At 70.6% G+C, this 43,096-nt stretch carries 34 protein-coding genes; 24 read left to right on the top strand and 10 right to left on the bottom strand.

Features of this window, described 5'->3' with window-relative positions:
• Positions 1-120 precede the first annotated feature (120 nt).
• From AB0L75_RS39550 to AB0L75_RS39535, 4 genes are all read right to left on the bottom strand, one after another.
• Positions 121-2,505 (bottom strand): DUF3488 and transglutaminase-like domain-containing protein, encoded by a 2,385-nt coding sequence (locus AB0L75_RS39550; RefSeq protein ID WP_365191070.1) that lies wholly within the window; start codon positions 2,503-2,505, stop codon positions 121-123.
• The gene (locus AB0L75_RS39545; protein ID WP_365191069.1) at positions 2,502-3,863 is read right to left on the bottom strand and encodes a DUF58 domain-containing protein; all 1,362 of its coding nucleotides are present in this window, start codon (positions 3,861-3,863) and stop codon (positions 2,502-2,504) included. The genes AB0L75_RS39550 and AB0L75_RS39545 overlap by 4 nt, the downstream gene beginning before the upstream one ends.
• The gene (locus AB0L75_RS39540) at positions 3,863-4,903 is read right to left on the bottom strand and encodes a MoxR family ATPase (RefSeq protein ID WP_365191068.1); all 1,041 of its coding nucleotides are present in this window, start codon (positions 4,901-4,903) and stop codon (positions 3,863-3,865) included. Before AB0L75_RS39540 ends, AB0L75_RS39545 begins: the two co-directional genes overlap by 1 nt.
• 264 nt (positions 4,904-5,167) lie before the next feature.
• Complete coding sequence (locus AB0L75_RS39535) at positions 5,168-5,779, bottom strand: carbonic anhydrase (RefSeq protein WP_365191067.1); 612 nt, start codon at positions 5,777-5,779, stop codon at positions 5,168-5,170.
• A gap of 356 nt (positions 5,780-6,135) precedes the next feature.
• On the opposite strand from AB0L75_RS39535, the gene rsmH reads away from it, so the two are divergent.
• From rsmH to AB0L75_RS39455, 16 genes are all read left to right on the top strand, one after another.
• On the top strand, positions 6,136-7,092 hold the full coding sequence (gene rsmH, locus AB0L75_RS39530; RefSeq protein WP_365191065.1) for a 16S rRNA (cytosine(1402)-N(4))-methyltransferase RsmH: 957 nt from the start codon (positions 6,136-6,138) through the stop codon (positions 7,090-7,092).
• A 72-nt stretch (positions 7,093-7,164) separates the two neighbouring features.
• Complete coding sequence (locus AB0L75_RS39525) at positions 7,165-7,746, top strand: septum formation initiator family protein (protein ID WP_365191063.1); 582 nt, start codon at positions 7,165-7,167, stop codon at positions 7,744-7,746.
• A 211-nt stretch (positions 7,747-7,957) separates the two neighbouring features.
• Entirely contained in the window at positions 7,958-9,922 is a 1,965-nt protein-coding gene (locus tag AB0L75_RS39520) for a penicillin-binding protein 2 (RefSeq protein WP_365191061.1), read from the top strand.
• A 165-nt stretch (positions 9,923-10,087) separates the two neighbouring features.
• On the top strand, positions 10,088-11,608 hold the full coding sequence (locus tag AB0L75_RS39515) for a UDP-N-acetylmuramoyl-L-alanyl-D-glutamate--2,6-diaminopimelate ligase (RefSeq protein WP_365191059.1): 1,521 nt from the start codon (positions 10,088-10,090) through the stop codon (positions 11,606-11,608).
• Between the two features lie 28 nt (positions 11,609-11,636).
• Positions 11,637-13,043, top strand: coding sequence for a UDP-N-acetylmuramoyl-tripeptide--D-alanyl-D-alanine ligase (gene murF, locus AB0L75_RS39510; protein WP_365191058.1), 1,407 nt, complete (start codon positions 11,637-11,639; stop codon positions 13,041-13,043).
• Positions 13,040-14,113 (top strand): phospho-N-acetylmuramoyl-pentapeptide-transferase, encoded by a 1,074-nt coding sequence (gene mraY, locus AB0L75_RS39505; protein WP_365191056.1) that lies wholly within the window; start codon positions 13,040-13,042, stop codon positions 14,111-14,113. The genes murF and mraY overlap by 4 nt, the downstream gene beginning before the upstream one ends.
• Positions 14,095-15,531 (top strand): UDP-N-acetylmuramoyl-L-alanine--D-glutamate ligase, encoded by a 1,437-nt coding sequence (murD, locus tag AB0L75_RS39500; RefSeq protein ID WP_365191055.1) that lies wholly within the window; start codon positions 14,095-14,097, stop codon positions 15,529-15,531. Before mraY ends, murD begins: the two co-directional genes overlap by 19 nt.
• 68 nt (positions 15,532-15,599) lie before the next feature.
• Positions 15,600-16,961: a putative lipid II flippase FtsW gene (gene ftsW, locus AB0L75_RS39495; protein WP_365191054.1), complete on the top strand. Its 1,362-nt coding sequence runs from the start codon at positions 15,600-15,602 to the stop codon at positions 16,959-16,961.
• Positions 16,962-16,967: 6 nt separating this feature from the next.
• Entirely contained in the window at positions 16,968-18,056 is a 1,089-nt protein-coding gene (murG, locus tag AB0L75_RS39490) for an undecaprenyldiphospho-muramoylpentapeptide beta-N-acetylglucosaminyltransferase (protein WP_365191053.1), read from the top strand.
• 26 nt (positions 18,057-18,082) lie between these two features.
• Complete coding sequence (locus tag AB0L75_RS39485; protein ID WP_365191051.1) at positions 18,083-18,865, top strand: FtsQ-type POTRA domain-containing protein; 783 nt, start codon at positions 18,083-18,085, stop codon at positions 18,863-18,865.
• 279 nt (positions 18,866-19,144) lie between these two features.
• On the top strand, positions 19,145-20,353 hold the full coding sequence (gene ftsZ, locus AB0L75_RS39480) for a cell division protein FtsZ (RefSeq protein ID WP_365191050.1): 1,209 nt from the start codon (positions 19,145-19,147) through the stop codon (positions 20,351-20,353).
• Complete coding sequence (gene pgeF, locus AB0L75_RS39475; RefSeq protein WP_365191048.1) at positions 20,350-21,078, top strand: peptidoglycan editing factor PgeF; 729 nt, start codon at positions 20,350-20,352, stop codon at positions 21,076-21,078. Before ftsZ ends, pgeF begins: the two co-directional genes overlap by 4 nt.
• A 6-nt stretch (positions 21,079-21,084) precedes the next feature.
• A complete protein-coding gene (locus tag AB0L75_RS39470; RefSeq protein WP_365191047.1) occupies positions 21,085-21,804 on the top strand; it encodes a YggS family pyridoxal phosphate-dependent enzyme in 720 nt (239 codons plus the stop codon).
• Between the two features lie 128 nt (positions 21,805-21,932).
• Complete coding sequence (gene sepF / locus AB0L75_RS39465; protein WP_023551436.1) at positions 21,933-22,574, top strand: cell division protein SepF; 642 nt, start codon at positions 21,933-21,935, stop codon at positions 22,572-22,574.
• Positions 22,575-22,634: 60 nt separating this feature from the next.
• Positions 22,635-22,922, top strand: a complete 288-nt coding sequence (locus AB0L75_RS39460; protein ID WP_189947558.1) for a YggT family protein — start codon at positions 22,635-22,637, stop codon at positions 22,920-22,922.
• A 55-nt stretch (positions 22,923-22,977) separates the two neighbouring features.
• A complete protein-coding gene (locus AB0L75_RS39455) occupies positions 22,978-24,153 on the top strand; it encodes a DivIVA domain-containing protein (protein ID WP_365191046.1) in 1,176 nt (391 codons plus the stop codon).
• A 192-nt stretch (positions 24,154-24,345) separates the two neighbouring features.
• Here AB0L75_RS39455 and ileS read toward each other — a convergent pair whose 3' ends face one another.
• A complete protein-coding gene (gene ileS / locus AB0L75_RS39450) occupies positions 24,346-27,489 on the bottom strand; it encodes an isoleucine--tRNA ligase (protein ID WP_365191045.1) in 3,144 nt (1,047 codons plus the stop codon).
• A gap of 605 nt (positions 27,490-28,094) precedes the next feature.
• Between ileS and AB0L75_RS39445 the strand changes: the two genes are divergently transcribed.
• From AB0L75_RS39445 to AB0L75_RS39420, 6 genes are all read left to right on the top strand, one after another.
• Positions 28,095-29,255 carry a TraR/DksA C4-type zinc finger protein gene (locus AB0L75_RS39445; RefSeq protein ID WP_365191044.1) on the top strand — a complete coding sequence of 387 codons (1,161 nt, stop codon included), beginning with the start codon at positions 28,095-28,097 and terminating at the stop codon, positions 29,253-29,255.
• 59 nt (positions 29,256-29,314) lie between these two features.
• Positions 29,315-29,914 carry a signal peptidase II gene (lspA, locus tag AB0L75_RS39440; protein ID WP_365191043.1) on the top strand — a complete coding sequence of 200 codons (600 nt, stop codon included), beginning with the start codon at positions 29,315-29,317 and terminating at the stop codon, positions 29,912-29,914.
• Positions 29,915-29,988: 74 nt separating this feature from the next.
• Positions 29,989-30,933, top strand: a complete 945-nt coding sequence (locus tag AB0L75_RS39435) for an RluA family pseudouridine synthase (protein ID WP_365191042.1) — start codon at positions 29,989-29,991, stop codon at positions 30,931-30,933.
• Positions 30,930-31,397, top strand: a complete 468-nt coding sequence (locus AB0L75_RS39430) for a GNAT family N-acetyltransferase (protein WP_365191040.1) — start codon at positions 30,930-30,932, stop codon at positions 31,395-31,397. Before AB0L75_RS39435 ends, AB0L75_RS39430 begins: the two co-directional genes overlap by 4 nt.
• Before the next feature lie 116 nt (positions 31,398-31,513).
• On the top strand, positions 31,514-33,100 hold the full coding sequence (locus AB0L75_RS39425; RefSeq protein ID WP_365191039.1) for a Na+/H+ antiporter: 1,587 nt from the start codon (positions 31,514-31,516) through the stop codon (positions 33,098-33,100).
• A 92-nt stretch (positions 33,101-33,192) separates the two neighbouring features.
• Positions 33,193-33,933, top strand: a complete 741-nt coding sequence (locus tag AB0L75_RS39420; protein ID WP_365191037.1) for an SDR family oxidoreductase — start codon at positions 33,193-33,195, stop codon at positions 33,931-33,933.
• Here AB0L75_RS39420 and AB0L75_RS39415 read toward each other — a convergent pair.
• Positions 33,905-35,017: a mechanosensitive ion channel domain-containing protein gene (locus tag AB0L75_RS39415; protein ID WP_365191035.1), complete on the bottom strand. Its 1,113-nt coding sequence runs from the start codon at positions 35,015-35,017 to the stop codon at positions 33,905-33,907. The two genes, AB0L75_RS39420 and AB0L75_RS39415, sit on opposite strands and share 29 nt — an antisense overlap.
• A 104-nt stretch (positions 35,018-35,121) precedes the next feature.
• On the opposite strand from AB0L75_RS39415, the gene AB0L75_RS39410 reads away from it, so the two are divergent.
• Positions 35,122-35,700: a dienelactone hydrolase family protein gene (locus AB0L75_RS39410; protein WP_365191033.1), complete on the top strand. Its 579-nt coding sequence runs from the start codon at positions 35,122-35,124 to the stop codon at positions 35,698-35,700.
• A 6-nt stretch (positions 35,701-35,706) separates the two neighbouring features.
• On the opposite strand, the gene AB0L75_RS39405 is transcribed toward AB0L75_RS39410, so the two are convergent.
• From AB0L75_RS39405 to AB0L75_RS39390, 4 genes are all read right to left on the bottom strand, one after another.
• Entirely contained in the window at positions 35,707-37,377 is a 1,671-nt protein-coding gene (locus tag AB0L75_RS39405; protein WP_365191032.1) for an alkaline phosphatase D family protein, read from the bottom strand.
• A gap of 94 nt (positions 37,378-37,471) precedes the next feature.
• Positions 37,472-38,284, bottom strand: a complete 813-nt coding sequence (locus AB0L75_RS39400) for a DsbA family protein (RefSeq protein WP_365191030.1) — start codon at positions 38,282-38,284, stop codon at positions 37,472-37,474.
• An 80-nt stretch (positions 38,285-38,364) separates the two neighbouring features.
• The gene (locus AB0L75_RS39395) at positions 38,365-39,054 is read right to left on the bottom strand and encodes a hypothetical protein (protein WP_365191028.1); all 690 of its coding nucleotides are present in this window, start codon (positions 39,052-39,054) and stop codon (positions 38,365-38,367) included.
• A gap of 67 nt (positions 39,055-39,121) precedes the next feature.
• Positions 39,122-40,447: a DUF2252 domain-containing protein gene (locus tag AB0L75_RS39390; RefSeq protein WP_365191027.1), complete on the bottom strand. Its 1,326-nt coding sequence runs from the start codon at positions 40,445-40,447 to the stop codon at positions 39,122-39,124.
• A gap of 172 nt (positions 40,448-40,619) precedes the next feature.
• Here AB0L75_RS39390 and dnaE point away from each other — a divergent pair.
• Positions 40,620-43,096 (top strand): DNA polymerase III subunit alpha (dnaE, locus tag AB0L75_RS39385; protein WP_365191025.1); only part of this gene is annotated, 2,477 nt, incomplete at its 3' end.

Below are 43,096 nucleotides of genomic sequence, written 5' to 3'. Positions count from 1 at the left end.
ACACCTCCTGACCCGGGGGGTTCTGCAGCGTGTCAGGATGGGGGCGTGTCGCAGATCGTCTTCAGTGCGCCGCCGTTGATCGGGCGGGACGAGGAGGCCGCCCCTCACACGTTGCCCGTCTCAGCCCTGCTGCTCCGACGGCCGGCGCAGGCCGGGCCTGCCCGCCACCACCCGGGCCCTGAGCGCGGACCAGCGGGCCGCCACCGCCCACAGCACGCGCACCGACGAGCGCGGCAGGAACAGCGCCCGCAGCCGCGCACCGCCGCTCACCGTGGCGCGCAGCCCCTCGATCACCCGGCGCACGTCCTGCGCCGCCCCCGCCGCCGGGCTCGGCCGCTGCGCGTACAGCACCTGCTCCACCGAGTCCGCCAGCCGGTGCACCGCGGCACCGGCGGCCGGATCCAGCCGGCCCAGCTCGACGATCCGGGCGGCCGCCCGGCGCGGCGTCAGCGACTCGTCCGGCGGGATGCCGTGATCCCAGGCGCTGTCCGTCAGCTCCTGCCAGGCCGCCAGGGTGTGCGCCACCGCGCCCTCGTCGGTCCGGGCATGCCCGCCCAGCCGCGCCGACCGCACCCGCACCCGCCACAGCAGCGGCGACAGCGGAACCGCCAGGACCACCAGCGCGCCCAGGCCGATCAGCAGATACCACCACGGGCCCGTGCCCCCGCCGCCGCTGTGCTCAGCCGCCGCGGCGGACGGGGTGTCGCAGCCCTGCACCTTGACCAGCTGGGGCGAGCAGCTCTCGCTCGGCGAGGCCGCAGCCGAGGGCGCCGAGGACGACCGGTGCGAGGGCAGGCCCTGGTCGGGCAGCGAGGTGCCGGGCGTGTCCGACAGGGTGTACGACGGCGTGGTGCCACGGGTCGGGGTCGGCTCGAAGCGGGTCCAGCCCACGCCCGCGAAGTACAGCTCGGGCCACGCGTGGGCGTCCTTCTGGTTCACCGTGACCGAGCCGTCGGCCTGCGCGGTGCCGGGCGCGAAGCCCACCGCGACCCGGGCCGGGATGCCGAGCGTGCGGGCCATCGCCGCCATGGCGAAGGAGAAGTGGACGCAGAAGCCCTCCTTCTTCTTCAGGAAGTTCGCGATGGCGCCGGGACCACGGCCCACCTCCACCTGCGTGTCGTACTGGAAGCCGCCCGAGACGGAGAAGTAGTCCTGGAGCTTGACCGCTTCCTCGTAGTGGTTGTGCGCGCCCGCCGTGATCTGCTTGGCGGTCCGGGCCACCACCGTCGGCAGCGCGGACGGCACCTGCGTGTACTCGCGCTTCAGCGCCGCCGGCGGCTCCGGAGCGGTGGCCAGCTGCTGGGGGGTCGGCTGTACGTCCAGGCTGGTCACCCGGTAGGTCTCACCGCGCGTGGTCTGGCCGTGGTCGCCGACGAGGGTCATGCCGACCGGCTCGTAGCGCCAGCGGCCGCCGACCCTCACTCCGCTCGGCGGATACGGCATCGGCAGCCAGTCCTGGGCATACGAGTCCGCCGCCGTGACCGTGGTCGTCACCGTGCTGCGCTTGACGTCCGGTGCGAGGCCGATGGGCGTGGGGAACGTGTCGGGGACGCCGACGATGTGCCGCTGGGCCGGCTTCCAGGTGGTGCCGTCGAAATCGTCCAGGGAGACTATCCGCAGATACAGGTCCGAGATGTCGTTCGAGCTGGTCCTCAGGGACAGCACCTGGCGGTCGTCGTCCGTGTTCAGGCTGTCGCGCAGCGACACCAGCGGATTGACCGCGGAGATCGTGCCCCCGTTGCCGTCGCCCGCTCCCACGCCCGCGCCGGCGGCCTCCAGGAGGCCTCCCTGCATCGCGGGCAGGGCGAGCGGCACCACCAGGGCCGCGCCGAGCGCGACCGCGCCGATCCGGCGTCCGGTGCGCACCGGGGCCACCGCGCCGCCCTCCGGGGAGCCGGGGGAGCGGGGCGCGCCGCCGAACAGGCGCCCCCACTGCGCCAGCCGGTCCCGGCCCTCCGCGAGCAGCAGCATCAGATAGCCGGCCGACGCCACCAGGAACCACAGCCAGTCGGCCCCGCCGTGGGACAGCCCGGCGGCCACCGAGTACAGGGCGAGCAGCGGCAGCCCGGCCGGGGCGGCGCTGCGGAAGGTCACCGCGAGCGTGTCCACCAGCAGCCCGATGAGCAGGACGCCGCCGAGCACCATCAGTTTGATGCCGTCGGTGAGCGGCGCGGGTATCGCGTACTCGCTGACGTCCTGTGAGCCCTGCTGAAGCAGGTCGGCGAAGTGCCGGAAGACATCAGGGCCGGGGATCAGCCCGATGACCGCGTACTCCCGGGCGAAGACCAGGGTGAGCAGCAGCAGGGTGGCGAGCGCCTGCGCGGCCACGGTCAGCGGCCGGCCCAGCGGCACCCGGCGGGCCGCCGCGCCCACCCCGGTCTGCACGGCCACCAGCGGGACCAGCTCCAGCAGCCAGGTCGGCTCGGCCACCAGGGGCAGCAGCGCGCAGGAGGCCATCAGCGTGGCCGCGGCCGCGCACAGCGTCAGTCGGGCCCGCCCGCTCATCGCGCCGCCTCCCCGCTCATGACGGCCAGGCCCGAGCGCTCCCGGTCCGCCTGCTGCCACAGGGCGTTCAGTGCGGCGCCGCGCGGCACGCTCAGCGCCGTCCAGCCGGCATCGCGCAGCATGCGCAGCCGCTCGGCGTGCCGGTCGCCGGCCCTTGGCACGTCGGTCGCCTCCCGTACCCACGTGTCCGGATCCAGCACGAAGGCGACGGCGCCGCCGCTGCGCCGGCTCATCTTGGCGATCGTCGCGGCCTGCTCCTCGTCCAGGTCGCCCAGGAAGGCCACCAGCAGCCCCTCGTTCCCGGCGCGCAGCACGTCGTAGGCCCGGGACAGGCCCATGCCGTCGGAGTGGTCGATCACCGCGAGGGTGTCCATCATCAGCCCGGCCGCCTCCGCGGTCTCCTGGCCGCTGCCCGCGTACCCGTCGGCGCCCTCGCCGGGCACCACGCTGCCGCTGTCGGTCAGCAGCCGTACCGAGAAGCCCCGTTCGAGCATGTGCACCAGCACCGAGGCGGCGGCGGACACCGCCCACTCGAAGGCCGAGTCGGGGCCCGCGCCCTCGTAGGCACCGCCCCGGGTGTCCAGCAGGACGGTGCAGCGGGAGCGCCGGGGCTGCTCCTCGCGGCGCACCATCAGCTCGCCGTAGCGCGCGGTGGACCGCCAGTGCACCCGGCGCAGGTCGTCGCCGTAGCGGTAGCCGCGCGGGATCACGTCGTCCTCGCCCGCGAGGGCCAGCGAGCGCTGCCGCCCGTCGCCGTACCCCTGCGCCTCGCCGCCGAAGCGGACCGGTGCGAGCGGCTCCACGCGCGGGATGACCGTGAGGGTGTCGTACGTCGAGAAGGAGCGGGTCAGCTCGCACATCCCGAAGGGGTCCGTCAGCCGCAGCTGCAGCGGGCCCAGCGGATAGCGGCCGCGCAGGTCGGAGCGGACCCGGTAGGACACGTCGCGGCGGCCGCCCGGCTCCACCCGGTCCAGCACGAACCGGGGGCGCGGTCCGAGGACGTACGGCACCCGGTCCTGGAGCATCAGCAGTCCGGTGGGCAGCCGGGAGACGTTGTCCATCCGCAGATGCACCCGGGCCTCGCTGCCGGCCGGCACGCGCGCGGGGGCGAGCCGGCGGGTGCCGGCCACCCGGTAGCGCGTGCGGTACACCACGGTCGCGCAGATCAGCGGGAGCGAGGCCAGCAGCAGGCCGACCCGCAGCAGATCGCTCTGGCCGAGCACATACGCGCAGATCGCGGCCGCGATACCGGCCGCCAGGAAGGAACGGCCACGGGTCGTCAGACCCGCCAGGGCCGTACGGACGCCGCCCGCCTCCCCGGGGTCGGCGTCCGCTTGCCCGGTCCCCCCGGCACTCATCACAGACTCCGCGGGGGCTGCTGGGGATACGCCGGAACGCCCCGCCCCAGGCCCCCGAAGCCGCTCTGCTGTCCGGGCGCCGTCGGCACGGGGGTGCGCTGGAGGATCTCCTGCACGACCTGCTCGGCCGTACGGCGGTTCAGCTGGGCCTGGGCGGTGGGCAGCAGACGGTGCGCGAGGACGGCGACGGCGAGGGCCTGGACGTCGTCCGGCAGTGCGTACTCCCGGCCGGCGAGGGCCGCGGACGCCTTCGCGGCGCGCAGCAGATGCAGCGTCGCGCGCGGGGAGGCGCCGAGTCTGAGGTCGGGGTGGTTGCGCGTGGCGGCGACCAGCTCCACCGCGTACCGCCGGACCGGCTCGGCGACATGGACGCCGCGCACGGCCTCGATCAGCTTCACGATCTCGTGGGCGTGCGCCACCGGCTGCAGGTCCTCCAGCGGGCTCACCCCGCCGTGGACGTCGAGCATCTGCAACTCGGCCTCCACGCTCGGGTAGCCGACGGAGACCCGGGCCATGAAGCGGTCGCGCTGGGCCTCGGGCAGCGGGTAGGTGCCCTCCATCTCGACCGGGTTCTGCGTGGCCACCACCATGAAGGGGCTGGGCAGTTCGTACGTCTGCCCGTCGATGGTGACCTGGCGCTCCTCCATGGACTCCAGCAGCGCCGACTGGGTCTTGGGCGAGGCGCGGTTGATCTCGTCGCCGATCACGATCTGCGCGAAGATGGCGCCCGGCTTGAACTCGAAGTCCCGGCGCTGCTGGTCCCAGATGGACACACCGGTGATGTCCGAGGGCAGCAGGTCGGGTGTGAACTGGATGCGCCGCACCGTGCAGTCGATGGACCGTGCCAGCGCCTTGGCCAGCATCGTCTTGCCCACGCCGGGGACGTCCTCGATCAGCAGGTGGCCCTCGGCGAGCAGCACGGTCAGCGCCAGCCGTACGACCTCGGGCTTGCCCTCGATCACGCCTTCCACCGAACCGCGCACCCGCTCCACCGTGGCGGTCAGATCTGTGAGGCTCGCTCGATCGTCATAGGTCGTCACCCGGCCCTCCTCGGCCCGTTCTTTCCGGGCCGACGCTGCTTGCGAACCGGCCCACCCCGAAACACGGACACCGCGCGGGAAAAGTTCCGCGCGACGCCACACCCCGCATTCTTGCCGCCGTTACCGATTCGTGTCACTCGCCTGTGGACAACTGCCCGCACGATGTCGGCCTTACGTATTTTTCGACCGCATTTTCGATACCGGGGAGACGCGGGAAGGCGTACGAAGACGCCGTGTTTTCGGGGTGGCCGGCCGGTGTGCCGGTCAGGCCGGGTCGACCTCGCGCAGCAGACCGGAGCGCACGTCGAACACGAAACCGCGCACGTCGTCGGTGTGCACCAGGAACGGCGAGGTGCGCACGCGCTGCATGGACTGGCGCACGTCCTGGTCGACGTCCCGGAAGGACTCCACCGCCCAGGCCGGCCGCTGGCCGACCTCCATCTCCAGCTCGTGCCGGAAGTCCTCGGTGAGGGACTCCAGGCCGCAGCCGGTGTGGTGGATGAGCACGATGCTGCGGGTGCCGAGCGCCCGCTGGCTGATGGTCAGGGAACGGATGACGTCGTCGGTCACGACACCGCCCGCGTTGCGGATGGTGTGACAGTCGCCGAGCTCCAGGCCGAGCGCGGCGTGCAGGTCGAGACGGGCGTCCATACAGGCCACGACGGCGACCTGGAGGACGGGGTGAGCGTCCATGCCCGGGTCGGTGAACTCGGCGGCGTACGCCTGGTTGGCCTCCACCAGGCGATCCGTCACGGTGCCGCCGTTCGTTATGGCGCCTTCGGATCCAGTGGGAACTGCTGCGGAAGTCGTCATACTCATGACGTTACTGGTCACGCTCGTTCCTGGCCCGCTGTGAGACGGGACAAAGAACGTCATCGTGGCTTGTTGTGAGCTACCCCATAGGGAGGGCAAACCTGTTCCGGACGGGTGAATCCAGCCGAATTGCGGCTCCCGCCGCGATGCGGTAGGCGACGCGCAGGCCGGTTGATTGACCGCGAGACACGGTGGACTAAAGTGACGCGAAGCGGGAGACGTGGCTCTCCCTGCTGGTGAAACCCCCGGAGACCCCGGCTCGCCCCGGACCGTCTCCCCACGTGCGCGGCGCGTACGTACGGCTCGGCCTCCTCCCGCTCCCGGTCCGGCTGACGCTTCCGGCGCCGGCAGGCCTCCCCATCACGAGCTGGCGGGGACCCGGCGGTGCGTATGGCCTCGCCGGAAGATGAGAGGCCGTCTTGAGCCAGAGTCGACACGTCCCGGTGATGCTCCAGCGGTGCCTGGACCTGCTGGCGCCCGCCCTGGAGCGCCCGGGAGCGGTGGTCGTCGACTGCACCCTCGGCCTCGGCGGGCACAGCGAGGCACTGCTGGCCCGGTTCCCCGAGGCGCGGCTGATCGGCCTCGACCGGGACAAGGAGGCGCTGCGCCTGTCCGGCGAGCGGCTGGCGCCCTTCGGTGAGCGCGCCACGCTCGTGCACGCCGTCTACGACGAGCTGCCCGAGGTCCTGCGCCGGCTCCGCATCGCGCGCGTGCAAGGCGTTCTGTTCGACCTCGGGGTCTCCTCCATGCAGCTGGACGAGGCCGACCGCGGCTTCGCCTACGCCCAGGACGCGCCGCTGGACATGCGCATGGACCAGACGACCGGCATCAGCGCCGCCGAGGTCCTCAACACCTATCCGGCGGGCGAACTCGTGCGCATCCTGCGCGCGTACGGCGAGGAGAAGCAGGCCAAGCGGATCGTGTCGGCGATCGTGCGCGAGCGGGAGAAGGAGCCGTTCAGCACCAGCGCGCGGCTCGTCGAGGTGATCCGGGACGCCCTGCCGCAGGCCGCCAAGCGCACCGGCGGCAACCCCGCCAAGCGCACCTTCCAGGCGCTGCGCATCGAGGTCAACGGCGAACTGTCCGTCCTGGAGCGGGCGATCCCGGCCGCGGTGAAGTCCCTCGGCGTCGGCGGGCGCATCGCCGTGCTGTCGTATCACTCGCTCGAGGACCGGTTGGTCAAGCAGGTGTTCGCGGCCGGAGCCGCGTCCACCGCGCCGCCCGGGCTGCCGGTCGTGCCGGAGCGCTACCAGCCGCGGCTCAAGCTGCTCACGCGGGGTGCCGAACTTCCCACCGAGGAAGAGGTCGCCGAGAACCGCCGGGCCGCACCGGCGAGGCTCCGCGGCGCCGAGCGCATCAGGGAGGACGCCGAGTGAGCGAGACGGGTCGGTTGGATTCCCGAACGCACGGCAGGAGCCGGTTGGATTCCCGAACTCACCGGGGGAGCCGTGGGTAGGAAACCCGAACTGAGGGGGCGGGCCGCGCGACTCGCCCGGCTCTTCCCGGCCGGCCGCGCCCGGGCCGCCCGCGCCCCGTTCGTCCTCCTCGTCGTCCTGCTCCTGGGCGGCGGCCTCATCGGGCTGCTGGTGCTGAACTCCGCGCTCAGCGAAGGCTCGTTCAAACTGGCCGATCTGCAGAAGCGGACGAAGAGCCTCACCGACGAGGAACAGGGCCTCCAGCGGGACATCGACGCCTACTCGTCCCCCGACGCCCTCCAGCGCCGGGCCCGTGAACTGGGTATGGTCCCCGGCGGCGACCCGGCCTTCCTCGGCCCCGACGGCAAGGTCAAGGGCGTCCCGGGCGTCGCCCCCCAGTCGGCCGCCCTCACCCGCCCGGTCGCCCCCGAGGCCCTGCCCCCGGCCCCCCCTCTCCCCATGCAGGGGTCGACGCCCCCCTCCACCGCACCGGCCCAGGGTCAGCCCGCCCCCACCGGCCTCCAGCCCACCCCCACGACCCCCGACCCGGCAGTGGCCGTCCCTCCGCCCCCCGCCGGCTCCCCGCCGCTCCCCACCCCGACCCCCGGCAGGTGAGGGAAGTGTCCGACAGGGAAGCGCCGCGCCGTCGTGTGCGCGGGCCGGCGTATGCGCTGGCTTCGGGTGAGGGGAGGGGCGGCTGCGGCGCAGGTGCGGTCGTGTTCCCCGTGTGGCGTCGTGTGGCCCCGGTGTGTGCCTCGGCGGGTGCCGTGGTGCCGCTTTCGATCTCCGAGTCCATGTCCACCCCGACCCCCGGCAGGTGAGGGAAGTGTCCGACAGGGAAGCGCCGCGCCGTCGTGTGCCCGGGCCGGCGAAGCCGGCCCGGCCCGGGAGTGCCGTGCGGCGGCAGCCCGGCCCCGGTGCGCGTCCGGCGCGGCGGCCGAGCGGCGCGCGACCGCCGGCCCAGCGCCCCCTCCGGCTCGGCAGCGCGCGGCCCCGGCTGCGCATGGTCAGCCTCGCACTGACCCTGGTGCTGCTCGTATTCGTCGTACGGCTGCTGCAGGTGCAGGCCGTCGACGCCAGCGCGTACGCCGCGCGGGCCGAGCAGAACCGGTATGTCGTGCACACGCTGGCCGCCGACCGCGGCGGGATCACCGACCGCAACGGCGTCGCCCTCGCCGTCAGCGAGGACGCGTACGACATCACGGCCGACCCGACGATGTTCAGCCGGCAGCAGCTGAAGATCGACGACGGACCCGAGCAGGCCGCCGCGCTCCTCTCGCCGATCCTCGGGCAGGACCAGGCCACGCTCGTGAACAAGCTGCGGCCCAAGAACAAGAACTCCCGGTACACCCGGCTCGCCAATCGGCAGACCCCGCAGGTCTGGAAGCAGATCAAGGACCTGAGGAACGCGCTCGCCAAGAAGGCGGAGACGGACAACAACACCGCCAACGTGCTGGCCGGCGTCTTCGCCGACCCCAGCAGCCAGCGCGTGTACCCCAACGGCGACCTCGCGGCCGGGACACTGGGCTGGGTCAACGCCGACGGCCGGGGCGGCGGCGGTATCGAGCAGGAGCTGGAGAAGCAGCTGGCGGGCAAGGACGGCAAGATCCGCTATGCCCAGTCCGGTGGGCGTGAGGTGCCCACGGTCGGGTCCAACGAGACTCCCGCCGTACCCGGCTCCGACGTCGAGCTGACCATCGACCGCGACATCCAGTGGGCCGCGCAGAAGGCCATCACCGAGCAGGTCCAGAGATCCAACGCGGACCGCGGGTACGTCGTCGTCCAGGACACCCGCAGCGGCCAGATCCTGGCCATGGCCAACGCGCCCGGCTTCGACCCGAACAACCTGTCCAAGGCGGACGCGGACGCGATGGGCAACGCGGCCCTCCAGGACGCCTACGAGCCCGGCTCCACGGCCAAGTTGATGTCCATGGCGGCCGTGCTCCAGGAGAACGCCGCCACCCCGCTCACCCACGTCGTCGTACCCAACCGGCTGCACCGCGGCGACCGGCTCTTCCAGGACGACGTCGACCACGACACCTGGTACCTCACCCTGAACGGCGTGCTCGCCAAGTCCAGCAACATCGGGACCATCCTGGCCACCGGCCAGCTGGGCAGGACGCAGTCCGAGGCGAACCGGGTCCTCTACTCCTACCTGCGCAAGTTCGGCATCGGCAGCTCCACCGGACTCGGCTTCCCCGGCGAGACCCCCGGCATCCTCGCGCCGTACCAGAAGTGGTCCACATCGCAGCAGTACACGATCCCTTTCGGCCAGGGCTTCTCCATCAACGCCGTGCAGGCCGCCTCCGTGTACTCGACGATCGCCAACGGCGGGGTCCGGATCGAGCCGACCCTGGTGCGCGGCACCAAGGGCCCCGACGGGCGCTTCACCCCCGCGCCGAAGCCCAATGAGACGCGGGTGGTCAGCGACAGGACCGCCAGGACGCTCGCCGAGATGCTGGAGTCCGTCGTAGACGACGAGCAGGGCACCGGCATCAAGGCCCGCATCCCCGGCTACAACGTCGCCGGCAAGACCGGCACGGCCAACCGCGTGGATCCGGCCACCGGCAAGTACCGCGGCTACACCTCGTCGTTCGCCGGCTTCGCCCCCGCCGACAGCCCCCGGATCACCGTCTACTGCGCCATCCAGAACGCCACCTCCGGCAGCTACTACGGCGGCCAGATCTGCGGTCCCATCTACAAGCAGGTGATGGAGTTCGCCCTGAAGACCCTGCAGGTCCCGCCGACCGGGGCACAGCCCGCCAACCTGCCCGTCGACTACAAGCCCTGATCAGCACACCGGAACACCAGGAACGAGCCCGTGACAACGATCACCCCGGAACCCGGGAACCAAGGCGCCCGGCGCCCCTCACTTCGCTCCGGAGCGGGTGCGCCCGGTACGCTCACCGCCGTGCCACACGCTGATCAGTCCCAAACCACCCAGAAGGGCGCTTCCGTGACATATCCGGGACCGCCGCGACCGGTTCAGGTCTCCGCCACACCCCTCGCGGAACTGGCCGATCAGCTGGGTGCCGCCGTACCTGACGCCGCCGCCGAGATCACCGGGATCACCCACGACTCGCGCGCCGTCCGCCCCGGCGACCTGTACGCCGCCCTCCCGGGCGCCCGTCTGCACGGCGCCGACTTCGTCACCCAGGCCGCCGGCCTCGGCGCGGTCGCCGTGCTCACCGACCCGACCGGCGCCGAGCGTGCCGCCGCGACCGGACTGCCGGTCCTCGTCGTGGCCGACCCGCGCGCGCGGATGGGCGCACTCGCGGCGACGATCTACGGCCACCCCGGCCGCGACCTGCTGCAGATCGGCATCACCGGCACCTCCGGCAAGACCACCACCGCCTATCTGATCGAGGGCGGGCTGAGGACCGCGAAGTCCACCGGCCTCGTCGGCACGGTCGAGATGCGCATCGGCGACGAGCGCATCAAGTCCGAGCGCACCACCCCCGAAGCCACCGACCTGCAGGCCCTGTTCGCCGTCATGCGCGAGCGCGGCGTCGAGGCGGTCGCCATGGAGGTCTCCAGCCACGCCCTGGTCCTCGGCCGGGTCGACGGCTGTGTCTTCGACATCGCCGTGTTCAACAACCTCAGCCCGGAGCACATGGAGTTCCACTCCGGCATGGAGGACTACTTCCAGGCCAAGGCGCGGCTGTTCACGCCGGAACGCAGCAGACTCGGGGTCGTCAACCTCGACGACGAGTACGGCCGGAGGCTCGCCCAGGAGGCCACCGTCCCGGTCGTCACCTTCTCCGCCGAGGGCCACCCCGACGCCGACTGGCGCGCCGAGGACGTCCAGGTCGGCCCCATGGACTCCACGTTCACCGTGGTCGGCCCGGAGGGCCGGCGGATCCACGCCAGGTCCCCGATCGCCGGCCCGTTCAACGTGGCGAACACCCTCGCCGCCGTCGTCGCCCTCGCTGCCGCCGGTCTCGACCCGCAGACCGCCGCCGACGGCATCGCCGCCGTACCGGGCGTCCCCGGCCGCCTGGAGCGCGTGGACGCCGGCCAGCCGTACCTCGCGGTCGTCGACTACGCCCACAAGACCGACGCGGTCGAGTCGGTGCTCAAGGCGCTGCGCAAGGTCACCAAGGGCCGGCTGCACGTCGTCCTCGGCTGCGGCGGCGACCGCGACCAGACCAAGCGCGTCCCGATGGGCGCCGCCGTCGCCCGGCTCTCCGACACGGCCGTACTGACCTCGGACAACCCCCGCTCCGAGGACCCGCTCGCGATCCTCGCGACCATGCTCCAGGGGGCCGCCTCCGTGCCCGCGCACGAGCGTGGCGAGGTGCTCCTCTTCGAGGACCGGGCCGCGGCGATCACCGCCGCCGTGGGCCGGGCCCAGGCCGGCGACACCGTGCTGGTCGCGGGCAAGGGCCACGAGCAGGGCCAGGACATCGCCGGCGTCATCCGTCCCTTCGACGACCGCCAGGTGCTCCGCGAAGCCATCCAGAAAACCCAGGGATGAAAATCCAGAAGACCCAGGGGATGAACTTGTGATCGCCCTCTCCCTCGCCGAGATCGCAGCAGTCGTCGGCGGGCAGACGCACGACATACCGGATCCGTCCGTCCAGGTCACCGGCCCGGTCGTCCGGGACTCCCGCGAGGTGGTGCCCGGCAGCCTGTTCGCCGCCTTCGTCGGCGAGCGCGTGGACGGCCACGACTTCGCGGCGCGGGTCGTCGAGGCGGGAGCGGTCGCCGTACTGGCCTCACGCCCGGTCGGTGTACCCGCGATCGTCGTCGAGGACGTGCAGACCGCCCTCGGCGCCCTCGCCCGGCACGTCGTACGCCGGCTCGGCGCGACCCTCGTCGCCCTGACCGGCTCGGCCGGCAAGACCAGCACCAAGGACCTCATCGCGCAGGTCCTGCAGCGCAAGGCGCCGACGGTGTTCACGCCCGGATCGCTCAACAACGAGATCGGGCTGCCGCTGACCGCGCTGTCCGCCACCGAGGAGACCCGCTTCCTCGTGCTGGAGATGGGCGCCCGCGGTATCGGGCACATCCGCTACCTCGCCGACCTCACCCCGCCGAAGATCGGCCTGGTCCTCAACGTCGGCACCGCCCACATCGGCGAGTTCGGCGGCCGGGAGCAGATCGCCGAGGCCAAGGGCGAGATCGTCGAAGGCCTGCCGGAGGACGGCGCGGCGATCCTCAACGCCGACGACCCGCTGGTGAGGGCCATGGCCCCGCGTACCAAGGCGAAGGTGGTCCTTTTCGGAGAGTCGGCCGAAGCGGACGTACGCGCCGAGAACGTGCGACTCACGGACAGTGGACAGCCGTACTTCAGACTTCACACACCCTCCGGTGCAAGCGATGTGACCATGCGCCTGTACGGTGAGCACCACGTGTCGAACGCGCTCGCCGCGGCCGCCGTCGCTCATGAGCTGGGCATGTCCGCGGAAGAGATCGCCACCGCGCTCTCCGAGGCGGGCACCCTCTCCCGCTGGCGTATGGAGGTCACCGAGCGCCCGGACGGCGTGACCATCGTCAACGACGCCTACAACGCCAACCCCGAGTCCATGCGGGCCGCCCTTCGGGCGCTCGCGGCCATGGGCAAGGGGCGCCGCACGTGGGCGGTGCTCGGCAAGATGGCCGAGCTGGGGGACGAGGCGCTCGCCGAGCACGACGCCGTCGGACGGCTCGCCGTCCGGCTCAACGTCAGCAAGCTCGTCGCCGTCGGGGGGATTGAGGCCTCCTGGCTGCAACTGGGCGCATATAACGAGGGTTCGTGGGGTGAGGAGTCGGTGCACGTGTCCGACGCACAGGCGGCGATCGACCTGTTGCGCAGCGAGTTGCGCCCGGGGGACGTCGTCCTCGTGAAGGCGTCCCGTTCGGTGGGTCTGGAGGGCGTTGCCCAGGCGCTCGTCGAGACCGGTGCCGAGGGCGAGGTTGCCGCCCGATGATGAAGCAGATCCTGTTCTCGGGAGTCATTGGCCTCTTCCTGACCTTGATCGGCACCCCGCTGCTGATCAAGCTCCTGGCCCGCAAGGGCTACGGCCAGTACATTCGTGACGACGGCCCGCGCGAGCACGCCAGCAAGCGCGGTACGCCGACCATGGGCGGCATCGCCTTCATCCTGGCGACGATCGCCGCGTACTTCCTGAGCAAGCTCATCACCGGTTACCCGCCCACCTACTCCGGCATCCTGGTCCTCGGCCTGATGTTCGGCATGGGCCTGGTCGGCTTCCTCGACGACTACATCAAGATCGTCAAGCGGCGTTCGCTGGGCCTGCGGGCCAAGGCGAAGATGGCCGGGCAGCTGATCGTCGGCATCTCCTTCGCGGTGCTGTCGCTGATGTTCGCGGACGCGCGCGGCAACACCCCGGCCTCCACCAAGCTGTCGTTCATCACTGACTTCGGCTGGACGATCGGCCCGGTGCTGTTCGTCGTCTGGGCGCTGTTCATGATCCTCGCGATGTCGAACGGCGTGAACCTGACCGACGGTCTGGACGGCCTCGCCACCGGCGCCTCCGTGCTCGTCTTCGGCGCCTACACGTTCATCGGCGTCTGGCAGTTCCAGGAGTCCTGCGCCAACGCGCAGACCCTGACGAACCCGGCCGCCTGCTACGAGGTGCGCGATCCGCTCGACCTCGCGGTGGTCGCCTCCGCGCTGATGGGTGCCTGCCTGGGCTTCCTGTGGTGGAACACCTCGCCGGCGAAGATCTTCATGGGTGACACCGGCTCGCTCGCCCTCGGCGGTGTCCTCACCGGTCTGGCCATCCTCTCCCGCACGGAGCTGCTGGTGGCCATCATGGGCGGTCTGTTCGTCCTCATCACCATGTCGGTCGTCATCCAGGTCGGCTCGTTCCGGCTCACCGGCAAGCGCGTCTTCCGGATGGCGCCACTCCAGCACCACTTCGAACTCAAGGGCTGGTCCGAAGTCCTGGTGGTGGTCCGATTCTGGATCATTCAGGGAATCTGTGTGATTGTCGGACTTGGCCTCTTCTATGCAGGATGGGCAGCGGAAAAGTGACCTCCACCTCGGAGCTCTACGACTTCCAGGGCAAGCACGTCACCGTCGCCGGGCTCGGTGTCTCCGGCGTCCCGGCGGCCAAGGTGCTGCACGCGCGCGGGGCGATCGTCACGGTCGTCAACGACGGCGACGACGCACGCGCGCGTGAGCAGGCCGCGGAGCTGGAGGCGCTCGGGATCACCGTGCGCCTCGGCGACGGTGCGACCCTGCCGGAGGGCACCGAGCTGATCGTCACCGCGCCCGGCTGGAAGCCCGACAAGCCGCTCTTCACGGCGGCGGCCGAAGCGGGCGTGCCCGTCTGGGGCGATGTCGAGCTGGCCTGGCGCCTGCGCGGCCCCGACGCGGCTCCCTGGCTGGCCGTCACGGGCACCAACGGCAAGACCACGACCGTGCAGATGCTGGCCTCGATCCTGAGGGCCGCGGGCCTGCGCACGGCCGCCGTCGGCAACATCGGCGTCTCGCTGCTGGACGTGGTCCTCGGCGAGGAGCGGTACGACGTCCTCGCGGTCGAGCTGTCCAGCTACCAGCTGCACTGGGCGCCCTCGCTGCGCGCCCACTCGGCGGCCGTCCTCAACCTCGCCCCGGACCACCTCGACTGGCACGGCTCCATGGAGGCCTACGCCGCCGACAAGGGCCGTGTCTACGAAGGCAATCGGGTCGCCTGCGTCTACAACGTGGCCGACAAGCTCACCGAGGAGCTGGTGCGCGAGGCCGACGTCGAGGAGGGCTGCCGGGCCATCGGGTTCACCCTCGGCACCCCCGCGCCCTCCCAACTCGGTGTCGTGGACGGCATCCTGGTCGACCGCGCCTTCGTGGACAACCGGCAGAAGAACGCGCAGGAGCTGGCCGAGGTCTCCGACGTCAACCCGCCGGCTCCGCACAACATCGCCAACGCCCTTGCCGCGGCGGCCCTCGCGCGCGCCTTCGGGGTGTCCGCCACGGCCGTACGCGAGGGCCTGAGGGCCTTCAGGCCGGACGCCCACCGCATCGCGCACGTCGCCGACATCGACGCGGTGGCGTACGTGGACGACTCCAAGGCCACCAACACGCATGCCGCCGAAGCCTCGTTGGCATCATATGAGTCGATTGTATGGATTGCGGGTGGTCTGGCGAAGGGTGCGACCTTCGACGAACTGGTCGCCAAGTCGGCAAAGCGACTTCGCGGTGCCGTCCTCATCGGCGCCGATCGCGCCCTGATCCGCGAGGCCCTCGCGCGACACGCCCCGGAAGTACCCGTCGTCGACCTCGACCGGACCGACACTGGGGCGATGCTCCAGGCGGTGAAGGAAGCGAAGCGGCTCGCGCGGCCCGGTGACACGGTGCTGCTGGCCCCGGCCTGCGCCTCCATGGACATGTTCACCAACTACAACCAGCGCGGTGACGCGTTCGCGGCGGCGGTCCGCGAACTCGAAGCCTGACCCCGGCCGCCCGCCGGGCGGATCTTGGGAGGGACGCGTGGGACGGTCGACGTTCAGCGGAGGCGCCGATGCCCAGTAGTCGTACCGGTCGGCCGCCCGTGCAGGGGTCGTCCCGGCGTCCCGCGGTCCCCGGGCCCCGCCGCGACAGCCCCGTACAACGGCTGTACTCGCGCGCGCGGAAGGCCTGGGACCGTCCGCTGACCGCCTACTACCTGATCCTCGGCGGCAGCGTGCTGATCACCGTGCTGGGCCTGGTCATGGTCTACTCGGCCTCCCAGGTCACCGCGCTGCAGATGTCGCTGCCGGGGTCGTACTTCTTCCGCAAGCAGCTGCTGGCGGCCGTGATCGGGGGCGTACTGCTGTTCGTGGCCTCCCGCATGCCGGTGAAGCTGCACCGGGCGCTGGCCTACCCGATGCTGGCCGGTGCCGTCTTCCTGATGGTCCTGGTGCAGGTGCCGGGGATAGGGAAGACGGTCAACGGCAACCAGAACTGGATCGCCCTCGGCGGCTCCTTCCAGATCCAGCCGAGCGAGTTCGGCAAGCTGGCCCTGGTGCTGTGGGGCGCGGACCTGATCGCCCGCAAGCAGGAGAAGAAGCTGCTGACCGAGTGGAAGCACATGCTGGTGCCGCTGGTGCCGGTCACCTTCCTGCTGCTCGGGCTGATCATGCTCGGCGGCGACATGGGTACGACGATCATCCTCACGGCGGTCCTGTTCGGCCTGCTGTGGCTCGCGGGGGCGCCGACCAGGCTGTTCGCCATGGTGCTGCAGATCGCCGCGCTGCTCGCCTTCGTCGCCATCAAGACCAGCCCCAACCGGATGGCGCGGCTCTCCTGCATCGGCGCCACCGAGCCCAAGACGGGCGTCGCCGACTGCTGGCAGGCCGTGCACGGGATCTACGCGCTCGCCTCCGGCGGACTCTTCGGATCCGGTCTCGGCGCGAGTGTGGAAAAATGGGGCCAACTGCCGGAAGCCCACACCGACTTCATCTTCGCGGTCACCGGTGAGGAACTGGGTCTGGCGGGGACGCTGTCGGTGCTCGCCCTGTTCGCGGCTCTAGGCTATGCGGGTATCCGCGTGGCCGGACGCACGGAGGACCCCTTCGTGAGGTATGCCGCGGGAGGTGTGACCACCTGGATCATGGCGCAGGCGGTGATCAACATCGGTGCGGTGCTCGGTCTGCTGCCGATCGCCGGTGTCCCCCTCCCGCTGTTCTCCTACGGAGGGTCCGCCCTGCTGCCGACCATGTTCGCCATCGGGCTGCTGATCGCCTTCGCTCGCGACGAGCCCGCTGCGCGGGCAGCGCTTGCGATGCGGCATCCTCGCTTTGGTAGAAAGCGGGCGGGAGGCCCCGGCTCCGGCCGGAAGCCTCGGAGATGGAACACGATGCGACGGCGTGCCCCGAAGGCGCGTTCGTCCGGAGAGCGGTGAATTTCGGTGCATGTCGTACTCGCCGGTGGGGGGACCGCCGGCCACATCGAGCCCGCGCTCGCCCTCGCGGACGCCCTGCGCAGGCAGGACCCGACCGTGGGGATCACGGCCCTTGGCACGGAGCGCGGCCTGGAGACCCGGCTCGTCCCAGAGCGCGGGTATGAGCTGGCGCTGATCCCGGCGGTGCCGCTGCCCCGCAAGCCGACCCCTGAGCTGATCACCGTCCCGGGCCGGCTGCGCGGCACCATCAAGGCCGCCGAGCAGATCCTGGAGCGCACGAAGGCGGACTGCGTCGTCGGCTTCGGCGGCTATGTCGCCCTGCCCGGCTATCTCGCCGCCAAGCGGCTCGGTGTGCCGATCGTGATCCACGAGGCCAACGCCCGCCCGGGCCTGGCCAACAAGATCGGCTCGCGGTACGCGGCCCGGGTCGCCGTCTCCACGCCGGACAGCAAGCTGCGCGACGCCCGCTACATCGGCATCCCGCTGCGCCGCTCCATCGCCACCCTGGACCGGGCCGCCTCCCGCCCCGAGGGGCGCCACCGCTTCGGCCTCGACCCGAACCTGCCCACGCTGCTCGTCTCCGGCGGCTCCCAGGGCGCGCGGAGGCTGAACGAGGTGACCCAGCAGGTCGCCCCGTGGCTGCAGCAGGCCGGCATCCAGATCCTGCACGCGGTCGGCCCGAAGAACGAACTGCCGCAGGTGCAGCAGATGCCGGGGATGCCCCCCTATGTCCCGGTAAGTTACCTGGACCGGATGGACCTCGCGTACGCCGCGGCCGACATGATGCTCTGCCGCGCGGGCGCGATGACCGTCGCCGAACTCTCCGCCGTCGGGCTCCCGGCCGCCTACGTCCCGCTGCCGATCGGCAACGGCGAACAGCGACTGAACGCCCAGCCGGTGGTCAAGGCCGGCGGCGGACTCCTCGTCGACGACGCGGAACTGACGCCCGAGTGGGTGCAGCAGAACGTGCTGCCCGTGCTCGCCGACCCGCACCGGCTGTACGAGATGTCCCGCTCGGCAAGCGAGTTCGGCCGCCGGGACGCCGACGAGCTGCTCGTCGGCATGGTGTACGAGGCGATCGCCTCGCGCCGTTAGGACCGTATGACGAAAGGGCAGTGAGCGTGGCCGGACCGACGACCGCCCAGCGCGGTGAACGCCAGCAGAAGTCGTCCGGCCCGCCGCCCGCCCGCAGGCTCAGGCGACGGCGCCTTCGTATGATCGTCATTCTGGCTGTGCTCGCCCTGCTCCTCGGGGCCGGTGGTTCCTGGGTGTTGTACGGCTCCGCGTGGCTGCGGGTCCGGAACGTCTCGGTGTCCGGCACGGATGTCCTGACCCCCGACGAGGTGCGGGAGGCGGCGGCCGTGCCGGTCGGGGCGCCGATGATTTCCGTCGACACCGGCGCCATCGAAGCCCGACTGCGCCGGAAATTGCCCCGAATTGACACTGTTGATGTGGTCCGGGCCTGGCCCCAGGGAATCGGGCTGAAAGTGACTGAGCGGACTCCGGTTCTGCTTGTCCAAAATGACGGGAACTTCGTCGAAGTCGATGACGAAGGTGTCCGATTCGCTACGGTTTCGCAGGCGCCGAAAGCCGTTCCGACGCTGGAATTGTCCGCTTCCCGCACTGCCAGCTTCCGGCGCTTCGGCACGGACCGGCTGGTGCGCGAGGCGGTCGGGGTCGCCGGCGCCCTGCCGGCCGCCGTGGCCAGGGACACCCGGACCGTCCAAGTCCGTTCCTACGACAACATCTCGCTGCAGTTGGCCGACGGCCGGACGGTGGCGTGGGGCAGCAGCGAGAACGGCCGGGCCAAGGCACGGACCCTCACGGCTCTCATGAAAGCAGCTCCCGGCGCGCGGCACTTCGACGTCAGCGTTCCCACCGCCCCCGCGTCATCGGGGAGTTGACGCACATCAGCGCAGGCCAGCACCCTGGTTGGGCACTGCTACGGCTGATCACATAGGGTGAAAAGAAAAACGGGAGGTTCGGCGTGTTCGTTGAACGTGCGCCACTTGTCGACTTAGTGTCCTGTTCAGAAGACTTCAGGGAACACACACACTGGTAACCCTAAACTTCAGGGTTAGGGTTCGGGTCGGCGTTACGGACCGTCCCATTCGGCATCCGTCGTCCCGGCGCGGGACACCGCACGGCGGCGACAACGTAATTCGAGGCGAGAGGCCTTCGACGTGGCAGCACCGCAGAACTACCTCGCAGTCATCAAGGTCATCGGTGTCGGCGGCGGTGGTGTCAATGCCATCAACCGGATGATCGAGGTCGGTCTCAAGGGTGTCGAGTTCATCGCCATCAACACCGACGCACAGGCGCTGTTGATGAGCGACGCCGACGTCAAGCTCGACGTCGGCCGTGAACTCACCCGCGGACTCGGCGCCGGGGCCAACCCGGCCGTCGGCCGCAAGGCCGCCGAGGACCACCGCGAGGAGATCGAGGAGGTCCTCAAGGGGGCCGACATGGTCTTCGTGACGGCCGGTGAGGGCGGCGGCACCGGCACCGGCGGCGCACCCGTGGTGGCCAACATCGCGCGCTCGCTCGGCGCCCTCACCATCGGCGTGGTCACCCGCCCGTTCACCTTCGAGGGACGGCGCCGCGCCAACCAGGCCGAGGACGGCATCGCCGAGCTGCGTGAAGAGGTCGACACCCTCATCGTCATCCCCAACGACCGGCTGCTGTCCATCTCGGACCGCCAGGTCTCGGTCCTGGACGCCTTCAAGTCCGCCGACCAGGTCCTGCTCTCCGGTGTCCAGGGCATCACCGACCTCATCACCACGCCCGGCCTGATCAACCTCGACTTCGCCGACGTGAAGTCGGTCATGTCCGAGGCCGGTTCGGCCCTCATGGGCATCGGCTCGGCCCGCGGCGACGACCGCGCGGTGGCCGCGGCCGAGATGGCGATCTCCTCGCCGCTGCTGGAGGCGTCCATCGACGGCGCCCGCGGCGTCCTCCTCTCCATCTCCGGCGGCTCCGACCTCGGTCTGTTCGAGATCAACGAGGCCGCCCAGCTGGTCAGCGAGGCCGCCCACCCCGAGGCCAACATCATCTTCGGCGCGGTCATCGACGACGCCCTCGGCGACGAGGTACGGGTCACCGTGATCGCGGCCGGCTTCGACGGCGGCCAGCCGCCCGCCCGCCGGGACAACGTCCTCGGCTCGGCCTCGACTTCGGCCCCCGCCCGCCGCGAGGAGCCCGCTCCGGCCCGGCCGAGCGAGCCCAGCCGTCCCTCCTTCGGTTCGCTGGGCAGCGTCAAGCCGAAGGAGGAGCCGGAGCAGGCGCCCGAGCCGGTCGCCGAGATCCCGGTCGCCCCGCCGGTGCCGCCGGCGCCCCGGACCTACTCGGACAGCACGGCCGAGGAGCTGGACGTGCCGGACTTCCTGAAGTGATAGGACAGCGCGAGAGCGTGAGCGGCGCGCATTTCGCCTTCACCGACCGGTGGGGCGGGGTGAGCGCCGCTCCGTATGAGGAGCTCAACCTCGGCGGCGCGGTCGGCGACGCCCCGGAGGCCGTACGGGCCAACCGGGACGTCGCCGCCACAGCGCTCGGCATCGACCCGGGCCGGGTCGTCTGGATGAACCAGGTGCACGGCGCCGACGTGGCCGTGGTGGACGAGCCATGGGGCGAGCGACCCGTACCGGAGGTCGACGCCATGGTCACCGCCCGCCGCGGACTCGCCCTCGCCGTCCTCACCGCCGACTGCGTGCCGGTGCTGCTGGCCGATCCCGTCGCCGGGATCGCCGCGGCGGCGCACGCGGGCCGGCCCGGCATGGTCAAGGGCGTCGTCCCCGCCGCCGTACGGGCCATGGTCGAACTCGGTGCCGAGCCGGACCGGATCGTCGCCCGGACCGGACCGTCCGTGTGCGGACGGTGCTACGAGGTGCCGGAGCCGATGCGCGCCGAGGTGGCCGTCGTCGAGCCGGCGGCGCACGCTGAAACGAGCTGGGGTACGCCGGCGGTCGATGTGAGCGCCGGGGTGCACGCGCAGCTCGACCGGCTCGGGGTGTGCGACCGGGCGCAGTCGCCGGTGTGCACGCTGGAGTCGGGCGACCACTTCTCGTACCGCCGCGACCGCGCCACCGGGCGGCTCGCGGGCTATGTATGGCTGGACTGATGGGGCATGACGGACCGTAAGACCGAACTCGCCATAAACCTGGCGAATGTGGAGGAGCGCATCACCGCCGCGTGTGTGGCGGCGGGGCGCAAGCGGGAGGAGGTGACCCTGATCGTGGTCACCAAGACCTATCCGGCGAGCGATGTGCGGATCCTGTCGGAACTCGGTGTGCGGCATGTCGCCGAGAACCGCGACCAGGACGCGGCCCCCAAGGCCGCCGCGTGCGCGGATCTGCCACTGACATGGCACTTCGTCGGTCAGTTGCAGACCAACAAGGTCCGTTCCGTAGTCGGTTATGCCGATGTCGTGCAGTCCGTCGACCGCGACCGGCTCGTCACCGCGCTGTCCAAGGAGGCGCTACGGGCTGAGCGCGAGGTCGGCTGCCTGATCCAGGTGGCGCTGGACGCGGGGGCGAGCGGCCGGGGCGAGCGCGGAGGCGTGGCACCGGGCGGAATCGAAGAGTTGGCCGACCTCGTCGGCGAGGCGCCGGGGCTGCGGCTCGACGGGCTGATGACCGTCGCACCGCTGACCGGGGAGTACGCGGGACGCGAACAGACGGCGTTCGAGCGTCTCATGGATTTGTCGACTGACCTGCGCCGAACTCATCCGACTGCAACCATGGTGTCGGCAGGGATGAGTGCGGACCTCGAACAGGCCGTGGCAGCCGGGGCGACACATGTGCGCGTCGGCACTGCGGTACTCGGAGTCCGCCCCAAGCTCGGGTAACGTCGCCAAGAAGTCGGACCACAGCAGAAAATATGGTCAATGTCCGTGATTGCGGGCACAACGACCCAGTGGATCGCGGGCACTTGGCAGTAGTCAGTCGATCCACCACAGAGCGGAGGACTCGGAGCATGGCCGGCGCGATGCGCAAGATGGCGGTCTACCTCGGCCTCGTGGAGGACGATGGGTACGACGGCCGCGGATTCGACCCTGATGACGACTTCGAGCCCGAGTTGGATCCGGAGCCCGAGCGGGACCATCGACGGCATGAATCTTCACACCAATCGCACAGTGCACATCAGTCCCAAAGGGACGAAGAGGTGCGAATCGTGCAACCGCCCGCGCCGCGCGAGCCGGTGGCCCGTTCGACTTCGCTCGCCGCGGAATCCGGACGTCCGGCGCGCATCGCGCCCGTGGCATCCATCACACAAGAACGCCAGTCCCTGGAGAAGAACGCACCGGTGATCATGCCCAAGGTCGTGTCGGAACGAGAGCCTTACCGGATCACCACGCTTCACCCTCGGACCTACAACGAGGCCCGTACCATCGGGGAACACTTCCGTGAGGGCACCCCGGTGATCATGAATCTGACTGAGATGGATGACACAGACGCGAAGCGACTTGTCGACTTTGCGGCTGGTTTGGTGTTTGGTCTACACGGCAGCATCGAGCGGGTGACGCAGAAGGTGTTCCTGTTGTCTCCTGCTAACGTCGATGTCACGGCGGAGGACAAGGCCCGCATCGCAGAGGGCGGGTTCTTCAACCAGAGCTGAGACGCACAACCGGATCGAAGTACGGAAGAGCACGGAACAGGGGAGAGGGAAGCGCAGGCCATGAGCGTGTTCGCACTGGTGGTCCACACCGCGCTACTGGTGTTCCTCGCCGTGCTCATCTTCCGGCTGGTCATGGATTATGTGTTCCAGTTCGCCCGCTCGTGGCAACCCGGCAAGGCGATGGTGGTCGTACTCGAGGCCACCTACACTGTCACCGATCCACCGCTGAAGCTTCTGCGGCGGTTCATCCCGCCGCTGCGTCTCGGGGGCGTGGCGCTCGACCTGTCCTTCTTCGTACTGATGATCATCGTCTACATCCTCCTTTCCATCACGGGGAGCTTCGTGTGATGAGGGTGGACGATACGGTCTTGCCGACTGCCGATGACTACGCTGAGGTGAAGAGATGCCGTTGACCCCCGAGGACGTGCGGAACAAGCAGTTCACGACCGTCCGCCTCCGAGAAGGCTATGACGAGGACGAGGTCGATGCCTTCCTCGACGAGGTCGAAGCCGAACTGACCCGTCTGCTCCGCGAGAACGAGGACCTGCGCGCCAAGCTGGCCGCGGCGACCCGTGCGGCCGCGCAGAACCAGCAGAACATGCGCAAGGGTCCGCCGGAGCAGGACCAGCAGCAGCATCCGCAGCAGCAGGGCATGCCTCAGCAGGGGATGCGAGGTCCCGGCGCTCCGGTGCCCGCCGGCATATCGGGCCCGCCGCAGCAGCAGATGGGTGGCCCCATGGGTGGCCCGCCCCAGCTGCCGAGCGGCGCCCCGCAGCTGCCCGCCGGTCCCGGCGGTCAGGGCGGCCCGCAGGGTCCCGGTCCGATGGGCCAGGGTCCGATGGGTCAGGGCCCGATGGGGCAGGGCCCGATGGGCCAGGGTCCGATGGGGCAGGGCCCGATGGGCGGACAGCCGCCCATGCAGCAGCAGATGGGCATGGGTGGCCCCATGGGCGGACCCGGCATGCCCGGTCAGGGCCCCGGTGGCGACAGCGCCGCCCGAGTCCTCTCGCTGGCCCAGCAGACCGCCGACCAGGCGATCGCCGAGGCCCGCTCCGAGGCCAACAAGATCGTCGGCGAGGCCCGCAGCCGCGCCGAGGGTCTGGAGCGTGACGCCCGTGCCAAGGCCGACGCCCTGGAGCGGGACGCGCAGGAGAAGCACCGCGTCGCGATGGGCTCCCTGGAGTCCGCCCGCGCCACGCTGGAGCGCAAGGTCGAGGACCTGCGCGGCTTCGAGCGCGAGTACCGCACGCGCCTGAAGTCGTACCTCGAGTCCCAGCTGCGTCAGCTGGAGACCCAGGCCGACGACTCGCTGGCCCCGCCGCGTACCCCGGCCACCGCGTCTCTGCCGCCGTCCCCGGCGCCTTCCATGGCTCCGGCCGGCGCGAGCGCCCCGTCCTACGGCGGCAACCAGACGATGGGCGGCAACCCCGGTCCGTCCGCCCCGTCCTACGGCGGTCAGCAGCAGATGACCCCGGCCATGACGCAGCCCATGGCCCCGGTCCGCCCGCAGGGTCCGTCCCCGATGGGCCAGGCTCCCTCGCCGATGCGTGGGTTCCTGATCGACGAGGACGACAACTGAGCACCGGGCACGGTGAGTAGTACGCCTTAGGCGTCGGCAGCGTTCAGGGCGGGACCCCGGATTCCACGATCCGGGGTCCCGCCCTTTTTACGCGCGTTGCGGACGTGTGAAGACGGACCTGTGAAGACGGACCTGTGAAGAAGGGCCCGGCCTCCCCACTGGAGACCGGGCCCTTCTCGAACCGCTCGGCGCCTACGCCTTGCGCAGCCGGAACGTGAGGGACAGCCCCTCATCGGTGAACGGCTCGCCGAAGCTGTCGTCCGCCTCGTCCTGCCCGAAGTCGGTGGCCAGAACCTCGTCGGCGATCAGCTCGCTGTGCTCGGCCAGCGCGGCGACCACCGCGGGCTCGGTCGAGGCCCAGCGCAGGGCGATCCGGTCGGCGACATCCAGGCCGCTGTTCTTGCGCGCCTCCTGGATGAGCCGGATCGCATCGCGGGCCAGGCCGGCCTGGCGCAGTTCCTCGGTGATCTCCAGGTCCAGGGCGACGGTGGCGCCGGAGTCGGAGGCCACCGACCAGCCCTCGCGCGGGGTCTCGGTGATGATCACCTCGTCCGGGGCGAGGGCGACCGTCTCGCCGTCGACGTCCACGGAGGCCGTGCCCTCACGCAGCGCCAGCGACAGCGCGGCCGCGTCGGCGCCCGCGACGGCCTTGGCCACGTCCTGGACCCGCTTGCCGAACCGCTTGCCCAGCGCACGGAAGTTGGCCTTGGCGGTGGTGTCCACCAGCGACCCGCCCACCTCGGACAGCGAGGCCAGCGAGGAGACGTTCAGCTCCTCGGTGATCTGGGTGTGCAGCTCCGGGTCCAGGGTCTCGAATCCGGTCGCGGCGATCAGCGCGCGGGAGAGCGGCTGGCGGGTCTTGACGCCGGACTCCGCGCGGGTGGCACGGCCCAGCTCCACCAGCCGGCGCACCAGGACCATCTGCCTGGACAGGTCCGGGTCGATCGCGGACAGGTCGGCCTCGGGCCAGGCGGCCAGGTGGACGGAGTCCGGGGCGCCCGGGGTCACCGGCACGATCAGGTCCTGCCACACCCGCTCGGTGATGAACGGGGTGATGGGGGCCATGAGCTTGGTGACGGTCTCCAGCACCTCGTGCAGAGTGCGCAGGGCGGGCTTGTCGCCCTGCCAGAAGCGGCGCCGCGAGCGGCGGACGTACCAGTTGGACAGGTCGTCGACGAACGCGGAGAGCAGCTTGCCGGCGCGCTGGGTGTCGTAGGCCTCCAGGGCCTGGGTCACCTGGTCGGTCAGGGCGTTCAGCTCGGACAGCAGCCAGCGGTCGATCAGCGGACGCTCGGCCGGGGCCGGGTCGGCGGCACTGGGCGCCCACTCCGAGGTGCGGGCGTACAGGGCCTGGAAGGCGACGGTGTTCCAGTACGTCAGCAGGGTCTTGCGGACGACTTCCTGGATGGTGCCGTGGCCTACGCGGCGGGCCGCCCAGGGGGAACCGCCGGCCGCCATGAACCAGCGCACCGCGTCGGCGCCGTTGGCGTCCATCAGCGGGATCGGCTGCAGGATGTTGCCCAGGTGCTTGGACATCTTGCGGCCGTCCTCGGCGAGGATGTGGCCCAGGCAGACCACGTTCTCGTACGACGACTTGTCGAAGACCAGGGTGCCGACGGCCATCAGGGTGTAGAACCAGCCGCGGGTCTGGTCGATGGCCTCGGAGATGAACTGCGCCGGGTAGCGGGACTCGAACAGTTCCTTGTTCTTGTACGGGTAGCCCCACTGCGCGAACGGCATCGAGCCGGAGTCGTACCAGGCGTCGATGACCTCCGGCACGCGCGTGGCCGTCTTCCCGCAGCCGTCGTGACGGCAGGCGAAGGTGACCGCGTCGATGTACGGGCGGTGCGGGTCCAGCTCCGACTGGTCGGTGCCGGACAGCTCGGTGAGTTCCGCGCGGGAGCCCACGCAGGTGAGGTGGTTGTCCTCGCAGCGCCAGATCGGCAGTGGGGTGCCCCAGTAGCGGTTGCGGGACAGGGCCCAGTCGATGTTGTTGTTCAGCCAGTCGCCGTAGCGGCCGTGCTTGACCGTCTCGGGGAACCAGTTGGTCTTCTCGTTCTCCTCGACGAGGCGGTCCTTGATCGCCGTCGTGCGGATGTACCAGGACGGCTGGGCGTAGTAGATCAGCGCGGTGTGACAGCGCCAGCAGTGCGGGTAACTGTGCTCGTAGGGCAGGTGCCTGAAGAGGAGGCCGCGCTGCTTCAGGTCCTCGGTGAGCTTTTCGTCCGCCTTCTTGAAGAAGACGCCGCCGACCAGCGGGACGTCCTCCTCGAAGGTGCCGTCCGGGCGGACCGGGTTCACGACCGGCAGGCCGTAGGAACGGCAGACCTTGAGGTCGTCCTCACCGAAGGCGGGGGACTGGTGCACCAGACCCGTTCCGTCCTCGGTGGTGACGTAGTCGGCGTTGACCAGGAAGTGCGCCGGAGCCGGGAACTCCACCAGCTCGAACGGACGTTGATACGTCCAGCGCTCCATTTCGGCACCGGTGAAGGACTGGCCCGTGGTCTCCCAGCCCTCGCCGAGCGCCTTGGCGACGAGCGGCTCGGCGACGACGAGCTTCTCCTCGCCGTTGGTCGCGACGACGTAGGTGACCTCCGGGTGCGCGGCGACCGCCGTGTTGGACACCAGGGTCCAGGGGGTCGTCGTCCACACCAGGAGCGCGGCCTGGCCGGCGAGCGGACCGGAGGTGAGCGGGAAACGGACGTACACGGAGGGGTCGACGACCGTCTCGTAGCCCTGCGCCAGCTCGTGGTCGGACAGGCCGGTGCCGCAGCGCGGGCACCAGGGGGCGACACGATGGTCCTGGACCAGCAGGCCCTTGGTGAAGATCTCCTTCAGCGACCACCACACCGACTCCACGTACTCGGGGTCCATGGTGCGGTAGGCGTCTTCCAGGTCGACCCAGTAGCCCATGCGGGTCGTCAGCTCGGCGAAGGCGTCGGTGTGCCGGGTCACCGACTCACGGCACTTGGCGTTGAACTCGGCGATGCCGTACGCCTCGATGTCCTGCTTGCCGGAGAAGCCCAGCTCCTTCTCGACCGCCAGCTCGACCGGGAGGCCGTGGCAGTCCCAGCCGGCCTTGCGGGCCACGTGGTAGCCGCGCATGGTGCGGAAGCGGGGGAAGACGTCCTTGAAGACACGCGCCTCGATGTGGTGGGCGCCGGGCATGCCGTTCGCGGTGGGCGGGCCCTCGTAGAACACCCATTCCGGGCGGCCCTCGGACTGCTCCAGGCTCTTGGCGAAGATCTTCTGCTCACGCCAGAAGTCGAGCACTGCGTGCTCAAGAGCGGGCAGGTCGACCTGTGCGGGCACCTGGCGGTACGTCGGCGCTGTCATCTGCGAGCATCCTCCAACGGACTTGCTGCCTTCCGTCGGAGGGACGAGAGCCTGCTGTTCTGCCTGCGCCGTGTGCGGCGCGCTCCCGCGGTACCACCCTCCTTGGCCCTCCGCCGTGCCGTACACGCCGGTGAGCCCCCTCATTGGGGTCGCGAAGCCGGTTCTACTCGCCCCGGCCGTGTGGCTGTGGCTTTCTTCCGGCGGCTCCGGGGTGATCTTCACGTCGCGCCGGCCCCCGGGCTCACACCGTCCCCGGGTCGCTCTGGGCTGCGTACGCCGCTACTCGTCCCCATCCACGCTTTTCGCTCCGCCCAGTGTACGGCGCCGCGCGGACAGTGGCGTCCCGGTTTTCGCGGGGGTGCGGTGGCGGGCACCGTGACGGGCCCGGATGACCCGAATGGCGCGAGGCCGGGCGGTCGGGTGCGGGCAGGCCGGGCCCGCCGGATTACCCGCCGGGGAGCTGGGCACAACGGATGCAGGCCCGCTGCGCGGGGGGTGCGGGCGGGCGAATCGGGCGGTGTGCCCCGTTGCCGCGGGACTCAAGTCGATTTATCGTCCCAGCACGATTCGCGCACACGATCACAATATGTGAAGGGGTCGCGGCCATGGTGGCGAAAAGGACCGCCGTACAGCAGCCGGCGACCGGTCGGCGCGGGGGCACGGCCGCCTCCGGCGCCGCGGCTGCCTCCGGTGGCGAGGCCAAGGGAGCGGCCGGCAAGAAGAGGGTGACCGGGGGCAGGGGCGCGGCGCCGACCGCGAAGAGGACGGCGGTGAAAGCGGTGGAAGAGGCAGCCGTGAAGGAACCGGCCGTCCGGAAGACGGCCGCCAAGAAGACCAGGGTTGACGCAACGGCCGCCAAGGGGACCGCCGCCAAGAAGTCCGAGCCCAAGAAGTCCGAGCCCAAGAAGTCCGAGCCCAAGAAGGCCGCTGCCGAGGAGACAGTTGCCAGGAAGGCGGCTGCCAAGGAGGCGCCGGTCAAGGAGGCCGCCGCGAAGAAGGCCGCCGCGAAGAAGGCCGCCACTGCGAAGCAGGCGGCTGCGAAGAAGGGCACCGCGAAGAAGACCACTGCGAAAAAGGCCGCTGCCGAGAAGGCACCGGTCGAGAAGGCCGTCAGGAAGAAGGCGGCGGCGGGGGCGAAGGGGGTGGCGGAGGAGTCGGCCGTCAGGAAGCCGGCGAAGAAGGCCGGCGGCAGGAAGGCGGCCGCCGAGGGCGTCTCCACGGAGACGGCCAAGACGAGCACGGCCAAGAAAGCGGGCGCGGCGCGGGCCGCGAAGCAGACGGGAGCCACGACAGTGGTTGCGAAGAAGACTCCTGGCACGGCCACGGCGGAGACCGCCGTTCCCAAGGCGCGGCTCGCCGCGGCGGACCCCGGTGAGCTGGCGGTGCGCCCGGGCGAGGACCCCTGGACCTCGGAAGAGGTCGCCGAGGCGCGTGCCGAACTGCTGTCCGAGGTGGAGCGGCTGCGCGCCGAGATCAGCTCCTCCGAGGCCTCCCTCGTGGGCCTGATGCGGGACTCCGGGGACGGGGCGGGGGACGATCAGGCCGACACCGGCACCAAGAACATCACCCGGGAGCACGAGATGGCGCTGGCCGCCAACGCGCGCGAGATGCTCGTCCAGAACGAGCACGCCCTGGAGCGGCTGGACGCGGGTACCTACGGCCTGTGCGAGAACTGCGGCAACCCCATCGGCAAGGCCCGGATGCAGGCCTTTCCCAGGGCCACGCTGTGCGTCGAGTGCAAGCAGAAGCAGGAACGCCGCTCCTGAGCCTGCGGGGCCGTGCCGTAGTCTCGTCCTCAGCCAGGCACCTAGGTTGAGGGACTCACGTGGCAGAGGCGGAGCGCATCATCGGTACGCCGGACACCCCGGACGACAGCGGCGAGCAGACGGCGGCGTCCGGCGCGGGCGAGCGGCAGGCGTCGGTGGGCGTGCGGGGCCACCGCGGGCGCCGGATCGCCCTGCTGTTCGCGGTGGCCGCGTTCGCGTACGCCCTCGACCTGATCAGCAAGACGCTCGTGGTCGCCAGGCTGGAGGGCCACGCGCCGATCAGGCTCATCGGGGACTGGCTGGAGCTGAACGCGATCCGTAACCCGGGCGCGGCCTTCGGCTTCGGCGCGGCCTTCACGATCATCTTCACCCTGATCGCGGCGGCCGTGATCGTGGTGATCATGCGCTTGGCCCGCAAGCTCTACAGCTACCCGTGGGCCGCAGCGCTCGGCCTGCTGCTCGGCGGCGCCCTCGGCAACCTCACCGACCGGATCTTCCGGTCACCGGGCGTCTTCGAGGGCAAGGTCGTGGACTTCATCGCGCCCAAGGGCTTCGCGGTGTTCAACCTGGCGGACTCGGCGATCGTGTGCGGCGGCATCCTGATCGTGCTGCTGTCCTTCCGCGGTCTGGACCCGGACGGCACGGTCCACAAGGACTGACGCCCGGGGTTCTCGGCAGCCCGTTTTCCACAGGCCCGTTCGGGCCCGTTCCGCCCGTCCGGCATACTCGACGGGTGAGCACGATTCCCGAGATCCGTACCCTGCCCGTGCCCGACGGCCTGGAGGGCGAGCGCGTCGACGCCGCCATCTCCCGCATGTTCGGCTTCTCTCGCACCAAGGCGGCGGAGCTGGCCGCGGCCGGCAAGGTCCAGGTCGACGGCACGGTGGTCGGCAAGTCCGAGCGGGTGAGCGGCGGTGCCTGGCTCGAGGTCGAGATGCCGCAGGCGCCCGCGCCGGTGCAGGTGGTCGCCGAGCCGGTCGAGGGCATGGAGATCGTGTACGACGACGATGACGTGGTCGTGATCGTCAAGCCGGTCGGCGTGGCCGCGCACCCGTCGCCGGGCTGGAGCGGCCCCACCGTCATCGGCGGCCTCGCCGCCGCCGGGTACCGGATCTCCACCTCCGGCGCCGCCGAGCGCCAGGGCATCGTGCACCGCCTGGACGTCGGCACCTCCGGCCTGATGGTGGTCGCCAAGTCGGAGCGGGCGTACACCTCGCTCAAGCGCCAGTTCAAGGAGCGCACGGTCGACAAGCGCTACCACACCCTCGTCCAGGGCCACCCGGACCCGACGAGCGGCACGATCGATGCGCCGATCGGCCGCCACCCGAACCACGACTACAAGTGGGCGGTCACGGCCGACGGCAAGCCCTCGGTGACGCACTACGACCTCATCGAGGCGTTCCGCGCCGCCTCCCTGCTGGACGTGAAGCTGGAGACCGGCCGCACCCACCAGATCCGCGTGCACATGTCCGCCCACCGTCACCCCTGCGTCGGCGACCTCACCTACGGCGCCGATCCCACCCTCGCCAAGCGGTTGCGCCTGACCCGCCAGTGGCTGCACGCCGTGCGCCTCGGCTTCGAGCACCCCGGGGACGGCCAGTGGGTGGAGTTCGAGAGCGAGTACCCCGAGGACCTGCGAAAGGCCCTCGACCAGGTCCGCGAGGAGACGTACGCGTGAGCGTGCCGTACACCGTCCGCATCGCCGAGGGCCCGGCCGACCGCGAGGCCTGCTTCGCGGTCCGCAAGGAGGTCTTCGTCCGGGAGCAGGGCGTCGCCGAGGACATCGAGTACGACGCCTGCGACGCGATCGCCGTGCATGTGCTGGCGGTCCGCGAGGACGGTGTGCCGCTCGGCACCGGGCGGTTGCTGCACGGCGAGGCCGCGGCGGCGAAGACCGGCGGGGATGCCTCGGTGGGCTCCCTGGGCCGGCTCGCCGTCTCCCGCGAGGCCCGCGGGCTCGGCGTCGGCGTGGCCCTGGTCCGGGCCATCGAGGACGCGGCACGCGCGCGTGGCCTCACCGCGGTGGACCTGCACGCCCAGACCCACGCCCTCGGCTTCTACGAGCGCCTCGGCTACGCGCCGTACGGTCCGGAGTTCCCGGACGCGGGCATTGCGCACCGGGCGATGCGCCGCGCCCTGTAGGGATTGCTCCGCCCCCTGTGGGGATTGCGTCACGCCTTGCGGCGGCAGGCGTTCGCGACGGTCGGATGGCAGGCTTGAGGCCTGCCGTGTGATCGTCGAACCCCGGAGCGCCGGCCGTGGATCAGTTGGCCCTGTTGTTCGTCCTGCTGCTCGGGGCCCTGGTGAGTGTTCCGGTGGGGGACCGGTTCGGGGCGCCGGCGCCGGTGCTGATGACGGTGTTCGGTGGGGTCCTCGCGGTGGCCGACTTCGTGCCCAATGTCGACATCCCGCCGGAGCTGATCCTGCCCGGCCTGCTTCCGCCGCTGCTCTACGCCGCCGTACGGCGCACCTCCTGGCGGCAGTTCGCGGCCAACATCCGCCCGATCTTCCTGCTGGCCGTCGCCCTGGTGTTCGTGACGATGGTGTGCGTGGCGTTCGTCGCCAACGCGATCGTGCCGGGGCTGCCGATCGCCGCCGCCATCGCGCTCGGCGCGCTGATCGCCCCGCCCGACCCGGTCGCCGCGACCAGCGTCGCCGGGCAGCTGGGGCTGCCGCGCCGTCTGGTGTCGATCCTGGAGGGCGAGGGGCTCTTCAACGACGTCACGGCCATCGTGCTCTACCACGTGGCGATCGCCGCGGCCGTGAGCGGCTCGTTCTCGCCCTGGCAGGCCGGCCTGGACCTCGTGCTGTCCGCCGTCGTCGCGGTTGTCGTCGGCCTCGTGCTCGGCTGGGGCGCGAACCGGCTGATGGATCTGCTGGGCGATCCGACGCTGCAGATCGGCATGACGCTGCTGGTGCCGTACGCCTCCTACGTCCTCGCGGAGAAGCTGCACGGTTCCGGGGTGCTGGCGGTGCTCACCACGGCGCTCTTCCTCGCCGAGTACGCCACCGACGCCGACGACGTGATGACCCGGCTGGCCGGGCACACCTTCTGGGACATCATCGACACCCTGGTCACGGGCGTCGCCTTCGGGCTCATCGGCCTGGAGCTGCACAACGCCATCCGTACGGCGCAGGGACGCTGGGGCGAACTGCTCGGCTGGGCCGCCGCGGTCGTGGGCGTGGTGATCGTCGTACGGCTGGTGTGGCTGCTGCCCGCGACCTGGCTGACCAAGCGGCTGCACGCGCGGCGGGACTACGACGAGGAGATCCCGGTCAGCTGGCGGGAGACCGTCGTGATGTGGTGGTCCGGGATGCGCGGGGTGGCCTCGGTGGCGCTGGCCCTGGCCATCCCGCTGAAGACCGACGACGGCTCGCCGTTCCCCGACCGGGACGAGATCATCTTCATCGCCTTCGGGGTCATCGTCGTCACGCTGGTCCTTCAGGGGCTCACGCTGCCGTGGCTGGTGAAGCGGCTCGGGGTGCGGGCCGACTCGGAGCGGGAGAAGGAGTTCGAGAAGGAGCTGGCGGTGCGGGCCGCGAGGGCGGCCAAGCGCAGGCTGCGGGAGATCGAGCAGGTGGAGGAGCTGCCCGAGGAGCTGTCCGAGCAGATGCTGCGGCGCGCCTTCGACATCGGGATCCGGATCAGTCCCGACATGGGCGAGGAGGAGCGGCGCGAGGCACAGCACCAGCGGGTCAGGCGGTTGAAGCGCATCCGGAACATCCAGAACGAGATGCTGAGCGCGGCGCGGCACGAGGTGCTGGCGGCGCGGAGCGAGCCGGGGGCGGATCCGGAGATCGTGGACCGGGTGCTCAGACATCTCGACGTGCGCAGCCTGCGGTGAACCTGACCGGAACAGTCATACAAGTCATACGAATGTGCCGAACTTGTGGATAAATCCCGGTGTCGTCGGCCGATCGCTCCTACTCTCGGATCATGACTCGCAACATCGTGATCAGTGGTGGCGGTACGGGCATCGGGCTGGCGACGGCGCAGGCGTTCGCGGCGGACGGCGACCGGGTGCTGTTGCTGGGGCGGCGCGCGGAGGTGCTGGAGAAAGCGGGGGTGCCCGGCTCCCTGACGTATGCGGCGGACCTGACGGAGCCGGCGGACGTACGGGGCGCAGCCGCGTTCGTCGCCCGGGAACTGGGCACGGTCGACGTGCTCGTGCACAGCGCCGGAGGCGCCGGGGGCCAGCACCCGCCGGACGGTGGCGAGGACCCCCTGGAGCAGGTGGCCCGCGCCTGGACCGACAACTTCCGGCTCAACACCCTGACCGCCGCTCTTCTCACCGAAGCCCTGAAGGACCGGCTCGCCGAACCGGGCGGGCGGGTGCTCTTCCTGAGTTCCATCGCCGCCTACCGCGGTTCGGGCAGCGGCGCCTACGCGGCGTCGAAGGCCGCGCTGCACCCGTACGCCCACGATCTGGCCCGGGCACTGGGACCGCGCGGCATCACCGTGAACGTGGTCGCGCCCGGTTACATCGAGGACACCGAGTTCTTCGGCGCCGGCCCGGTGCCGGAGCGGCGGGCGCAGCTCATCGCCGAGACCTCGACCGGCCGCGCCGGGACACCGGGAGACGTGGCCGCGACCCTGCACTGGCTGGCCTCGCCCGGCGCCGGGCATGTCACCTCTCAGGTGATCCAGGTCAACGGCGGTGCGGAGCGCGGAAACTGACGGACACCGACGACCCCTGGGCACCGCCGTCGGCAGACGGAAGGCGTCGCGGCGGGAGTACCGCCTCGGAGGTGTTGACGCGCGGGAGCGCATAGGGGTGCTCCGCCACCAGCCAGGCGATCATCCGCTCGCGGACCGCGACCCGCACCGTCCAGATGTCGTCGGCGTCCCTCGCGGTCATCAGCGCCCGCACCTGGATGGTGGTGGGCGTGCTGTCCGTCACCACCAGGCCGTGGGCGCGGCCGTCCCAGGCCGGGCTCTCGCGCAGGATGTCGCGCAGCTTCTCGCGCATCGCCTCGACGGGCGCGCTGTGGTCGAGGTGCCAGAAGACGGTGCCGGTCATCTGCGGGGTGCCCCGCGACCAGTTCTCGAAGGGTTTGGAGGTGAAGTACGACACCGGCATGGTGATCCGGCGCTCGTCCCAGGTCCGCACCGTCAGAAAGGTCAGGGTGATCTGCTCGACCGTGCCCCACTCGCCGTCCACGACGACCGTGTCGCCTATGCGCACCATGTCACCGAAGGCGATCTGCAGCCCGGCGAACATGTTGGACAGGGTCGACTGGGCGGCGACACCGGCCACGATGCCGAGGATGCCCGCCGAGGCCAGCAGCGAGGCGCCGGCCGCGCGCATCGCCGGGAAGGTCAGCAACATCGCGGAGATCGCCACGACGATGACGATCGCGGACACCACCCGCATGATCAGCTCCACCTGGGTGCGCACCCTGCGCACCCGGGCCGCGTCCCGGTGCGCCCGGGCGTAGCGGCTGTACGTGGTCTCGACGACCGCCCCGGCGATCCGGATCACCAGCCAGGCGGCGGAGCCGATCAGTACCAGCGTCAGCAGCCGGCCGATGCCGACCTGGTGCCGCTCCAGCAGCTTCGCCTGGTCGTACGACCCGCGCAGCAGTGCGGTGCACAGCACGAGCTGGTAGGGGACGCGGCCGCGGCGCAGCAGCCCCCACAGCGGTGTGTCGTGGTGGCGTTCGTCGGCCCTGTGCAGCAACCGGTCGGTGGCCCAGCCGAGGGCCAGGGTGAGCAGCACCGAAGCGCCGATCACGATCACGGGGCGGAGCAGGTTCTCCATGCCTGCGCTTCTAACCGGGGCTCGGCGCGCATGAACATGTGAGTTCGGAGTGTTCCCGGGTACGGCGGCTCCGGCACCCTCGCACCGGCTGGCACCATGGCCTCATGAACATCATGCTTTTTCACTCGACCTACGGTCTCAGGCCCGCGGTCCGCGAGGCGGCGGAACGGCTGCGCGCGGCCGGCCACGAGGTGTGGACGCCGGACCTCTTCGAGGGGCGCACGTTCGACACCGTCGAGGAGGGCATGGAGTTCAACGAGCGGATCGGCAAGGAGGAGCTGCTGAAGCGGGCCGTGCTGGCGGCGGCTCCGTACTCGGACCGCGGGCTGGTGTACGCCGGGTTCTCGCTCGGCGCCTCCGTCGCCCAGACCCTCGCCCTCGGCGACGCCAAGGCGCGCGGGCTGCTGCTTCTGCACGGCACGTCGGACATCGCGCCGAACGCGCAGGCGGACGAGTTGCCGGTGCAGCTGCATGTGGCCGAGCCGGACCCGTTCGAGACGGACGACTGGCTGAGCGCCTGGTATCTGCAGATGGGCCGGGCGGGCGCGGACGTGGAGATCTACCGGTACGCCGGTGCCGGGCACCTGTACACCGACCCCGGGCTGCCGGACTACGACGCCGAGGCCGCCGAGACCACCTGGCGGGTGGCGCTCGGCTTCCTCGACGGCCTGCGGTCCGGGTAGCCGCCGCTACACCGGGTCGTAGGTCCGCTCGACCCGCTGCGTGCCGCTGCGAGTGCGGTAGGAGCGCACCCACTTGGAGGTCGCGTCGGCGTCGGTGCGGTCGGACAGGACGTAGTAGTCCATCTGCGCGCGGTCGGCGGTGATGTCCAGGACGCCGTAGCCGTGCCGGTCTGTGTCGACCCAGTGGACATGCCGGTTGGCGGCCTCGATGAGCGGCGCGGCGATCGCGGAGACCATGCCCTCGGGGACCTTGACGATGTCGTCGAGGTTGTCGGAGGTCATCGAGGTGATCACGAACTCGGTGGCCGCCGACGGCGACAGAGGGTAGGTGCCCGCGTCCACCGGCACGTCGTTGGCCCAGGACATGTGGATGTCACCGGTCAGGAAGACGGTGTTGCCGATGGCGTTCGAGCGCAGGTGGTCCAGGAGTTCACGGCGGTCGTGGGTGTAGCCGTCCCACTGGTCGGTGTTGACGCCTATGCCGCCCTGCGGCAGGTCGAGCATCTTGGCGAGCGGCTTGAGCAGATCGGCGGTGAGGGAGCCGATGACGAACGGCGCGATCATCACCGAGTTGCCGACCAGCCGCCACTTGGTGTCGGAGGCCTTCAGCCCCGCCTTCAGCCAGTCGAGCTGGGCGCGGCCGGTCATCGTCCGGTTCGGGTCGTCCACCGAGCCGCTGCCGGCTGAGACCTGCTGGGAGCGGAAGGAGCGCAGGTCCAGCAGGGACAGATCGGCGAGCTTGCCGAAGCGCAGCCGCCGGTAGGTGGTGCCCTCGATGGCGGGCCGGACGGGCATCCACTCGAAGTAGGCCTGCTTGGCGGCCGCCTTGCGGGCGGTCCAGGTGCCCTCGGCGCCCTCGGTGTGGTTGACCGCGCCGCCCGACCAGGCGTTGTCGGCGAACTCGTGGTCGTCCCAGATCGCGATGACCGGCGCCTTCAGATGCAGGGCCTGCAGATCGGGGTCGGTCTTGTACTCGCCGTGCCGGGTCCGGTAGTCGGCGAGCGTGATGATCTCGTGGGCGGGCGCGTGCGGGCGGACGACCGTGCCGCGGGCCGCGTACTCGCCGGACTTGTACTCGTAGATGTAGTCGCCGAGGTGCAACCAGGCGTCCAGGTCGTTACGGGCCGCGAGATGGCGGTAGGCGGCGAAGTAGCCGGCCTCCCAGTTGGCGCAGGTGACCGCGCCGAAGCGCAAGGAGGACACGGCCGCGTCGGCCGCCGGGGCGGTGCGCGTGCGGGCCACCGGGGAGTCGGCGGCACCGGCCGAGAACCGGAACCAGTAGTCGGTCGCCGGCGCAAGGCCGCGGACGTCCGCCTTCACGGTGTGATCGGAGGCGGCGGTGGCGGTGACGGAGCCCTTGGCCACGATGCTGGTGAACGCCTTGTCCCTGGCGACGACCCAGCTCACCTCGGTGTCCGGGCCGAGCCCGGAGCCGGGTACGGCCTCCGGGGTCGGGGTCACCCGGGTCCACAGCAGAACACCGTCGGGCAGCGGGTCACCGGAGGCGACACCGTGCAGGAAGACGGGGGCCTGGTCGGCGGCGCGCGCCGGAAGGCCGACGGCGAGCGGGCCGGCCAGTACAGCGGTCGCCGCCGCGGCCTTGACGACCGTACGGCGGCGGGGTGAGAACGAGTTGAGGCCTTCGGCGGCCGAAAATGATCTATTACGACTGGTCACGGCCGATCAGGTTACTGATCAGTACGCGCAGAAGAGCGGGCGAACTCTCAATGTTCGCCCGCTCTTCACGTGAAGGGCGGATTCCGCCGAACCGTCAGCCCTTGAGCGCCGCGTCGACGGCCTTGTTGAAGTCGGCCTCGCTCAGCGGCGGGTTCTTGCCGTCGGGGCCCGTCAGCGTCTTGCCGTCCATCTTCAGGGTCGGGGTGCCCTGTATGCCGTCCTTGTCGAAGATCTTGGACTCCTCGAGCGCCCACCGGTCGTAGGTGCCGTCCTGCACGGCCTTCTGGAACGCCGCGTTGCCCTTCAGGGCCGGGACCGTGTCGGCGATCTTGATCAGATAGGCGTCGTCCTTGAACTTGTCGTCGTTCTCGCCCGGGTGCCACTTCGCCGAGTACATCGCGGCCCTGTAGTCGAGGAACGCCTCGGGGCTGACGTTGAGCGCGGCGCCGAGGGCGCTGAGCGCGTTCTTGGAGCCCACACCGGGCAGGTTCGTGTCGAGGAAGGTGGCACCGACGTACCGGAGCTTGAACTTGCCGTCGTCGATGTCCTTGCGCACCGTCGAGCCGACCTTCTGCTCGAACATCGAGCAGATCGGGCAGCGCGGGTCCTCGTAGATGGTGAGCGTCTTCTTGGCGCTGCTCTTGCCGATGACGACGGTCGTGCCGTCCGAGCCCGTGGTGTTGGCCGGCTTCACGAGCGGCTTGCTCTTCGCGGCGTCCCATCCGGTGGGCTTGTTCCCCTGGACGACGGCATAGCCGATGCCGCCGGCCGCGGCCAGCACGGCCACGGCCGAGGCGGCCACGATGACCTGCCGCTTCGCCTTGTCACGCTTGGCCTGCCGCTCGCGCTCCTGGCGCAGCCGCTCCCGGGCCGCCGTCTTCGCCGACTGGCTGTTCCGCTTGCTCATAGTGGTGATCTCCGTGTGGGACGCGCACATGCCGTACGCGGGATACGTGTGGGGGACTGGGTGTGCTCAGTCCTCGCCGCTCAAGCCGCGGCGAGGGCGGGCGAGCACGGTGGTCCACGCCGTCCCAGGGAGTGCACGAGAAGCCGGTCGCGGGCGGCGGCCCGGCGCGGCGCCGGGCGCGGCAGCCGGCGGACCGGGGCCGGCCGGACGCCGCCCGCGGCCACCGCGAGCAGCAGCGGCCGGAAGCTGGTGGAGGCGACCGCGCGCAGCAGCTGCACCAGCGCCCGCTCGCCCCGGCGCAGCCAGGCGGCGGCGAGCAGGCCCACGCCGATGTGCGCCGCGAGCAGCAGCCAGGCGGCCGTCGGGCTCGCGTGCGCGAGCAGCGCGCCGGGTCGGCCGTGGGCGCCGGCCATCTGGGCCAGCGGGGTGCCGACGGTGCCGCCCCCGCACAGCACCTTGAAGCCGAACGTGTGCAGCGGGCCGGCGACCGGGCCGCCCGCCGGGCCGTAGCAGGCGTGCTGGCCGGTGGTGAACACCGTGTCGGCGGCCAGCTCCAGCGGGATCAGCAGGGCCGCGATCCGGGCGAAGCCTCGCTCGCGGCCCGCCAGCGCGTACGCGGTGCCGAACACGGCCGAGGAGACCGCCAGCACGGTCGCCATCGGCAGCGGGGCCCGGGACAGCAGCACGTGCGACGCGGTGCTGAGCGTCACGACGACAGCCGTGAACAGCGCCGCGCGCACGGCTCTGAGCTGGTTCCCGGATATGTCCATAGCGAAAGAAGAGTCTGTCACGTACGCGGTTAAGGGACCCCTAAAGAGTGCCTGTGGGTGCGGAAGGTTACAGCCCCGGAATCCGGCCGTTGCGGAACAGGTCCACGAAGATCTGGTGGTCGGCACGCGCGCGTGCGCCGTAGCTGTGCGCGAAGTCCACCAGCAGGGGCGCGAAGCCCTCCTCGTCGGCCGCGAGCGCCGCGTCGATGGCCCGCTCGGTGGAGAACGGCACCAGGGACTCGCCGGACTGGTCGTCCGCCGCCGCGTGCATCGCCGCGGTGGCCCGGCCCAGGTCGGCGACGACCCGCGCGATCTCCTCCGGGTCGTCGATGTCGCTCCAGTCCAGGTCGACGGCGTACGGCGAGACCTCGGCGACCAGCTGACCCGCGCCGTCCAGCTCGGTCCAGCCCAGCCACGGGTCGGCGTGCGCCTGCAGGGCGCGCTGGGAGATCACCGTGCGGTGGCCCTCGTGCTGGAAGTAGCCGGAGATCGCCGGATCCGTGATGTGCCGGGAGACGGCCGGGGTCTGGGCCTGCTTGATGTAGATCACGACGTCGTTCTCCAGGGCGTCGCTGTGGCCCTCCAGGAGGATGTTGTACGACGGCAGGCCGGCCGAGCCGATGCCGATGCCCCGGCGGCCGACGACGTCCTTCACGCGGTAGGAGTCCGGGCGGGCCAGGGAGGAGTCAGGCAGCGTCTCCAGGTAGCCGTCGAAGGCCGCGAGGACCTTGTAGCGGGTGGCCGCGTCCAGCTCGATGGAGCCGCCGCCCGGCGCGAAGCGGCGCTCGAAGTCACGGATCTCGGTCATCGAGTCCAGCAGCTCGAAGCGGGTCAGCGACCGGGCGGCCCGCAGGGCGCCCAGCAGCGGGCCCTCGGCGGTGTCCAGGGTGAACGGCGGCACCTCGTCGCGCTTGGCGCCCGTGGCCAGGGCGTGGATCCGCTCGCGGTAGGCGGCCGCGTAGACCGAGACCAGCTCGGTGATCTGCTCGTCACTGAGCGCCTTCGCGTACCCGATGAGGGCGATCGACGCCGAGAGGCGCTTGAGGTCCCAGGTGAACGGGCCGACGTACGCCTCGTCGAAGTCGTTGACGTTGAAGACCAGGCGGCCGCTCGCGTCCATGTACGTGCCGAAGTTCTCCGCGTGCAGATCGCCGTGGATCCACACACGCGAGGTGCGGTCGTCCAGGAAGGGACCACCGCGCTTCTCGGCGTCGAGATCGCGGTAGAAGAGGCACGCCGTGCCCCGGTAGAACGCGAAGGCCGAGGCCGCCATCTTCCGGAACTTCACCCGGAACGCTGCCGGGTCGGCGGCCAGGAGCCGGCCGAAGGCGGTGTCGAAGACGGCGAGGATCTCCTCGCCGCGCTGCTCGTCGCTGAGCTGGGGAACCGACATCGCGGAGTGCCTCCTGGTGCGTTACCTGATACGACAGCGTTTCTGCCGTACCCAACGCATGAAGGTACGTCGGAGTGCCCGGTGAGTGTCAGTCCCGGGGCATAGACTTCGACGCTGACCCCAGAGATGTCCGCCCGCCCGTCCCCCACTGTTTTCTGTTGGAGGCCATACCGTGTCAAAGCCGCCGTTCACGCACCTGCACGTCCACACCCAGTACTCGCTGCTGGACGGTGCCGCGCGGCTCAAGGACATGTTCAACGCCTGCAATGAGATGGGCATGACACACATCGCCATGTCCGACCACGGCAACCTCCATGGGGCGTACGACTTCTTCCACTCCGCGAAAAAGGCCGGAATCACCCCGATCATCGGCATCGAGGCTTATGTCGCTCCCGAGTCGCGGCGGAACAAGCGCAAGATCCAGTGGGGCCAGCCGCACCAGAAGCGGGACGACGTCTCCGGTTCGGGTGGTTACACGCACAAGACGATGTGGGCCACGAACAAGACGGGGCTGCACAACCTCTTCCGCCTCTCCTCGGACGCCTACGCCGAGGGCTGGCTGCAGAAGTGGCCCCGGATGGACAAGGAGACCATCGCCCAGTGGTCCGAGGGCATCGTCGCCTCCACCGGCTGCCCCTCGGGCGAGGTGCAGACCCGGCTGCGCCTCGGCCAGTTCGACGAGGCCCTGAAGGCGGCCGCCGACTACCAGGACATCTTCGGCAAAGACCGCTACTTCATGGAGCTGATGGACCACGGCATCGAGATCGAGCACCGGGTCCGCGAGGGTCTCCTGGAGATCGGCAAGAAGCTCGGCATCCCCCCGCTGGTCACCAACGACTCGCACTACACGTACGCGCACGAGGCCGGCGCCCACGACGCCCTGCTCTGCATCCAGACCGGCAAGAACCTCTCCGACCCGGACCGCTTCAAGTTCGACGGCACCGGCTACTACCTGAAGTCCACGGACGAGATGTACGCCATCGACTCCTCGGACGCCTGGCAGGAGGGCTGCGCCAACACGCTTCTCGTCGCCGAGATGGTGGACACCACCGGCATGTTCGAGAAGCGCGACCTCATGCCGAAGTTCGACATCCCGGAAGAGGGCTACACCAACGTCACCTGGTTCAAGGAGGAAGTGCGGCGCGGCATGCACCGCCGCTATCCGAACGGAATCCCGGAGGACCGCCAGAAGCAGGCGGACTACGAGATGGACATCATCATCCAGATGGGGTTCCCGGGGTACTTCCTCGTCGTCGCCGACTTCATCATGTGGGCGAAGAACAACGGCATCGCGGTGGGCCCCGGCCGAGGCTCCGCCGCCGGTTCGATCGTCGCGTACGCGATGGGCATCACCGACCTCGACCCGATCGAGCACGGACTGATCTTCGAGCGGTTCCTCAACCCCGAGCGCGTCTCCATGCCCGACGTCGACATCGACTTCGACGAGCGCCGGCGCGTCGAGGTGATCCGGTACGTGACGGAGAAGTACGGCGCCGACAAGGTCGCCATGATCGGCACGTACGGCAAGATCAAGGCCAAGAACGCGATCAAGGACTCCGCGCGCGTGCTGGGCTACCCGTACGCGATGGGCGACCGCATCACCAAGGCCATGCCCGCCGACGTCCTCGGCAAGGGCATCGACCTCGACGGCATCACCAACCCCGAGCACCCCCGCTTCAGCGAGGCGGGCGAGGTCCGGGGGATGTACGAGAACGAGCCGGACGTCAAGAAGGTCATCGACACCGCCAGGGGCGTCGAGGGCCTGGTCCGGCAGATGGGCGTGCACGCCGCCGGCGTCATCATGTCCAGCGAGCCGATCATCGAGCACGCCCCGATCTGGGTGCGGCACACGGACGGCGTCACCATCACACAGTGGGACTACCCGCAGTGCGAGTCGCTCGGCCTGATCAAGATGGACTTCCTGGGCCTGCGCAACCTCACCATCATGGACGACGCCGTGAAGATGGTGGAGGCCAACAAGGGCGTCAAGCTGCAGCTCCTGGAAGTCCCGCTCGACGACCCGAAGACGTACGAACTGCTCTGCCGCGGTGACACGCTCGGCGTGTTCCAGTTCGACGGCGGACCGATGCGTTCGCTGCTCCGCCAGATGCAGCCCGACAACTTCGAGGACATCTCCGCCGTCTCGGCCCTGTACCGGCCGGGCCCGATGGGCATGAACTCGCACACGAACTACGCGGAGCGCAAGAACGGCCGCCAGGAGATCACGCCGATCCACCCGGAGCTGGAAGAGCCCCTGAAGGAGACGCTCGGCCTGACCTACGGCCTCATCGTGTACCAGGAGCAGGTGCAGAAGGCCGCCCAGATCATCGCCGGGTACTCGCTCGGCGAGGCCGACATCCTGCGCCGCGTGATGGGCAAGAAGAAGCCCGAGGAGCTGGCGAAGAACTTCACCATCTTCCAGGAGGGCGCCCGCCGGAACGGCTTCTCGGACGCGGCGATCCAGGCCCTGTGGGACGTCCTGGTGCCGTTCGCCGGATACGCGTTCAACAAGGCGCACTCCTCGGCGTACGGCCTGGTCACCTACTGGACCGCCTATCTGAAGGCGAACTACCCGGCCGAGTACATGGCGGCGCTGCTGACGTCGGTGAAGGACGACAAGGACAAGTCGGCCGTCTACCTCAACGAGTG

It is taken from the genome of Streptomyces sp. NPDC052101, from assembly GCF_040680235.1.
Classification (GTDB): Bacteria; Actinomycetota; Actinomycetes; order Streptomycetales; family Streptomycetaceae; genus Streptomyces.
Note: the sequence above shows the minus strand (reverse complement) of the source record. Positions and strands in the feature narration are given on the sequence as shown.

Excerpts from the sequence above, each read along its gene's own strand:
- mraY (WP_365191056.1), top strand. The coding sequence starts at position 13,040 with ATGATGAAGCAGATCCTGTTCTCGGGAGTCATTGGCCTCTTCCTGACC.
- AB0L75_RS39455 (WP_365191046.1), top strand. The coding sequence starts at position 22,978 with ATGCCGTTGACCCCCGAGGACGTGCGGAACAAGCAGTTCACGACCGTC.
- AB0L75_RS39470 (WP_365191047.1), top strand. The coding sequence starts at position 21,085 with ATGACGGACCGTAAGACCGAACTCGCCATAAACCTGGCGAATGTGGAG.
- AB0L75_RS39410 (WP_365191033.1), top strand. The coding sequence starts at position 35,122 with ATGAACATCATGCTTTTTCACTCGACCTACGGTCTCAGGCCCGCGGTC.
- AB0L75_RS39445 (WP_365191044.1), top strand. The coding sequence starts at position 28,095 with ATGGTGGCGAAAAGGACCGCCGTACAGCAGCCGGCGACCGGTCGGCGC.
- AB0L75_RS39390 (WP_365191027.1), bottom strand. The coding sequence starts at position 40,447 with ATGTCGGTTCCCCAGCTCAGCGACGAGCAGCGCGGCGAGGAGATCCTC.
- AB0L75_RS39415 (WP_365191035.1), bottom strand. The coding sequence starts at position 35,017 with ATGGAGAACCTGCTCCGCCCCGTGATCGTGATCGGCGCTTCGGTGCTG.
- sepF (WP_023551436.1), top strand. The coding sequence starts at position 21,933 with ATGGCCGGCGCGATGCGCAAGATGGCGGTCTACCTCGGCCTCGTGGAG.
- ileS (WP_365191045.1), bottom strand. The coding sequence starts at position 27,489 with ATGACAGCGCCGACGTACCGCCAGGTGCCCGCACAGGTCGACCTGCCC.
- AB0L75_RS39550 (WP_365191070.1), bottom strand. The coding sequence starts at position 2,505 with ATGAGCGGGCGGGCCCGACTGACGCTGTGCGCGGCCGCGGCCACGCTG.
- AB0L75_RS39535 (WP_365191067.1), bottom strand. The coding sequence starts at position 5,779 with ATGACGTTCTTTGTCCCGTCTCACAGCGGGCCAGGAACGAGCGTGACC.
- ftsW (WP_365191054.1), top strand. The coding sequence starts at position 15,600 with ATGCCCAGTAGTCGTACCGGTCGGCCGCCCGTGCAGGGGTCGTCCCGG.
- AB0L75_RS39395 (WP_365191028.1), bottom strand. The coding sequence starts at position 39,054 with ATGGACATATCCGGGAACCAGCTCAGAGCCGTGCGCGCGGCGCTGTTC.
- murD (WP_365191055.1), top strand. The coding sequence starts at position 14,095 with ATGGGCAGCGGAAAAGTGACCTCCACCTCGGAGCTCTACGACTTCCAG.
- AB0L75_RS39545 (WP_365191069.1), bottom strand. The coding sequence starts at position 3,863 with ATGAGTGCCGGGGGGACCGGGCAAGCGGACGCCGACCCCGGGGAGGCG.
- AB0L75_RS39400 (WP_365191030.1), bottom strand. The coding sequence starts at position 38,284 with ATGAGCAAGCGGAACAGCCAGTCGGCGAAGACGGCGGCCCGGGAGCGG.
- AB0L75_RS39420 (WP_365191037.1), top strand. The coding sequence starts at position 33,193 with ATGACTCGCAACATCGTGATCAGTGGTGGCGGTACGGGCATCGGGCTG.
- AB0L75_RS39460 (WP_189947558.1), top strand. The coding sequence starts at position 22,635 with ATGAGCGTGTTCGCACTGGTGGTCCACACCGCGCTACTGGTGTTCCTC.